Genomic DNA, 54990 nt, shown 5'->3' with positions numbered 1-54990 from the left:
GGGCGGGCGGGGGCTGTTCATCGTCGCGCAGATCGTCCAGCGCTGGGGCACGCGCTACGCGCCGTACGGCAAGACGATCTGGACGGAGCAGGCGTTTCCACCGCGGTATCCCGGAGCCCGTCGGCCGTCGGCCGGGCCCGCGCCGGCTCGGGGCGTGTCCGGTGGGTCAGGGTCGGACGGGCCCTAGGGGGTGCGGGTGTTCGAAGCCGGTCCCATGATGGAACCAAGCGAGGTCCCGGCGACCCGGCGGGCGCGGACGAAGGAGGACCTGTGACGACCAATGGCAGAGAGCAGTCGGCCCAGCACCGGCCGACCCAGCTGTACACCGGTAGCGAGCGGCCCTACGACCCCGAGGACCTGGTGAAGGCCTCCGGACGCGAGCCCACCCCCCAGAGCCTGGAATGGGCCAAGCGCCTCATCGCCGAGGAGGGGCCCGGCGCCATCGAGCGGTATCTGCCGTGAATCCCTGAGGCCGGCACCCGTACCGCCTACGGGGTGCGGAGCCATACGGAGGGACATCGACGTGCCGACGGCCGGCACGTCGATGCCGCGCGCTGCGGCGGACCGCCCGCACACAAAACCGCTTGCGGCGGCCCGCACCGGCCGGGAAGATCGCCTCGGCCGTCTCCCCGGCCGGGCCGGAGCGTTCCGGCCCCGGCGGACGTTCCGCTCCCGCGCGTCCGCCCTCCCGAAGGAATCCGTCGCCGCCATGACCACCGAACGCCCCTCCCCGCCCGTACGCGCCGGCGAGCGGGAGACCCTGCGGGCCTATCTCGACTTCCACCGCGCCACACTCGCCATGAAGACCGACGGCCTCTCCGACGAGGAGCTGCGCCGCCGGTCCATGCCGCCCTCCACGCTCTCCCTGCTCGGCCTGGTGCGGCACATGGCCGAGGTGGAGCGCTCCTGGTTCCGCCGGGTGATCAACGGCGAGGACGTCCCGCTCGTCTGGTCGGCCGACGGCGACTACCAGGTGGCCTATGACGCCGACGGATCCACCCGCGCCGAGGCCTTCGCCGCCTGGCAGTCCGAGGTGGCGCACTCCCGCCGCATCGAACAGGCGGCCGCCTCCCTCGATGTGACGGCCTATCAGCCGCGGTGGGGAGAAGAGGTCTCCCTGCGCCTGGTGATGCTCCACCTGATCCACGAGTACGCCCGTCACAACGGCCACGCCGACCTCCTCCGCGAGGGCATCGACGGCACCGTCGGCGCCTGACGCGGCCCGATGGCGTCCCGTTCGGGGCGCCCGGGACCCTGCGGCGGATCAGCCCAGTTCCAGGCTCGTCACCCCGTAGGTGCGGTGCCGGTCGGGGGGCGGGACCGGTCCGGTGTACATACGGACGGTGTGGGAGCGGGGGGTCAGCCCGCGGCTGGTCGCCAAGGCGTGGGCGGCGCGCCGGGGTTCGGGGGCGTCGAGGAAGACCTCCGCGGACGGCTCGACACAGGCGGTGAGGGCGTCGAAGAGCGCCTCGGCGGCTTCGGGGGTGTCGGCGAAGAGCGGGCCGACGCGGTGGCCGGTGTGGGCCGGCCGGATGACTCCGTAGCCGGCGATCGCGCCGTCACGGACGTAGGCGCGGGCGATGTGGCCGGGGGCCGTCAGCCAGCGGGCGACGAAGGCCCGCCGGTCGGCGGGGAAGCAGCGCCGGTCGTAGGCGGCGAGGGCCTCGAGGTGACACCCGGTGACGGGGACGACGTGCGCGGGCGGCACCGTGCCGGGACGGGTGGGGCGTCCCCCGTAGCGGATGGTGTCGTAGGCGGGGGTGAACCCGGCGCGCCGGTACGTCGGTTGCTGGGCGGGCACCGCGTCCAGGCCCACGGTCCGGGCGCCGGCGTGCGGGACGGCGGCGCGCCACGTGGCGAGCCCCAGGCCCTGCCCGCGGTGGTCGGGGTGGACCAGGTAGTAGCCCAGGAAGGCGTAGCGGTCGGAGTAGTTGACGACGGAGACCGCGGAGACGGCCCGTCCGGCGCGGCGGCCGAGGAAGAAGCCGGCGGGGTCGGTGGGGTGGAAGCAGGCGGTGTCGTCGCGGCCGGGGTTCCACTGTTCGTCTGCGGCCCACCGCACCACCTGGCGCCAGTCCTCCGACGTGGCGGGTTCGACGGTGAGTTCGCCGGCGGCGGTCGGCTGCGGGTGCGGGTGCGGGGCTTCGCCTATCGGGGGCATGCCGGGGATCGTCCCTTCTGGTGGGGTCAGGGGGCGGAGTGGTTCAGATGAGGTCCATGGCCGCGACCTCGTCGGGGCGGCCGTAGCTGACCGGGCCCTGGAAGCGCCGCCGGGCGGTGGCGAACCACCACACCGTCGCGATGATCAGCACCACCGTCAGTGCGATGGGTGCGTAGTTGAAGGAGGCGGGGGTGATCGGGGACGCCTGGGGCAGCATGAACAGCACGTTGCTGACCAGGATCCAGGTCACCGCGATCGCCGCGACGGGCTTGCCGTAGCGGCCGAGGTTCCACGGTCCGGCCTGGAAGTCGTCCAGCCGCAGCCGCAGGAAGATGGGTACCGCGTAGGCGAGGAACAGCCCGACGACGTTGACGCTGACCACGGCGGTGAAGGCGGTGTGCGACCACCAGCCGGGCAGCACCAGCACCAGCGGACAGGCCGCCGCGAGCCAGACGGCCTTGACGGGGGTACGGGTGCGGGCGGAGACCGAATGCCACCACCGCGAGCCGGGCATCGCGCCGTCGCGTGAGAAGGCGAAGATCTGCCGGGTATTGCTGGTCATGTTGGCGAGTCCGCAGAACAGCATGGCGCCGATCACGATCAACAGCAGGAACTTCGCGGTGCTTTGGCCGAGTGCGTCGACGAGAATCTGCACCGGAGGCGCTTCGGCGGTCGCGGCATGGCCGTAGTCGCGGATTGCGTACACCAGAGCGAGCATCAGGATCAGCCCGGTGATCGCGGAGTAGGTGATGGCCCGCATGATGCCCCTGGGCGCGTTGACCGTCGCCTTCACCGTCTCTTCGGACATGTGGAAGCTGCCGTCGAAACCGGTGAAGGTCCAGCTGGTGACGAGCAGGCCCAGCATTCCGCCGTACATCGCGTGGGTGAAGCCGGTGTTGTTGACGAAGTGGGTCACGAAGGAAGGCGACTGATGGTGGTCGGGTATCAGGGTCAGCGCGCCGACGATCACCACCAGGCCGATCAGCAGCCACCACACGGAAATCCGGTTCACCAGGGCGACCAGCCGCACCGTATAGGTGTTCGCCAGCGCCTGGAGGAGAAGGATGGCCGCGGTGATGCCGACCGTCTGCTGCGGTGTCGGTTCGTAGGACGGCCACTGCATGGCGATGAATGCCTGGATGAAGGTGGCGGCGGCGAAGTTGGTGGCGGCCGTGCCGCCGACCTGGCCGACGAAGTTCAGCCAGCCCGTGTACCAGGACCAGGCGCCCTTGTGCCGCTTGGCGAGCTTGCCGGCCGAGAAGTAGAGCGCGCCGCTGGTCGGGTAGGCGGAGGCGATCTCGCCCATCGCGGCACCGACGAACAGCACCATGATCGATACGGCGACCCAGCCGAAGATCAGGATCCGTGGGCCGCCGGCGTTCATCCCGAAACCGAAGGAGGAGAAGATCCCGGAAATGATGTTGATGATGGTGAAGGAGATGGCGAAATTGTCGAACGCCCGGAATCTGCGGGTCAGTTTCCGCGGATAACCCATGGCGTGCAGTGTCGCGTCGTCGTCGAGGGTGACGGGACTCGCCGGATGGTGGGGGGATTTCGAGCGGGCAAGGGAAGTACGCTCGGACACAGCCGCAACCTTTCTGGGAAATTCGTGGGGAGAATTGAGCGGGTCGAGAGGGTCGAACGCCCGATACGCATGCGGAGAATCTGTGGAGGCGTCTGAGAACGCTTCCACGGAAATGCGCGCGACGCCCACCGGAAACCGGCGTACGACAGCGCCCGGCACACTCCCTCAGTGGCCATGCGGTACGGGGAGTCCGCAGGAGCGTCTGGCCCTGGTCAATTGTTCGGCCGGATCGCCGAACGCACTCCAGGGCATGCGTGACGCATAGGGGCCCATCGCCGTGAAGACCTCCCGCGCCTCGAATTCATGTTTCGCCATGAACAGCGCATGCGCCAGGTACGCCAGGTCCAGGACCGGTGTGAAGCGGTAATCGGCGACCCGGGGAAACCAGTTGCGGTAGATGCCCATGGCGGTGCTGATCCACTGGGGCTGCTCCCATGTGCGGTCCGCGAGCAGGGCGGACGGGTTGTAGTCCTCGACCAGTGCCACCAGCGGCAGCAGCCGCAGGGGCGAGTGGGCCGGGGCCCGCTGGCTCAGGAACGCGGCGACGTCCCAGCTCGCGCCGGACGAGCCGCCGTACCGGGTGAAGAAGAACGACAGGAAGCGGTGGTGCGCCTCGCGGTGCCAGGAGTCGAGCCGGAGGATGTGGGCGAAGAGGTACCACGGACCGGTCGGCGCGGTCAGCAGCCCCTGTGGCGCGGGGTCCTGGTGGCGGTCGAGGCGGGCCAGCGCCAGCTGGGCGACCCAGGGGGTGGGGTCCTCGGGCAGCTCCTTCGCCGCCCGCTCGCACGCCGTCTGCGCTATCCGGGCCAGCGCGCCCTGCCTCCGGTCCCCGGCATCGGCCATGCGCAGGGCGCGCAGCATCGCCACCCGCGCCCAGAGCAACGCCGCCTCCGGTCCCGGCTCTTCGGCCAGCCAGCGCTCCGCCAGGTCCGAGTCGGCGGCCACGGACGCCAGGACGAGCGAGCGGTGGGCACGTACCTCGAAGTCCTCCCGGGCCTCCTCCAGCACCTCGTGCGCGCTCAGGTACCGGCCGGCCCTGACGTCCATGCACGCCCGCGCCAGCGCCCGGTCGTCGGCCGCCGGACTCCATACGTACTGTCCCTCGAAAGAGCCGGCCGCCATGGTCCCCTCCCGGTCACGAAGGCGTCATCCCCCACACCGCATTCCAGCCGCGCCGAATTCAACTGGACCCTGTCACCGGTCAAGTGACAGCGGGGCACACCCTACTCACCCTCAACTCATTGCGAAAACAGTCGTCTGGAATATCTGGTTCCGCACCGTTTCGCCGCGATGAAATTGAAAAGGAAACCACTTTCCGGCCGACCCCCGGAAGCCCTCCGCTTTGCCGCCCCTCGGAGCCACAGCCTCTACAGGTCATTTATTTGGCATATTCACACCTTCACAAGCTCCCCACAAGCGGACATCAACAACCGACACCCCTCCGCATCCGCCGACTTGAGCGCGAGCCAGAGCGCCGGCGAAGGCCGGAATCGAGCCCCCGGGACCACGGTCGCGCCGACGGCACACGGCGGCCGGAACCACGCCCACCGCGCGGCGCGCGCCGAACGGCCGGTCGGACGCCTGCCGGGCACCCCACCACGACAACGCCCACAGGTACAGACCATCCGACAACCGTCCGCGGATCACGGCCAGCCGGCCGATGGTTTTGAGCCATGCCGGACGGGTGGGCGGCGCGGCATGGAAGCCAGGGCGGGCGGGCGCCATCTGGCAGCGTTCCCTCAATTTCCCGTGCGCTTACGGAAGGAAACAACGGCCCACCCGGACGCGGCCTGCCACTCCGCCGCCCGACACGGCTCCGCACAAACACGGATTCGGCTCAAGAGCAACCGAAATTAGCGGAAGCTACTTTCCGGAACCGCTCGATCACATGTAGCGTTCGACTGGACCGGAGGCCGCGGCATCGCACCACGTCATGGCCGACCACAGGCGTGGACGCGAGCGTTCCCACGGCACGACCGGAGCGATCGCCCCCGCTGGGCGCACCTGCGACGGAGGTGCCGGCTCGCCGTTCACCGCCTCGACCCCGGACTGCGTCGCGACTGTGCGCAGCACCTGCACACCTTGAACGTCGAGCACCGCCATGTCTGTCCGTACACGCCTGCTTTGCAAGAGGAATGGGCCCAGATCATGTTTATGAACTCCTCGACGACCCCGCTTGCGTGGCGACCGGAGACCGGCTTCGGCCGTCCGGCGATAGCCGGGCCCGGCGAAGGGCCACCCCTGGCGGTCGACCGGCTCCCCGACGGCAAGTGGCAACTGACCCTGCACGACCTGGAACCCGTCTCGGTGCACCGGCTGCCCTCGGACGAGGTCCACATCATTCTGGCACCACCGCGTGAGGAACCACCCGGCTCCATGGATCCGGCCCCGGCCGGCCGAGTCGCCCGGCCCGAGCCGATCCAGATCGACACCGCGGCCCGGACCGTATTCATCAGAGGCCGCCAAGTCTGCCTGCCACGACTGGAATTCGATCTGCTCGCCCACCTGGTGCTGCATCCCCAGCGCGCCTTCACCCGGGAGCAGCTGATGGCCGCGGTCTGGCCCAGCTGCCAATCCAGTACACGCACCGTCGATGTCCACATCGCCCGGCTGCGCCGGCGCCTCGGTCCGGGGCTGCGCGACTCCATCAGCACCGTTTTCGGTATCGGCTACAAGTACCTGCCCGTCACGTAACCCGGCGCCGACGGGGCGGCGGACGCCGCTCGTGCACGCAACGGGCCGGTGGCCTAGGGGGGACCTCGGCCACCGGCCTTCGGGCTCAGCGGAACCGCGGGGCCGCCCCCGGTCCCGGCGCGGCGGCATTGAGATGCGCGGGCGTGCCGGCCGCGGGCTCCTTGCGCACGAACGCCCGTCGCAGTGCGTGGTAGGGCTGCTCCGGGTCGAAGAAGATCTCGCGCATACGGGACAGTTCATGCTCGCGATAGGCGTGCAGCGGACGTTCGGCCTCGTCGCGCTCCCGGGTGGCCTTCTTGCCGGCGATACGGGCCTGGACCGCGGGCGAGGACGCCAACCGGACCGCCAGATGAGCGGTCCGGGGCGCGAACTCCTGGGGCGGGCAGTCGACGGTCCGGTCCACCAGCCCGAGCCGCTGCCCGGCCGCGGCGGTGAGCGGCAGGGCGCGCGCGGTGAGTTGCCCGGCCACCTCGGAGCCCACCCGGCCGGGCAGGCTGTACGTCCAGTACTCCGAACCGTAGAGGCCCATCAGCCGGTAGTGCGGGTTGAGCACCGACGCCGAGCGGCACCACACCTCGTCCGCGGCGAGCGCCAGCATCACCCCGCCGGCCGCCGCGTTGCCGCCCAGCGCGGCGACCACCAGCCGGTCGGTGGTGGTCAGGACGGCGTGCACCAGGTCGTCGATGGCGTTGATGTTGGCCCAGGACTCCTCGGCCGGGTCGGCGGCGGCCTCGATGACGTTCAGGTGGATGCCGTTGGAGAAGAAGTCCCGGCGGCCGCCGAGGACCAGCACGGACGTCGGCCGGGTACAGGCGTGGCGGTAGGCGACCAGCAGCCGCCGGCAGTGGTCGGTGCTCATGGCGCCGCCGGGGAAGGAGAACTCCAGGAATCCGGCCGGGCCGTCCTCGCGGTAGCGGATGTCGCTCCAGGTGCGGGGGCCGTCGCCCGGATCGAGCGGGGCCGGTACCTCGGGGAGCGGCGGGAGGCCCTCGCCCAGCGCGAGCGTGGCGGGCAGGGTGAAGGTGCCGGGCTCCCCCGGGCGGCGCGGCCGGCGCAGCTGCGGGATCCACACCGCCCCGTCGGCCGTCGCCCGGCAGATCGCGCCACATCGGGTGGCGAGCAGCTCGCCCGGCCGGCCGGTCAGGGTGTCCTCCGGGTGACCTCCGTGCAGAAACCAGGTGTCGCCGAGCAGTTCGTCCCGTACGCCCGGCTGGGAGTCGGCCGCGCGCAGGGTGCGTACGACGGTCTCGGTGGGGTCGCGGCGCCAGTCGATCCGGCGCTGCTCCTGGCGCAGGGGCGGCCGGGGGCGGCCGGGCTTCGCGGCGTCGGGCAGGGTGGCCTGGGGCTGCGGGCGATGACTGCCGGAGGCCACCCGGTCGACGGCCGAGAGCACCGCCGAGACCGCCGCGTCGGCGATCTCGTTGCGGTAGAGATCGCTCTTGCCCACGTCGGGAACGGGGCAGTCGGCCGCGGCCCAGACGTCGCCGGCGTCCATCTCCTCGTTGGCCTGCAGGACCGTGACGCCCCAGCGGTCCGCGCCCAGGTGCACCGCCCAGTCCACCGAGGACGGCCCGCGGTCGCCGAGGGGCCCCGGGTGCACGATCAGGCAGGTGTATGCGGACCACACCTCGCGGGGCACGGCCGTCTTGAGCATCGGCGCCACGATCAGTTCGGGGGCATGCCGGCGCACGACCTCCAGCAGCGGGGTCTCGCGGGTCACCAGTTCCACCCGCACATGGTGTCCGGCGTCGCCGAGTTCGGCGTGGACGCGCTGTGTGAGGCTGTTGAACGCGCCGGCGATGAGCAGAATTCGCACAGCAGACTCCCCTGGGCCGGGACCGATGAGCGGGTAACCGGTAGTGATCGTTCCACCGCGGTGACCGACGGCCTTTGGACGTGCGCGGCAGGTCACCCGATCGGCGTCCGCCGTGCGGCGCAATACGGTCGCAATGCGACTCAATGCCGGCATAGGCAATGCAGGGGAGTAATGCCCGCCAACGAGTCGAACCATAGGAATTCGGGCGTGCCATGACTGTGAGTCACTTGGTTCCCGCCATTGATCAACTCGACGGAATCCCGCCAAAGTTGGCGCACCGACCACACTTCCACCCGCATCGACATTGCCTGTGATTGACATTCACTTGGTAACACTTTTACCTTCATGGCCATGGCATCAGCGCAGGTCAGCGCTGTGCCCCAGATGTCTTCCGCACTCTTCCCGGAGGTCTCCCATGGAACAGCTCATCAAGAAGATGGCTCAGGACAACGTCTGGCAGAACTGGCTCGCCGCCAACTCCGCACAGCAGGCGGCGAAGAACGGTTGCATCAGCGCGGCGCCCAAGTCCGGCTGCATCAGCGCCACGCCGAAGGCCGGCTGTATCTCCTGACGCCGTATCCGCTGAGGGACCGGGAGGGGGCACCGGCGGCACTGCCGGCCGCCGCCCCCTCCCGGGCACCCGCGCCCCGCATGCGCCCCAAGGGCACCGTTCTTTCGAGCCTTGACGAGGAATCCATGGATGGTCAGCCGACCGCCGAGGTCATCGAGCAGATCCGCGACATCCCCATTTACCGCGAGTCGCTGGCGAAGGGCCACTTCCCCATACTCGACAAGCCGGAGATCGCGCGCGGCTTCCCCGAGAACTGGATGACGCCCCGGCTGGCCGCGGCCCTGGAGGCCGGCGAGGCGGAGTTCGTACTGTCCACGGGCACCAACCACGCCCGAATGCAGATCATCCGGCCCCCGTACTTCCTGCTGCGCTCCTACTACCAGCTGTGGCGTGAGCACCCCGACATCGCCGACACCTGGCAGTCGGGCTGCCGGCGGGTCTCGCTGACCACGGTCCTGGCGACGGAGCATGTGGCACGGGTCAACGCCGCCCGCAGCGGCGTACCGCCCCGACCGGTGCCCACCCTCGACGACCGGCGGCTCGACGAGCGCACCTGCTATCTCAACCTGCGGCTCGACCCGGCCCTGTGGGAGCGCGACGAGGTCGTACGGATGCTCGCCGAGATCCGGACCGCCCGGCAGGCGCACCCCCGTGGCTGGTACCACCTCGACTGCTCCGGCTACCACCTGGCGCATCTGGTGCGCAAAGTCAGCGAATGGGGGCTGTGGGACGACTTCCCACCGCCCGCCAGCATCATCCACGCCTACGAATACACCCCGGTGAACGTCCGGCGCTTCCTGCACCAGCACTTCGCCTGCCCCGTCATCGACCTGTTCGGCAGCACCGAGCTCGGCTACCTCTACTTCAGCGACCGACGCGGCACCTACTGGCCGCACCTCGACAAGATGAGCGTCGAACTCCACCCGGTCGCACCGGAAAGCACGATCTACGAGCTCATCGTCTCCAGTGTGCGCAACCCCTTCATGCCCCTGATCCGCTATCGCTCGGGCGACTGCGCACGCACGCTGGACGGCACTCCGGACCCGTCGAAGATCGCCCAATTCTGCGGCCGTCAGAAGGAACTGCTGAGCACCCCGCACGGGCCCGTCGCCCAGGGCGACCTCGACCGGTGCATCGGCGAGGCGTCCTCGCACGTCTTCGTGCACCAATTGCAGCTGACCGGCGAATCCGAGGCGCTGCTGGCGTACACGACGTTCAACGGCGCGCCCCTCGGGGACGCGGAGGCCGCGGAGCTGGCGCACGGCGTCGGTGAACTGACCGGACGGCGCTGCCGGATCGAGCACCGCGCGCACATCCCCATCGGGCGGTCGGGAAAGTACGCCTGGCTGGCCAACGGCACCTGACCCGCGCACCGCACCCGACCCCACTTCGCACAGGAGAGTCATGACCAGCCGCCCGCGGATATCCGCCGACGATCTGAGGGACCTGCTCGGAGACGCGTTGTACACCGAGGTGGTGGACCACTTCACCGCCAAGGACCCGGAACTCTCCGCCGAGTTCGTGACGCGGCAGGTCACCGAATGCCTGCGGTACCTCTACCTCGTCTCCCGGTACCGCGATCAGCTCGGCGGACTGTTCCTGCCGGTCGAGCAGGAAATCGACGAGATATGGCACTACCTCATCCTGCAGACCCGCGAATACCGTGCCCTGTGCGAGGAACGGCTTCCGGGGCGGTGCTTCATCGAACACCGCAGCATCGCCTACGAGGACTACCAGCAGGAGCCGGGCCGGGAGCAGGCGCTCGAAGAGGCCCTGCGCTGGATCCCGTTGTACTGCCGGGAGTTCGGCCCGTTCGACGAGGGCGCACTGCCGCACTGGACGATCGTGCGCTTCCTGCACCAGCAGATGAACCTGTCGCTCTCGGACATCGCGGCGCTCGAACCCATGTCGACCGCCTAACAGACACCCTCCCGATCGGAAAGGAACCATGACGCCCAGGAACGGCGCGTCGGCCATGCGCGAAATCCCCGAACAGCGGCGCATTCTGGCCGTGCTGGTCTTGTCCCAGATCCTCAGCGGTGCGGGCCTCGCCGCGGGGATCACCGTCGGCGCCCTGCTCGCCGAGGAGATGCTCGGCTCGACCGGTCTGGCGGGCGTGCCCAGCGCGCTGTTCACCGCCGGGTCCGCGCTCGGCGCCGTGGGCATCGGCCGGATCTGCCGGCGCTGGGGCCGGCGCCCCGGGCTCGCGCTCGGCTACGGCGCCGGGGCGCTCGGCAGCCTCGGCGTCGTCGCGGCGGCCGCCGTCGACAGCGCTCCGCTGCTCTTCCTGGGTCTGCTGGTGTACGGGGCCGGCACCGCGACGAACCTGATGGCGCGCTACGCGGGAGCGGATCTGGCCTCCCCCGCGCGCCGCGGCCGCGCGGTGAGCACGGTGCTCTTCGCCACCACGCTCGGCGCGGTGGTCGGCCCCAACCTGGTCACGCTGACCGGTCGGCTCGCGCACTCCTGGGGCATCCCGCGCCTCGCCGGGCCGTTCATGCTGGCCACCGCGGCCTTCGGAGCGGCCGCGGTCGTCCTCGCCTTCCTGCTGCGGCCCGATCCGCTGCGGCTGGCCCAGACGCTGGCCGAGAAGGCGTCCCGGGCGACCGACGGCACTCCGGGGGCGGACGACCGACCGGTCCCACCCCCGCAGCGCGGGCGGGTGGTCATGGGCACGCTGGTCATGGTCCTCACCCAACTCGTCATGATCGCGATCATGACGATGACCCCCGTGCACATGCGCGCACACGGGCACGGCACCCAGGAGGCCGGGTTCGTCATCGCCCTCCACGTCGGCGCGATGTTCCTGCCGTCGCCCCTGACCGGGCTGCTCGTCGACCGGGTCGGCCGGCTGTGGACCGCCGCCGCGTCCGGGGTGACCCTGCTGGCGGCCGGTGTCCTCGCGGCCACGGCGTCACCGCACTCCGTACCCGCCCTCGCCGCTGCGCTGATGCTGCTCGGCCTCGGCTGGAACTTCGGCCTGATCAGCGGTACCGCCATCGTCACCGACGCCCTGCCGCCCGCCAACCGGGCCGCGGCACAGGGGCTGGTGGACGTCGGCATAGCCGTCGCCGGCGCGACCGGCGGCGCGTCCTCCGGGCTGATCGTGGTGGCCGGGGGATTCACGACGCTGGCGCTGTCCGGCGGCATCCTCGCACTGGCGATCGTGCCCCTCGTCGCCTGGGCCGCCAGACGGCCCGCGGCCACCGTTCCGGCCCCCGCGGCACCGCGGTCGCAGACGGAACGGACCTGAAACCCGGCCGGCAGCGACGGCAGGCGGGTATCCGGACGTCACTTCCGACACCTGCCGCAACATCCAAGAATGTCTTGAAACTTGATGTCATTTCTCATTAACACACGGGAAACCTATGTGATGCACTATTGGGGGACGTTTTAGTCGTGTGGACGATCCACGGGGGAGCGATGACGCGGAAGGGCACCGGCATACCCTGCGCACCGGCGCTGCGCGCGTGCCGCTTCGCGCTGGCCGTCCTCGCCGTGGTCCTGGCGTTCCTGCTCGGCGGCGCGTCAACGGCCGCCAGTGCGCCCGCACTTGCCCTCGCAAAAACCGGCCAGCCCGCGGGCACCAAGTCCGCCCAGCCCGTCGGCGACACCAACGAGGAAAAGACCAAGCGCGAGAACGAGCGCGGCAAGGCCCGCGGCTCCGCGCACACCGCCGTCGGGGTCCCCAGGCACGGCGGCCGGCCGCTGCCGTACGGCAACGTCGACCGGCTGCGTCATGGCGCCGAGGAGACCGACCCCGCTCCCGCACACAGCTCGACCAAGGCCGCGTCGAGACCGGAGAGACTCCCCGTCCTGCACTGCGTCTTCCGCTGCTGAGGGCGGTCGTGGCGGTCTTGCCGCACCATCCGCACCTCGCACGTTTCCGCCACCACCCCACAGTGGCAACCCTCATCAGCAGGAGACCTCCCAGTGGAGACCTTCATCCAGCATGCCCGGGGCCTGATGGCCCGTATCGCCGACCGGCGTGAGGAGCAGGAGACCTACGGCCGGCTCGCGGCCGGCCAGTCGCCCCTCGCCCTGTTCATCACCTGCTCCGACTCCCGTGTCGTGCCGTCCCTGATCACCGGCGCGCGGCCCGGCGAACTGTTCGAACTGCGGACGGCGGGCAACGCCGTCCCCGCCTACCAAGAGGGCATGGCGGCCTGCGCGGAGGCCGCCACCATCGAGTACGCGATGCGCGTGCTGCAGGTGGCCGACATCGTGGTGTGCGGTCACTCGCACTGCGGCGCGGTCGGCGCCAAGGCCCGCGGCGAGGACCTGACCGGTGCGCCCGCCGTCCGTGACTGGCTGGCGCAGCAGCTCTCCGACCAGCTGCCCGACGACGCGGAGCCGACCGTCTCCGCCGCGGTCCAGCAGCATGTGCGCGAACAGCTCGACCGGCTGCGCGGCTACCCCTGTGTCCAGGAGCGGCTGGCCGCCGGCGAGGTGAACCTGCACGGCTGGTTCTACGAAGTCCACACCGGCATGGTGGCCGCCCACCATCCGGCCACCGACCTGTTCCTCCCGCTGTGAAGGCACAGGTGCCCCTCATGAAGAAACTCACCTCGTTCCGGGCGGACTTCACCGCCTCCCTCGTCGTCTTCCTGGTCGCCGTCCCGCTGTGCGTGGGGGTGGCGGTCGCCTCCGGCGTACCGGCCGAGCTGGGGCTGGTCACCGGTATCGTCGGCGGACTGCTCACCGGTCTGCTCCCCGGCAGCAGCCTGCAGGTCAGCGGCCCGGCCGCGGGCCTGACGGTGCTGGTCTTCGAGGCCGTCAAGGAGTACGGCGTCGGCACGCTGGGTGCGCTGGTGCTGGCCGCGGGCGCCCTGCAACTGGCCATGGGCGCACTGAAGTTGGGGCGCTGGTTCCGGGCGATCTCGGTCGCCGTCGTCCAGGGCATGCTGGCCGGCATCGGCCTGGTGCTGATCGCCGGACAGCTCTACGCCCTCACCGACGCCAAGGCACCGGGCAGCGGACTGGCCAACATCGGCTCGCTCCCGGGCCTGGTCGCCGACACCGTACGGTCCCAGACCGCGCTGAGTGCGCTGGCCATCGGCGCCGGCACCATCGCCGTCCTGGTGCTGTGGCCCCGCTGGCGGCGCGCGGCACGGATCCTGCCCGCGCCGCTGGCGGCGGTGGCGCTCGCCACCACCGCGGTCTGGGCGCTGGACCTGCCGGTCGCCCGGGTCGAGGTCAGCGGGCTGCTGGACGCGATCCAGCCGCCCGGCCTCGCCGACCTGGGCCGGCTCGCCGACATCGGGGTGATCGGCACGGTGCTGGCCTTCGCGTTGATCGCCTCGGCCGAGTCCCTCTTCAGCGCCGCCGCCGTCGACCGGCTCCACGACGGGCCGAAGACCGACTACGACAAGGAGCTGATGGCCCAGGGCGCGGGCAACGCCGTATGCGGTGTGCTCGGTGCGCTGCCGATGACCGCGGTCATCGTGCGCAGCGCCGCCAACGTCCATGCGGGCGCGAAGACCAAGGCCTCCCGGGTGCTGCACGGCGTCTGGCTGCTGGTGTTCGCCGCGGCGTTCCCGGCCGCGCTGGGCGTGGTGCCGCTGGCCGCGCTGGCGGGCGTCCTGGTGTACTCGGGCTGCAAGCTCATCCCGGTGCGCGCGCTGCGGCCGCTGTGGCGCGAACACCGCGGTGAGGCGGTCGTGCTGCTGGTCACCGCCATCGCGATCGTCACGGTGAACATGTTCGAGGGCGTCCTGATCGGTCTGCTGATGGCCGTCGTGAAGACGGCCTGGGAGACCTCCCATGTGCACCTCGAGGTCGACACTCCGGCCGACGAGGACGAGCCGGTGCTGGTACGGGCCGTCGGCAACGCCACCTTCCTGCGGCTGCCGAAGATCCTCGACCAGCTCGAGGCGCTGCCCGCCGACCGCGATGTGCGGCTCGATCTGAGCGGGCTGCGCCATCTCGACCACGCCTGTGGCGCGGCGCTGACGAACTGGGAGGAGCAGCACCGCCGTAGCCGTCAGACGGTGGAGCTGGTGTCCTGACCACGGGTCCCGGCCCGCCGCACCCTAGGGGCGCGGCGGGCCGGGACGTCGCGGCGCAACTTCCCGGCGCCGGCACCCGGTTGCTCAGCCGGGCGCCGGCGCCGGCTCCGTCTCCCCCGCCGTCAGCCGCTGGTAGGCCCGCGGGTCGCGGCGGCGGATGCGCAGCGCCACGGCCGAACCGAGCGCGAAGGCGAGCGGCAGGGGTACCAGCAGTGCGATGTTGGTGCCCGTCGGCGCGTTCGTCAGCAGGCCGAAGTCGGCGCAGACCAGCACGATCACCGTGGCCAGGCCGGCCGCGGCGAGCAGCGGCGCGGCCAGCACGCGCCAGGCGGGCAGCCCCCGGCGGTCGTGGCGGAAGAAGCCGACGACGGCGAGGGCGGCGAGCGCCTGCAGCAGCATGACGCCGAGGATCCCGGTGCCGCTGGTCCACAGGAAGGTGACCGTGTAGGGGTCCCGGCCGGTGAGAACCGTGGCGAGGACGACGAGCAGGGCGATCGCCGACTGGAGGAGGACGGCCGAGGCCGGGGACCGGCTGTGCGCGGTGACCGTGCCCAGGCGGCGCGGCAGCAGACGTTCCCGGCCGAGGGCGTAGAAGTAGCGGGTGGCGCCGTTGTGGAAGGCGAGGGTGGCGGCGAAGGTGCTGGTGACGATGAGGACGTGCATCGCGTCGGCGGCCCAGGCACCGGCGAACCGTCCGGTGGCGGCGAAGACCATGTCCGTGCCCGCACCGCCGTGGGCCACCGCCTGCACGCGGTCCGCCCCGTAGGCGTTGACGATCGTCCAGACCGTGAAGGTGTAGAAGAGCGCGAGGAATCCGACGGCCGCACAGGTGGCGCGCGGCACCGAGCGCTCCGGCCGGCGCGCCTCCTCGGCGTAGATCGCGGTGGCCTCGAAGCCGACGAACGCGCCGACGGACAGCACGAACATACCGCCGGCGCCCGCGGTGCCCAGGTGCTCCGGCGAGAGCGCCCCGAACCGCGGTCCGTCGGGCCCGCCGCCGTGCGCGTACACCGCGACCTCGAAGACGAGCAGGATCAGCACCTCCAGCACGAGCGCGGCACCGAGCACCTTGGCGCTCAGGGTGACCCTGCGGTAGCCGAGGAGTGCGATCGCCGCGAGGCCCGCCAGCGCCCAGGCCCACCAGGGCACCTGCGCACCGGTCAGCGCCCGGAACCCCGATGCGGTGAACCGTCCGAAGACCGCCAGCAGCCCGACCTCGACGGCGTTGTACGACAGCAGGGCCACATACGCCGAACCGGCGCCGGCCGCCCGGCCGAGCCCGCGCCCGATGTAGGCGTAGAACGCGCCGGCGTTGCGGACGTAGCGGCTCATCGCGGTGAAGCCGGCGGCGAAGACGATCAGCAGCAGCCCGGACAGGAGGTAGCCCAGCGGCGCCGCCCGGCCGGCCATCGCGATCGCCACCGGCGCCGCACCGGCCATGACGGTCAGTGGGGCGGCCGCGGCCACGACGAAGAAGACCAGGTCACCGGTGCCGATGGCGTTGCGTTCGAGGGTGGTGTGGGAGGCGGGGGGCGCGGCGGAGCCGGGAGTGAACCGCTGGGTGGTCATGCGCGAGACCGTAGGGCGGCGGCACGGCCCGCGGAAGGGCGCGGCGGACGGCGCGTTCGGGACACGGCGGCGGGCCCGGGATGATTGCGCCCGCCTTGCTTGTTGAGCGAAGGTCAGGCGGTCACCGGCGCGCGCTGAGCGCCCGCCGGTGACCCGCACAACCCGGTCGGCGGTGATCGGTCGGTACCCCACCGGTCACCACTCGTGTCTTGGCAGATGGGACGGACAGCATGCCTCTACAGGGTGAGTACGAACCGAGCCCGGCGCAGTGGGTGCGCGATCAGGTCGCACTGTATGAGAGCTCGGGCGGCACGGAGGGCACCACGATGCGCGGGATGCCCGTCGTCGTCCTCACCACCCGGGGAGCGAAGAGCGGAAAGATCCGCAAGAGCCCGCTGATGCGGGTGGAGCACGACGGCACGTACGCCGTCGTGGCCTCCCTGGGCGGCGCGCCCCAGCACCCGGTCTGGTACCACAACGTCGTGGCGGACCCCCGGGTGGAGCTGCAGGACGGCCCGGTGCGGCAGGACATGACGGCGCGTGAGGTGACCGGTGAGGAGAAGGCGCTGTGGTGGCGGCGCGCGGTCGAGGCGTACCCCGACTACGACGACTACCAGCGCAAGACGGACCGGGTGATCCCGGTGTTCGTGCTGGAGCCGACGGCCGCGCCGCACGGCTGATCCTCAGAGCGTCACGAGCGAGACCTCGGTGGCCTTGACGCTGGTCCATACGGACACCCCGTCGGCGAGGCCGAGTTCGAGGGCGGCCGATGGAGTGATTTCGGCCACCAGGTCGGGGGCTTGCTGCGAGGTGACCAGTACCCGCAGCCGGCTGCCCGCCGAGGTGATCTCCCGTACGGTCCCGGGCCAGATGTTGCGGGGGCTGCCGGCGGGCTTGTCGAGGTGGAGCGACACGGCCTCCGGGGCGATGATCGCCAGCGCCCGGGAACCCTCCGGGAGGGGGTCGGCGACGACGAGACGACCGCCGGCGGCGAGTCCGAGACCGTCGCCGGCGGCGACGCCCGGCCAGGCGTTGCGGCCCAGCATCCGGGCGACCCAGGGGGAGCGCGGATGGCGGGTGACCTCGGCGGGCGGGGCGTCCTGGAGGGCTCGGCCGTCGTCGAGGACGAGGACGCGGTCGGCGAGCGAGACCGCTTCGACCGGGTCGTGGGTGACGATCAGGCAGACGCCGCCGAAGCCCGCCAGATGGCTGCGCAGGGTGTGGCGGACATGCGCCCGGGTGGTCTGGTCGAGCGCGGCGAGCGGCTCGTCGAGCAGCAGCAGCCGGGGCCGGGCGGCGAGCGCCCTCGCCAGTGCGACGCGCTGCGCCTGCCCGCCGGAGAGCTGGGCGGGCTTGCGGTGCGCGAGAGGGCCCACGCCGAGCCGGTCGAGCCACTGCTGGGCGGCGCGGCGGGCCTCGGCCCGGGCGACGCCGTGGGCCCGCAGCCCGTATGCCGTGTTGCTCAGGGCGCTCAGATGCGGGAAGAGCGCGCCGTCCTGGGGGACCCAGGCGACACCGCGGCGGTGCGGGGGCAGCGTGGTGACGTCGGTGTCGCCGAGGTGGAGGGAGGCGTGGGCGCGCGGGGTGAGGCCGAGCAGGGCGCGCAGCAGAGTGGTCTTGCCGGCTCCGTTCGGGCCGACGACGGCGATGGTGGTGCCCGGTTCGGCGTCCAGGGTCAGCTGGTTGAAGCCGGTGACGTCGGCGTGCAGCGGCCAGCGTTCCCGGGCGGGGGCGGACGGGGTGGCGGTCGGTTCGCCGGCGGTGGTGGCGGGGGCCGGGAGGTCGGTGTCCTCGGCGGCCCGCACGTCGCGGGCCGGGCGGGCGGTCGTAGCACCGGTCCAGCGGCCGCGCAGGCAGATCAGCACGGCCATGGCGATGGCGAGCAGCAGCAGCGAGACCGAGGTGGCGGCCTCCGGGGAGTCCTGGAGCAGCAGATAGACCTGGAGCGGCAGGGTCTGGGTGGTGCCGGGCAGATTGCCGGCGAAAGTGATCGTGGCACCGAATTCGCCGAGCGCGCGGGCCCAGGTCAGCGCGGCGCCGGCAGCGAGGCCGGGGGCGACCATGGGAAGGGTGACCGTGCAGAAGACCCGGACGGGTGAGGCGCCGAGGGAGGCCGCGGTCTCCTCGTAACGGGGGCGCAGCCCGGCGAGCGTGCCCTCCAGGCTGATGACGAGGAACGGCATCGCGACGAAGGTGGCGGCGACCACGGCGCCCGAGGTGTGGAACGGCAGCACGATGCCGAAGGTGTCCTCCAGCCAGGGGCCGAGGACTCCGCGGCGGCCGAAGCCGAGCAGCAGGGCGACCCCGCCGACGGTCGGCGGCAGCACCATCGGCAGCAGCACCAGCGAGCGGACCAGCGCCTTGCCGGGAAAGTCGACCCGGGCCAGCAGCCAGGCCAGCGGTACGCCCAGCAGCAGCGACAGCCCCAGCGCCCAGAAGGAGACCAGCAGCGAGAGGCTGAGTGCTTCGGTGACGCCCGGGCTGGTCAGATGGGTGCCGAGCTCGCTCCAGGAGGTCCGGGCGAGGATGCCGACGAGCGGCATCAGCAGGAACGCGACGGCGACGAGCGCGGGCACCGTCAGCGCGACGGGCGTGCGGGTGCCGGGCGCGCGGCGCCGGCCCGCCTGGCGCGCGGCCGGGATGCGAAGGCGAGTCATCGGGCGTTCCTGGGACTGGACGGTTCCTGGGGGCAAGGCTGAGCGGACCGGCGTGAGCCGTGTCGAACGGCGGCGCGCACGGGGCTGTCCGCTCCCCCGAGCCGGACAGACCCGTGCGACGCCGCACACCGCTGGGAGGACACTCCCTACGGCTGCTGGAAGCCCGCCTCCCGCAGGAGCTTCTGCGCCGCCGGCGTGCTCAGCCACTTCACGAACGCCGCCGCGGCCGCGGAGTGCTCAGAGGCCTTGAGGGTCGCGGCCGGGTAGGAGGCGACGGCGTTCTGGGCGTCGGGGATGTCGATGGCGTCGACCTTCTTCGGCGCGGTGGCGGCGTCCGTCTTGTAGACCAGGCCGGCGTCGGCCTCGCCGAGCTCCACCTTGCTGAGGACGGCGCGGACGTTGGGCTCCTGGGAGACCGGCTTGACCGTGAGCTTCTGGGCGTCCAGCACCTGCTTGCTGTAGCGGCCGACCGGCACCTCGGAGGCGGCGAGCACGACCTTCAGGTCGCTCTTGGTGAGGTCCTTGAGCGCGGTGATCTTCTTCGGGTTGCCCTCACCGGTCGCGATGACCAGGCGGTTCTTGGCGATGACGGTCGGGGCCCCGGTGTCGACCTTCAGGCTGTCCATCGTCTTGGTGTCGGCGGTGACCAGGGCGTCGGCGGGGACACCCTCCCTGACCTGGGCGGCCAGCTCCTGGGAACCGGCGAAGGAGAACTTCACCTTCGTGCCCGGGTGGTCCTTCTCGTAGAGCGCGCCGGCCTTCTTGAAGACATCGGTCAGCGACGAGGCGGCCAGCACCGTGAGCTCCGCCTTGGTGGCGCTGCCGGACTTCGCGTCGCCGTCGTCCTTCTTCTTGTCCGTCCCCTTCCCGCAGGCGGCGAGCGGAACGAGCAGGGCGGCGGTGACGATCGCGGCGGCGGCGCGGCGCCCGGTGATGAGCTGAGGCATGAGGCGGAGACTCCTTGTGACGCGGGACGGCGGACGCCGCCCGAGCGGATGGGAAAAGCCGCGCCGTGGACGGGCGACGCCGCTGGGGTGGGGCAGCTGGCATCGGCACGGTGGGGGGCGCTCCGGCTGTGGTGCTGCCGCGGTCGGTCAGGCGCGGGGTCAGGTGCGGTCGATGTGCACGCTGGTGGACTTCACACGGGCGGTGGCCTGCATGCCGACCTCCAGGCCGAGCTCCTCCACCGCTTCCCGGGTCAGCAGGGACACCAGGCGGTGCGGACCGGCCTGGATCTCGACCTGGGCGGCGACGTCGCCGAGTGTGACGGCGGTGACGATGCCCGGAAAGGCGTTGCGCGCGGAGGTGTACGAGCCGTCGTCCTCACCGGTGCCGTGCTGCGCCACCTCGACGGAGAAGGCGGCCAGATCGCGGCCGTCGATGAGGCGGCGGCCGCTGTCGTCGCGATGGGTCGCGACTTTGCCGGCATCGGCCCAGCGGCGCGCGGTGTCCGGGCTGACGCCCAGCAGCCGCGCCGCCTGACCAATCGTGTAGGACTGCATGCGCGACAAGATATGCAGCCCAAGGTCGCATCTGCAATCCACCAGGCGAACCTATATGGCAGATGCCAGCCCGACGCCGGGCCGCTTGGAGGAACGGACGAAGTGCGCGCCTCCTTCGCGGCCCGCCCCGCGCCCCCACCCGCTGTGGTGCCGGTCCTTCGGCGTCCGGCACCGGCTACGGCCGCCCCGGCGGGGCGCAGGTGCCGACCCAGATGCCGGTGATCGCGCTGATGTAGCGCGCCCCGCAGCGGTCGGAGGGCACCACGAGCTGGCTGCCCGCCCCGTCGAGCGCGCGCCCGTCCATGGCCGTGGCCAGCAGGATCGGCGCATCGCCGAAGTCCGGGTCGATCTCCGCCCAGGACAGCACCGTGTGGTGCCCGTCCCCGCCGGTGACGGCCAGCAGATAGCGCGAACGGTCCTTGCGCCGCCGGGCGTCGAAGGCGGGCTCCGCCGCGTCGATGACGTCCCGCAGCAGCGGTCCCCGGAAGGTGTGGTGCTGCGGCCCGTTCTTGGCGCAGTCGAAGACCACCGCGGCCCGCCGCTGCAGCCACCGCTCCCGCAGGTCGGCGACGGTCAGCGCGAGCGGACGGCGCAGCTGACCACGGATCACCAGGCGCCGGGGATCGGCCCGTACGGCGTCCTCGGGCGCCGCCGCGCGAACGGCGGCGGTGCGGGGCGGCGGGTCGATTCGGCTCGTAGGCGTCATGGGAGTCCCCCTTGAGGCGATCCGTACGGCGGCGGCTGCCTCCCAGTGATGCCCGAGCGAGTGGGGCTTGAACCACACATGCCACCCTCGTATGAGCTTCCAGTTTGCCGCTGTGAGGGGAATTGGGGCATGAGGGAGGCATATCCGAGGTTTACGATGTTGGGACCCGCATTCGCCTCGCGAAGGTGAGCGTGCCGGAGCACGCCTCCGGCAGCCGCGCAAGGAGCCAGCACATGCACGTCCGAGACCTCCTCAAGGTCGATTCGCTCGATCTGACCCTGCTGTGGGGCGAGGGCTCCCTGCTCGACCGGGAGATCCGTGGGGTCACCACCACCGACCTCGCGGACCCGGCGGGGTCGGTGCGCCCGGGCGAGTTGGTGCTGAGCGGTCTGGCGTGGTGGGCGCCCGGCGACGACCGCACGCAGGCCGACCGGTTCGTCGCGGCGCTGCGCTCGGCCGGTACCGCCGCGCTGCTGGCCGCCGAGAAGGCGCCCGGCGAGATCCCCGACGCACTCGTCGACGCCTGCCGTACGCACGAGACCGTGCTGGTGGCGGTGCCCGCGCACACCACCTTCCGGGCCGTCACCGAGGCCGTGCGGCCGTGCCGGTGGGACGATCCGAGCCACCGCCCCGACGATCACCTCGCGCCGGAGGAGGACGTCCGCGGCGAGCCGGCCGTGCGACCGGACGAGCGGCGGGCGGCCGACGAGCTGGTCGCGCTCGTCGACGCCGGCCCGGCCGACGGTGCGGCGCTCGACGCCGCGCTGCGCACCTGCGGGCTGCCCGCCTCCGGTCCGTACCGGGTGGTGGTGGCCACCCTCGGCGGCGCGGACGGCGACGGGGCGGTGAGCGCGCTGACCGAGGCGCTGCGGCACTCCCCCGGTGAGCCGTTCGCGGCCGGCGGGCTACCGGGCGGCGAGGCGGTCGCCGTCGTCCCCGCGGCACCGGACGCCGAGGGACGGGGCGGACGCACCCCGCCGGGCGGCGGGTGGCCGGCTCTGCACGCCCCTCGGCAGGCGCCGCTGCACGCGGGGGTCAGCGCCCCGGTAACCGCGGCGGAGGGACTGGGTTCCGCACTGGAGCAGGCCCGTTACGCGCTGGCGGCGGCCCGCTCCGAGGCACCGGACGATGTCCGGGTGGTCCGCGTCGACGACCTCAGCACGATGGGCCCCCTGTTCGCCGGGGTCCCGGCCGACGTCCGCAGGGCCTTCAGCAGCCGGGTGCTGGGCCCGCTGGCGCGCGGCGGCTCCGCCTCGCACCGGATGCTGCTGGAGACCCTGGAGGTCTTCCTCGCACAGCACGGGTCCTGGGCGCGTACGGCCGAGAAGCTCCGGCTGCATGTGAACACGGTGCACTACCGCATCCAGCGCATAGAGATGCTCACCGGTCGCGACCTGTCCCGGCTCGATCACAAACTGGACCTGCGGGCCGCACTGCTGTGCCGCTGAGGCTGCCGCGCCGGCGCCCGGCCTCCCCCTGCGCGGACGGCTCAACTCCGGTCGCCCGGCCGGTCGATGTGCACGTTGGTGGACTTCACCCGGGCGGTGGCGGTCACCCCGACCTCGATACCGAGCTCCTCGACCGCCTCCCGGCTGACGACCGACACCAGCCGGTGCGGCCCGGACTGGATCTCGACCTGGGCGAGCACATCGTCCATGGTCACCTTGGTGACGATGCCCGCGAACGAGTTCCGTACGGACGTCAGCACATCGCCCGGCACCGGATGCAGTCCGGCGGCGCGCTCCTTGGCGAACGCCGCCAGGCTCACCCCGTCGATCATGCGGTTCCCCGCGCCGTCCCGGTCCATCCGCAGCTGACCGCCGTCGGCCCACCGGCGGACGGTCTCCGCACTCACTCCCAGCAGCCCGGCTGCCTGACCAATGCTGTACGTCGGCACCTTGGCACTCTAGGGCAGCGGGGGTGAAGGCTCGCCGCCCCCTCACCCGCTCAGATGCCGCCCGAAGAACTCGCGCACCCGCTGCCAGGCCTCCTGCGCGACCTGCGGGTGGTAGCTGGGCCGGTCCACCGCGAAGAAGGCGTGCCCGGCGCCCTCGTACGTATGGAACGCGTGGACCTTGCCGTGTTTGCGCAGCGCGTTCTCCAGCTCCGCCGTCTCCGCCGGGGACGGGTGCTGGTCCTCGGCCCCGAAGAGGCCGAGCAGCGGGCAGCCGAGGTCCTTGGTCAGATGGACGATCGGTTCGACGGCGAGCGGGAAGTCCTCGGGCGGGCGGCGGGTGATGAAGCCTCCGTAGCAGTCCACGGCGGCCTGCAGATCCAGGCTGCAGGCCGCGAGGAAGGACTGGCGGCCGCCGGAGCAGTACCCGATGGTCCCCACGCGGTGGTTGGAGGAGCTCAGTCCGCGCAGATAGCGGGCGGCCCCGGCGACGTCCCCGACCAGGCGGGCGTCGGGGACCCCGCCCCGCGCGCGGGCCACCGCGGCCGCGTCGCCCGGTTCGGCGCCGGGCGCCTCGCGGCTGTAGAGGTTGGGGCAGACGGCCAGGAAGCCCTCGGCGGCGAACCGGCGGGTGATCTCCTTGCTGCCGGTGTCGTAGCCGGGCATGTGGTGGATGACCACCACACCCCCGAGCGGCCCGGGGACGAGCGGCCGGGCGGCGTACGCCTCGATGAGGTCGCCGCCGTGGCCGGTGAGGGTGACGGTCTCTGCCAGGAGTGCGTCGTACATGGGGTCCCTGCCCTTGCCTCGGTCGGTGGCGGTGGGGGCGCGGCGGCCGCCCCTCGAAGAGATCTTCCAGCGCCGGGAGCGCGTCGTGCGGCAGGCGCTCCCGGTCCGTGACCGGCCGGCCGATCCATCAGGCGCTCACACCGAAGGGCGCGTCCCTGAGGGGCGAACCCGCCGAGCTTCACTCTGAGAGCCGTCACCTGGGCAGCCGCCACGTATCACCCGGTCCGTCGTCAACTCAGCTTTGACGAAAGGCAGTTGCTGGAGGGAGCGCGGTCGTCGCACATGACGTGAAGTCACACGAACCGCCTAATGTTCCGTTTTTTCCCGTTGCGTCCCATAAAAGCCGATGTGAATCTGGTATCCCATTCGCCACAAGGAGTTGATCGCATGGTTACTGACCGCACAGCGCCCGTCGAGACGGCCACCCTGGCCGCCGAGGTCGAGGGACTGCTGGAACCCGCCGAATCCGACGGTGTCTTCCGCGACACCCGCGAGTGCGCAGCCGCGCTGCTCCTCCTCGGGGCGCTCCTGCTCTCGCCGCCCACCCCCCGGCCCAAGACGGACACTCGCTGAGGGGACGAAGCGTTGGCTGAGCAGACGCAGGGAGCAGTCCCGCTGAGCGCTGCGATTGCCGATGCCGCAACAGAGGTCGCCCTCGCCCTGCGGGGTGAGGGCGACCCCTATGCGTTGTCTGGCATTCTGCGGCAAGAAGATGCGCTGACCCCAGCCGCCGTTCGGGTGCTCGGCGCCGACGCGCTCGCGCCGTACGCCGTGGAGCACCGGGCGGCGCCCTTCGGCGCGGACGACGAAGCGGTGGTCCGGCAGGCACTCGCGGCCTATCCGCCGGGAGCCGATGCCTCGCAGGTGTCGGTGTGGACCTACCGGGGCCTGGTCGAGGCCTCGCACGCGTTTCTGCCGGGAGGCGCACAGCACTGGCCGCCGGCGCCCGACGCCGACACCGAATGGGTGGGGCTCGACCCCTGGCCGAAGTTGTCCCACCGGGTCTCGCAACTGGCGTCGCTCGCGCTGCCGAAGCTGGCACCGGGTCTCGCCGAGCAACTCGCCACCCGTACCGACGATCTGTCCCGCGGTTTCGTCCGGGCGGTACGCCGGCAGGACTGGCTGCAGGCGGCCGGTCTGGGCCGCTGGCTGGCCCGGCTGCCGGAGGTGCCGCAGACCCTGGGGCTGGACAGCGGGCTGGCGTTCGTCCGCCAGATGGGTGGCGCCGACCCACGGGTCGCGCTGCACGTCGTGGCCGCCCAGCGCTTCCACGGGCGGGGCTGGTGACCGCCGCCCACAGCGACCCCGGGCTGCTGGACCGGATGGTCCAGGGCAGCCTGGGGTGGCTGGAGGAGGCGCGCGGGCTCTTCCGCCTGCCTCCGAACGTGACGACCGACGCCGATCCCAATCTGACCCTCAAACCCCTCGGCGAACTGGCCGAGCTGACCCAGCTGATCGGGGTGCTGCACCCGCGGGACGACATCCGCCAGAGGGCCCGCGGCCTGTTCTCGTTCGCCTGGAACGAGACCCGGGACGGCGAGCTGTTCGCCGAGCTGATCCGCGGCGAGCCGTTCGCCACCTATCCGGCGGAGCTGTACGGGATCTTCGCCCAGGCCGGGCTGCGCCATGCCGAGGCCGACGATCTGCTGCAGACCACCATGCGGCTGCGCGGCTGGCGGGTGGCGCGCGAGGACCACACCCGTACGCTCGGCGTGCTCAACACCGAGCGGCGGATCGGGTTGCGCCAGCACGCCGACTTCGCCGCCGTGCTGGCGCTGACCGGCCTCGGCCGGCTGCCGGAGCCGTGGGCACTGGACCGCAGGGCGGCCTACGGCGTGACCCATGACGTCTTCCACCTCACCGACTGGGGCCGCAACCGACAACGGCTGTCCCCCGAACTCGCGGGCTATCTGCGGCTGTGGCTCCCCTCCTGGCTGGAGAACTGGCTGGCGGAGGAGGCGTGGGACCTGGTGGGCGAGCTGCTGGCCGTGACGGCCTGCCTGCCCGCGGCTCCGTACCACACGGCGGCCTGGCAGCGGCTGGCCGAAGCGCAGGCGGCCGACGGCAGCGTTCCGGAGATCGGCGCGGCCCCGTCCTCGGCCGAGCCGTACGAGGTCTTCACCGCCTGCTACCACTCCACCCTGGTGACCGCGTTCGCCGCCACCCTCGCCCGGATCGCCGCCGACGAGGCCGAGGCCGGTCCGTCGGCCGGCGGGCCGGCGCTGGTGGGCGGGCGGACCCTCTGTGAAAGCGAGACAGCCCCGTGATGGTGACGGCCGCATCCCCCGCCCTGCTGCACGGTGTCGGCGACCGGGCGCTGTCCTGGCTCGACGAGCACCGTGAGCGCTTCCGGCTGACCCCCGAGGACTTCGCCACCAACGACGCGGTCGCCGAACGGCTCAAGCCCGTCGGGGAGCTGGCGATGAACATGCAGGTGCTGTTCCGGGAGGGAGTGGCCGGGTCCCGCCAGAAGACCCGTGCCGGGCAGCTGCTGGACTTCGCCTGGCGGGAGCTGCTGGACGGCGGCAACGTACTGGCCCGCCTCCAGTGCGACGAGCCGCTGTCCCCCGTGCCGCTGGAGGTCTATGCGCCCTTCCACGAGCTCGGCCACCGTCATCCGGGTCTGGAGCAGAGGGTGGAGGTCTGCCGGCGCACCGGCACCTGGACGGCGCTGGAGATGCCGCCCAACCGGCGGCTGGCCGTGCTCAACGCGGAACGCAAGCTGGGCCTCGTGCCCAGCAGCGACTTCGACCAGGCCGTCGCCCGCACCTGGCTGGGGCAGCTGGCCGAACCCTGGACGGTGCAGCTGCACATCGCCTACGACATCACCCACACCGTCTTCCACCTCACGAACTGGGGCGAGAACCCCGAGGGCATCCCGCCGGCCGTCGCCGACTACCTCACGCGGTATCTGCCGGCCTGGATGAACGACTGGGCGGACCTCGAACACTGGGATCTGCTGGGCGAGCTCCTCGTCGTCGACGCCTGTCTGCCACGGCCCTCGCTGGACGCGGCGCTGTGGGAGCGCTACGCCGCCGCGCAGTCGGACTGCGGCGCGATGCCCGTCCTGCGCCGGATGCCCGAGGGGGACCCGGCCTACGTGTTCGACCAGGTCCACCACCCCACCCTGGTCGCCGCGTTCGCCTCCGCGATGGCCACCTCCCGGGCGATGTCCGCCGTCTGATGGGCCCGGCACGCGGCGCCGCGCTCGCCGACCGCCTCGCGGACGCGGTCACCCAGATCGACGCCCCGGACGTGGTGCTCGCGGTCACCCGGGGCGGCCTGCGCACCGTGCTCACCGGCGGCACGGCCATGACTCCGCCCACCCCGCGCCATGCGCTGCGCTACGAAGTGGGCTCGCTGTCGAAGACCTTCACCGTGCTGCTGCTGGCCGACCTCGCCAGGGCCGGGGTGCTGACGCTGGACGATCCGCTCGCCGCGTACCTGCCGGGCCTGTCACTGCCGCACCCGTACTCGCGGCGGATCACCCTGCGGCATCTGGCCACCCACACCTCGGGGCTGCCGCGGATCCCCACCGACCTGCTCCCCGGCGCCCTGCTGCACCCGTCCGTCAACGGGTACGCGGCCTACGACACCGAGCGCCTGCTGCACACCTTCGCCCGGACCCGGCCCCGCAACCGTCCCGGCACCCGCTGGCGCTACTCCAACTTCGGGCTGGCCATGCTCGGCCCGGCGATGTCCGAGGCCACGGGCACCGACTACCCGGCCCTGCTCACCGACCGCGTACTGCGCCCGCTCGGGCTGACGGACACCGCTCTGGGCCCGGGGGCCACCGGCACCGACGCCATCGGCCACCGGGCGAACGGGGTGACGCCGGTGCACAGCACCGACATGGGGGCCTTCGCCGCCGTCGGGTCGGTCCGCGCCACCCCCGGGGACCTGCTCGGCTACCTCGAGGCGCACCTCTCCCCCGAGGACACTCCGCTGGCCCCGGCGCTGCGCGACGTCCAGGTCCCGTTGCTGCGCCGCGGCTGGCGGCGCCGCAACACCCACACCCTGACGTGGTTCCAGCACCCGGCCCCGCGCGGCCCGTTGCTCTTCCACGTCGGGGCGACCTTCGGCCAGCAGGCGTTCTTCGGCTACCACGCGGCGTCGCACACTGGCCTGGTGGCGCTGGCCACCCGCCGCGGGAACGGTTGCCGGATGATCCCCACCGCCTACGAGCTGCTGTACACGCTGGCCGGCGAGCCCGCCGTCTGAATCGGGGCGGCGGTCACAGGTCGCCTGCCAGGATCCGGGCGAGCGCGACCTCGGGGCGCTCCTCGCTGGCCCGGTGGAAGAGCTCCGCGTAGGCGTCGTCGCCGATCGCCGCGCGGGCCCGCCGCTCGCACTCCTCGCGTACCGCGCGCAGCTCGGGAGTGCCTCGCTGGGGGTGCCCGACGGTGCGCCAGATGGCCTGGCCGCATCCGTAGACCCGGGCGGCCGCGGCACCCTCGCCCTGGGCGGCCAAGGCGGCCGCGAGCAGGTCCAGGCCGAGAGCGATCCCGAACTTGTCGCCGATGTCCCGCTTGGCGGCGAGCATGGCGCGGGCGTGCCCGGCCGACTCCGCGGGCCGGCCCTGGAAGAGCGCGACCAGGGAGAGCTGGTAGTCGGTGTAGGAGCGGGTCCAGTGTTCGCCGCGCTCCACGCAGCCGCGGCGCAGTGCGGTGGCCTCGGCACGGCCCTCGTCGAGCTTGCCGAGGTTGGTGAGGGCGAAGATCCGTACGAGGTGGCAGCGCAGCCGTCCGGGTGAGTCGAACGGGGTGTCGGGCGGCGTTCCGAGGACCTGCTCGACGACGGTGTACGCGGACATCGGCCGGCCGGCCATCAGATGGGTGAGGCCGATGAGGTAGCCGGCCTGGAGCGCCTCCTCCGCGTCGTCGCCCGCCCGCGCCGCGTCGGCGCACTCCGCGCCCAGGGCGTCGGCCAGCGACAGATCACCCTGCAGGAGTACGGCGACGCCCAGCGCCCACAGTGCTCGGGTACGGGCCCGGCTCGGCCCCTGGTGCGCGGCGAGGGCGCGGGCGGTGTAGTCGCGGGCCTCGTGCAGATGGCCGCAGCAGCTCCAGAAGAAGCCGATCGAGGCGCTGAGTTCCTGGGCCCGTTCCGGGGCGGTGGCCAGGAGGTGGTCCAGGGCGGTGCACAGGTCGACATGGGCGTCGGCGACCCTGCCGTACCAACCGACCTGTTCGGGGCCGAGCCAGCCCTGTTCGGCGCGGCGGACGAAGGCCACGAAGTACGCGGCGTGCCGGTCCGCCAGGGCCGCCGTCTCGTTCAGTTCGCCGAGCCACAGCCGGCCGTACTCGCGCAGCGTGTCGAGCATGCGGAAGCGCGGGCCCTCGCGGGTCAGCACCGACTTGGCGGCCAGCCCGGCCAGTACGCTGCGCACCTCCTCCCCGGTGAGCGGGCCGCCGGCACAGACCGAGGCCGCCGACTCCTCGTCGAAGGTGCCCCGGAAGACGGACAGCCGGGCCCACAGCAGCCGCTCCAGGGGGGTGCACAGCTCATGGCTCCAGCCGATGGCGCAGCGCAGCGTCCGGTGCCGCGGGAGCCGCGTCGGCGGGTCGCCGTCGAGGGCGTCGAAGCGGGAGGTCAGCCGCTCGGCGATGCGCTCCACGGAGCTGTCGGCCAGCTGGGCGACGGCCAGTTCCAGGGCCAGCGGAATGCCTTCGAGGCGCCGGCAGATGGTGTCGGCGGCCGCCGCGCGGCGGGGGTCGGTGAGCCGCAGGCCGGGCGCGGCGGCGACGGCTCGTTCGGTGAACAGGGCCAGTGCGTCGTTGTCGCCGGTGCAGGGCAGCGGGCCGATCTCGGTGGTCCACTCGCCGACGAGGTCCAGCGGCTGCCGGCTGGTGACCAGCACGGTCAGGTGGGGGGCGGCCGTCAGCAGGTCCGCGAGGAGATCGCGGCAGGCGTCGACGAGGTGTTCACAGGAGTCCAGGACCAGCAGCAGCCGTTTGTCGGCGAGCCATTCGCACAGCGCCGCCGCGGGGGTGCGGGCCGTGTGGTCGGCCAGGCCGACGGCGTCGCAGACGGTGGCCAGCAGCAGCCCTTCGTTGTGTAAGGGCCACAGTTCGGCCCACCAGACTCCGTCGGGGAAGCGTGGCGCCGCCGCGCGCGCGGCTCGTATGGCGACGCGGGTCTTGCCCACGCCACCGGGCCCGGTCAGGGTGACCAGCCGGTGGTCCGTCAACTCCTGGCCGATCTGTCGAAGTTCGGCCCTCCGGCCGACGAAACTGCTGGATTCTTCGGGAATGCTGCTCGCCACCAGCCCAGTTTGCCCCAGCTTCGGCGTCGGGTGGCGGAGGGTGGCGTGGGCGGTCCGCGGCGCGAAGTTGACGACTGCGGACGGGCCGCTGGTGGTCAGGGCGTGACGATGGGGAAGGTGGGGTCGGGGAGGCTGAGGAGGCCCAGGAGCTGGTTGAGCGCCCCGGTCCCGCCGTTCCGGTCCGCCTCGGGCGTCCCCTGGCCGGCCAGGACGTCGAGCAGTTGGGGCTTGGTGAGGGTGAGGGTCAGGTCGGGGCCGCGGTCGTCGGACGGGGTGGGGGCGCCCGGCGAACTGAGGTGGGTCAGGGCTCCGTTGGACAGCGTCAGATGCCAGGTCCGGTCCTCGTCGGGGAGGTAGAGGTCGAGGGTGAGCGGGCTGGACCAGGCGCGCGGGCCGTCGATGCGGATGGCGAGCGCGTCGATGAGCTGGTCGACGGTGCGGGCCCGGTCCATTTCGGGGACGGCGGTGCCCGGCCGTGGCGCGGCGAGGGTGCCGCGCAGTTCCATCGCGCCGGTGAGGTAGAAGTTGCGCCAGGTGCCGTTCTCGCAGCCGTGGCCCAGCCGTTCGTAGACGAGGGCCAGTTCGCGGCGGGCGCGGAGGTTCTTGGGGTCGGCGAAGACGGCGTGGTTGAGGAGGGTGGCGGCGAACCGCAGGTCGCCTTCGGCGGCGTACTGCTTGCCCGCGTCCACGGTGGCCTCGACGCCTCCCATGGTGTGCACATAGCGCTTGGCCTGCTCGACGGGAGGGTGCTCCCACAGGTGGGCGGGGTTGCCGTCGAACCATCCCAGGTAGCTCTGGTAGATCGCCTTGACGTTGTGGCTGAGCGAGCCGTAGTAGCCGTGGTGGGCCCACTCCCGCGCGAGGCCCGGCGGCAGCCGCAGCTCCTCGGCGATCTCGGGGCCGGTGAGCCCCTGGTTGAGCAGCCGCACGGTCTGGTCGTGGAGATAGGCGTACAGGTCGCGCTGGTTGGCCAGCAGGGTCCTGACGCGGTCCTTGCCCCAGGTCGGCCAGTGGTGGGAGGCGAAGGCGACCTCCGCCTGGTCGCCGAAGAGGGCGAGCGCCTCGCCCAGGTAGCGGGACCAGGCCCGGGCGTCGCGGACGGCGCCGCCGCGCAGCGACAGGACGTTGTGCAGGGTGTGGGTGGCGTTCTCGGCCAGGCAGAGCGCCCGGTGGGCCGGGAAGCAGAAGTTCATCTCGGCGGGCGCCTCGGTGCCCGGGGTGAGCTGGAAGGCGAGGTGCACACCGTCGAGGATCTCCTCCTGGCCGGTGCTGGTGATGTGCACGGTCGGCGGGATCAGGGTCATGGTGCCGGTGGAGTGGGTGGCGCCCAGACCGCAGCCGATCTGGGCGTCCGGCCCCTTGGTGAGCTCGGCGCCGTACATGTAGACGGCGCGCCGGGCCATCGCGGTCCCGGCGTAGACGTGCTCGCCGACGGCGTGGGCGAGGAAGCCGGCGGGTGCGAGCACCGGAACGGGGTGGTGGCCGGGCGGGAGCACGCCTCGGGCGCCGCCGAAGTGGTCTCCGTGCGAGTGGGTGTAGATCAGGCCGGTGACCGGCCGGTCTCCGCGGTGCTTGCGGTAGAGCTCCAGGGCCGCGGCGGCGGTCTCCGCGGACCGGAGCGGGTCGATGACGATCACGCCGTGATCGCCTTCGACCAGCGTCATGTTGGACAGGTCCAGACCGCGTGCCTGATAGATGCCCTCGGTGACCTCGTACAGCCCCTGGCGGCTCACCAGCCTGCCCTGGCGCCACAGGCCCTCGTGGGCGGTGTCGGGGCAGTTCTGGGCCAGGAATCCGTAGGCTCCGGCGTCCCAGACCACCCGGCCGTCGTCCATGGTGACCTCGGGCGGGTCGAGTTCCGCGATGAAGCCGCGGTCGGCGTCGGCGAAGTCTTCGTGATCATCCACGGGCACAGCGGTCACGGGATGCTCCCTCTCCGGGGCGGTCGCCCAGAGCCAAATACCCCATACCCCGATTATCCCAGTCCGGGCGGCGGCCGCACGTGTGCGCGGGGCCCGCCGGCCTCGCTCGTGTGCACCGCGCCGCCCGGGTCACCGCCGGATCAGACCGGCTCGGCCTCGATGAGGCAGAAGCGGTTGGGCTCCGGGAGCGGGACGACGGTGCGCAGGGCGAAGCCCGCGGCGCGGCACAGCCGGTCGAAGTCGTCCCGGGTGCGCTCCCGGCCCTCGACGTTGACCAGCATGTTGAGGTCGCTGAGGTAGAGCACGCCGGCCCCCGAGGGGTCGACACCGGAGTGCGAGGGGTCGACGACGGGCGGCAGCACCGGCTCGATGATCAGCAGTCGGCCGTCGTCGGGGATCACCTGCCGGCAGTGCCGCAGGATCGTGGTGCACTGCTCGTCGTTCCAGTCGTGGATCACGCTCTTGAGGAGGTAGAGGTCGGCGCCCTCGGGAGCGGTGGCGAAGAAGTCCCCGGCGACGAGCGAGCAGCGCCCGTCCAGGCCCTCGTCCGCCAGCCGCTCGCCGGCCTGGGCGAGGCCCTCCGCGCTGTCGAAGAGGATGCCGCGGAGCGCGGGGTGCGCCCGCAGGATCGGGGCGAGCAGGGTGCCGTCGCCGCCGCCGATGTCGGCGACGGCCCTGAAGCGGCCGAAGTCGTAGGCCGCGGGGACCAGCGCGGCGGTGTCGCGGGTGGCCTGGCCCATCGCGGCGTTGAAGTCGGCGGAGAGCTGCGGCTGTTGGGCGAGGTAGCCGAAGAAGTCCTGGCCGAAGGCCGTGTCGAAGGAGGGCCGGCCGGTGCGCACGCTGTCGTCCAGGAGCTCCCAGGCCCTGAGGATGGTGGGGTCGGTGAACATCCGGGAGAAGGACCGCAGCGACTGGGGGTGGTCGCTGTGCAGCAGGTCACCGGCCGGGGTGGTGGCGAACTTCCCGGCAGGCCGCTCCACGAGCAGCCCGAGCCCGGCCAGCGCCCGCAGTAACCGGCCCATGGCCTGGGGTTCGGCGGCGCACTCCGCCGCCAGCTCGTCCGGGCCGCGCTCCCCGTCCCCGATCAGGTCGATGATCCCCATGCGGGCCGCGGCGCCCAGCGTGTGCGCCGCCATACCGCCGTAGGCGATCCGGACCAGCGCGTCCCGGGCCTCGTCCAGGGGCTGCTTCTCGTACGACATGGTGCGACACCTCTCCGGTCAACGGCGTTACGGGCAGGGCCCGGCAGGGCACAACACGCAGGTGACGTTGTTGCCCCGCAACAAGTTAGGCAAGCCTAACTACAAATGATCAACGGGGCAACGCCCCCTTGTCCCGCACCCCGCCCGTACGGCGCCGCCCCGCGCACCCCCGGGAGAGGAGAGACACCCCTGTCCCCGTACGACGACCGCCCCTTCGGCGAGATCGCCGAGCCGTTCCGGCACCAAGCCCTGTCCCCCACCCGCACCCCGCCCGCCGGGCGCTCGCGCACCTGCCCGCGCGGCGCCGCACGGCTCGCACAGGCCGCGGCGATCGCCGGCCTGGCCCTCGGCATCGCCCTGGCGCACGGCCTGCTGATCGCGAGCGGGCTGGTCCTGGCCGGACTGGCCGGGCACCTGTCGGCCGAGGGCCGCGCCCGACGCCGATAGCCCGACCCGCAGCGCCCGCACACACGGCCGCCGGTCCGCCCGCCCCGAGGGAGGCAGGCACACCGGCGGCTCGTCACACGCCCCCGTTTGGGGAGCGCAGGTCATGTGGCGCTGCGGCTCCTCGATGCCACCGCGACACACATGGCGCCCAGCAGGAACGTCAGAACACCGATGACGAGGTTGTTCCAGATGACGCCGGCGTCCGGACTGCTGCCGACGATCCAGGGCGAGATGATCATCCATACACCGATCGCGCACATCGCGCCGCTCAGGCCGTACATCCGCTCGGGTGCCACGGTGAAACCCACCGCCAACAGGGCGATCGCGATGCCGAGGATGAGGTTGTGCAACACCAGCGGAGGTTGCGTGGCGGCGAAGTGGACGACCCACGGCGAGACGGCGCAGTACAGGCCGACCAAGAACACCGGGCCGTCGACGAGTACGACATCACGCCCACCGAGCACCCGCTCATAGCGGGCCCGCATCTCAGAAGCGTCGGGGTGACCGGCGAGATCTCCCCTGTGGTGTGAGACGTCGGCCATACGACTCGCCTCCTTCGCTCGCAAGCCTGGCCGTTTCGCGTGGCATCGGGCCGCGCACCTTTATTCTGCACTTATGTCGCTTTTATGTGTAGATGAAGCGACAGATGAATTCTGAAGCATTTCGGCCACGCCCCCGCTCACCTGCGGTCCAGCGCCCGCCCCAGGCCCAGGTTCCAACGCCCGCCGCGGCCGCTCAGCTCGGTCGCGGTGAGCGGCGGCACGTCCAGCCGCCAGAACGCGTCCGCGGGCACCCGCAGCGCGCACACCGCCGCGGCCCGTACGACATCCGGTTCGACGACGGCCACCACCCGGCCCGCGTCGAGCGCCATCCGGGTCAGCCAGCCCGCGATCCGGTCACACAGCGCCCGCAGCGACTCCCCGCCGTGTCCGTCGAAGTCCGGATCGCTCAGCCAGCTGGAGACCGCGACCGGTTCGGTGTCGGCGACCTCGGCCAGCGTCCGGCCACGCCAGGCACCCATCGCACAACCCGCCAGCTCCGGCGCGGAGCGGGCCGGCAGCCCGAGTTCCGCCGCGGTGTCCCGGCACCGGACGGAGGGCGAGGCGAAGACCCGGTCGGCGGCCGGCAGCGATCCGGCCGCGGCCCGCACGCGGCGCAGACCGGCCTCGCTCAGCGGACCGTCGTCATCGAAGCGCACCTCGCGCTGGGCGTCGCCCGCCGCCGGTGAGACCAACATCACCCGAGTCGTCACGCCTCCTCCTTCCGCCGCCCACTGCCACCGTCAACCGACCATCCGTACAGGGCAGTTGCCCAGCAGGTGCGCCCCGTCCTGCGCCACTCCGCCCCCTCTATGGCCTTGGCCCGGTGGCCGGTTCACGGTACCTTCCCGATCGTATTGACGATGACATGACGGAAGCCGGTGGGATCCCGGCGCGGTCGCGCCACTGTATGTCCGGTTTTTACCAGCCCAAAAGGGCCAGGCCGGATGAGCCAGACCCGGCATGTCGTCCCGCACTCCACTGACTAGGGACGCGAGTTCCCCCTAATAGGAGGTCCTGCCATGGCTCAGACCATCGCACCCCCGGCCACCGGCGCCGCCGCCCCCGCTCCGCTCCCCCTCAAGGAGATCGCCCCCTGGGCGCTGTTCGGCGTCGTCCTGGCGCTGGTCCTGCTGTACTTCGTCGGCGCCGAGCAGGGCGCCACCTCGCTGCTGTCCGGCACCGACGTGCACGAGTGGGTCCACGACGGACGCCACCTCCTCGGCTTCCCCTGCCACTGATCGGACCTGGCACCCATGAACTCGCTCACCATCAGAAATCTTCTGGTGCGCGGTCTGCTCGCCGGCCTGGCAGCCGGTGTCGTCGCCCTGGTCGTCGCCTACCTGCTGGGCGAACCGCGGGTGGACGCCGCCATCGCGTTCGAGGAGGCCCACAGCCACGGCCACGAGCACGAGGTGGAGGTCGTCAGCCGCGGTCTGCAGTCCACGGCGGGGCTGGCGACCGGCGTCCTGGTCTACGGCGTGGCGCTGGGCGGCATCGCCGCACTGGTCTTCTGCTTCCTGCTGGGCCGGATCGGCCGCTTCGGCGCCCGGACCACCGCGGCCCTGCTGTCCGGCGCCGCGCTGCTGGTCTATCTCGTACCGTTCCTGAAGTACCCGGCGAACCCGCCGGCCGTCGGTGACCCCGACACCATCGGCCAGCGCACCGCCCTGTACTTCCTGATGATGCTGCTCGGCATCCTGCTGGCCGTCGGCGCGACGATCCTCGGCCGGCGCCTGGCACCCAAGCTGGGCAACTGGTACGCCACGGTGGCGGCCGGTGCCGCGTTCGTGGTCGCCGTCGCTGTCGCGTACGCCTTCCTGCCGTCCTACGACAATGTGCCGCACGGCTTCCCCGGCACACTGCTGTGGCAGTTCCGGCTGTCGACGATCGCCGTCCAACTGGCGCTGTGGACCGCCTTCGGGCTGCTCTTCGGCCACCTCGCGGAGCGCGTCGTCCCCACCCAGCAGCGGGCCGCCGCACCCACGGCGGCGCCCGCCACCTCCTGATACGGCGTCCGCCGCCGGGCAGGCGCACACGGTAAGGGCCCGCGACCACGTGTCGCGGGCCCTTACCGCTCGTATGCCTGCCGCCTCAGGACAGGCCGTGGATGCCGTCCAGATGGGGCAGGTCGTGGTCGAGGCGCTCGCGTTTGGCGCGCAGATAGCGGATGTTCTCCGCCCGGGGCGCCACCAGCAGCGGAACCTGTTCGGCGACGGTGATGCCGTGCCGCAGCAGCGCGGCGCGCTTGCGCGGGTTGTTCGACAGGAGCCGCACGGACCGGACGTCGAGATCCTGCAGGATCTCCGCCGCGACGCGGTACTCACGGGCGTCGACCGGCAGTCCGAGCGCGATGTTCGCCTCGACCGTGTCCAGCCCGTCGTCCTGCAGCTTCATCGCCCGGAGTTTGGCCAGCAGACCGATTCCCCGCCCCTCGTGGCCCTGGAGATAGACGAGAACGCCGCGCCCGGCCGCCACGATCGCGCGCAGCGCGGCGGACAGCTGATCGCCGCATTCGCAGTGCGTGGAGCCGAAGACATCGCCGGTCAGGCACTCCGAATGCACCCGGGTCAGCGCCAGTTCGCCCGCCACCTCGCCGTACACCAGCGCCACCTGCTCGATATCGCCGCGCCGGTCGAGATAGCCGACCGCGCGGAATTCCCCGTAGGTGGTGGGCAGCCGGACCTCCACCACCCGTTCCACACCCGCATTTTCACGGCCGGCATCGTCGAGAGCGATAGCGAGGTCGGGGCCGAGGCCCGGACCGACTACATCGTCGGGGTCCGTCATGGCGCGATGGTACCCGCGCGGTGAATAGGGCGGCAGCGATTACTCACCCATACGACAAGTATGCTGCGAGGCCGACGCCCCGGTCAGCCGGCGACGAAAGGCGGCAGTGCCCATGACCGCTCCACCACAACCGTCCCCGGCCACCGCTCTGTTGCCGGCGGACACCACCGAGGACGTGCGGGCGCGACGCCCGGTGACGGCCGTCCTGCCGGTCGGCAGTTTCGAACAGCACGGCGCCCACCTGCCGTTGATCACCGACACCGTCATCGCCTGCACCATCGCCGGGGAGCTGGCGGCCGCCCATCCCGTCCAGCTGCTGCCACCACTGACGGTGTCCTGTTCGCACGAACACGCCGACTGGCCGGGGACCGTCAGCATTTCGGCGCGGACCCTGCACGCGGTCGTCACCGACATCGCCGCTTCGCTCCGCCGCTCCGGCATCGGCACCCTGGTTCTGGTCAACGGGCACGGCGGAAATTACGTACTGCGCAATGTGGTTCAGGAATCCGTCGGGAGCGGGGTGCGGATGGCGCTGTTCCCCCAGTCGGCGGACTGGGAGGCGGCCCGCGCCCGGGCCGGGGTGCGCACCTCCGCGCACAGCGATATGCATGCGGGAGAGGTCGAGACGTCCATCCTCCTGCATGCGCATCCCGAACTGGTCAAGGACGGCTACGAATCGGCGGATTGCACCGCCGATGACCGAAAGCATCTGCTGACGCTGGGAATGTCGGCCTATACCGCCTCCGGAGTCGTCGGCCGCCCCTCGCTCGCCTCCGCCCGCAAAGGCAGGGAATTGCTGGCCGGACTGGTGGCGGAATTCGGCGAATACGCCGCGCTGCTGGGGACGCCGGCGGAAGGCGGGCGGTGAGATGACGGCCGGGAAAGGGCCCGAGGTGCTGGACGCCACGGCGGCATGGGAGCGGCTGCTGCGGATCCGTACGGCCGGCGACGCCCGGGCGGCCGGGCTGGTGACGGACGGGGACGGCGGGTGGCGTTGGGCGCAGCCGGCCTCGTCCGGGGCGGCCGAGCTCGCCGAGCGCTATCTGCCGCTCTGCCTGGCGGGTCCGCGGATCGCGTTCGCTCAGCTCGGGCAGAGCCTGGACGGCTTCATCGCGACCCGTACCGGCGACGCCGACTACGTCACCGGCGAGGAGGACCGCCGCCATCTTCACCGGCTGCGCGCACTGGCCGACGCGGTGGTGGTGGGGGCGGGTACCGCCGTGGCGGACGACCCCCGGCTGACCGTACGCGCGTGTGCGGGCGAGCATCCGGTACGGGTGGTGCTCGACCCGCAGGGCCGGGTGCCGGTGCGCAGCGGGGTGTTCACCGATGGTGCGGCGCCGACGCTGTGGGTGCTCGGACCGGGCGCCGGCCCCGCGCCCCGAAACGCCTCGGGCGCCGGGGTCGACGTCCTGCGGCTGCCGGATGCGGACGCCTTCGGCCCGGAGCGGCTGCTGGCGGTGCTGGCGCGGCGCGGGCTGGGCCGGGTGCTGATCGAGGGCGGCGGTGTCACCGTGTCGCGGTTCGTGCGGGCGCGGGCGCTGGACCGGCTGTACCTCACCGTCGCGCCGGTCCTGCTCGGCGACGGCGTCCCCGGTCTGCGGTTTCCCGGTACGCCGGTGATGCGCCAGGCGCTACGTCCGCCGCTGCGGCGCGCCCTGCTCGGCGAGGACACGCTCTTCGAGCTCGAACTGCGGGCGGTGGCCGGCGCGTGCTCCGGCGGCCCACCGCACGAGCAGGACCGCGGCGCCGGGCAGGCCGGCGGCGAAGGCGAGCACGCCGTAGACCACGGAGGTGGTCAGCCCCTGTGCGGCGCCCAGTCCGGCGGCGCCGAACGCCCAGGCGGCGGCGCCCTCGCGGGGACCCCAGCCGCCGATGTTGACCGGCAGCGCCATCGCGAGCAGCGCTAGCACCACCAGCGGCACCAGCTCGGCGGTGGGTGCGGTGACCCCGGCGACACGGGCCGCCAGGACGAACATCGCGAGGTACCCGGCGAGCACCGCCACCGACGACAGCGCGACACCGGGCCAGACCCCGCGGGACGGCAGGCCCTGGCGCGCCTCGGCCCGCGGGGCGCGTGCCCTCCCGCGGCGCAGACACCACCATCCGACGGCCGCCAGGACCACCGCACACAGCGCGGCGACCGGCAGCACGACGCCGGGCGAGCCGAGCGCGCGGGCGAGCGCGGCGGAGACCGGTGAGGGTCGCACGAGCAGCACCGCGGCACCGCAGACGAGCAACACCAGCTGGCCCGCGGCGCGTTCCAGTATCACCGCGCGCACGCTTCGGCCGAGGTCGCCCGAGCCGCGGCGGTGCCCGACGGCGCGGTGGACATCGCCCAGGACCCCGCCGGGCAGCACCGCGTTCAGGAACAGTGCCCGGTAGTAGTCCGCGACGGCCCGGCCCAGCGGCAGCCGCAGCCCCAGGCCGCGGGCCACCAGGCACCAGCGCCAGGCGCTGAGGACCGTGGTCAGCAGGCCGATGGCGAGGGCGGCCAGCAGCGTTCCGGCATCGATCCTGCGCAGCCCCGCCAGGAAGGCGGCGGAGCCCAGGTGCCACACCAGCGCCACCAGCACACCCGCGCCCACCAGCAGCCTCAGCCACGCCGCCCAGCCGGACCGGTGCATCACTCGGCCCTGGACGGCGGACCGGGCAGCGCCAGCAGATCGGTGTGGTGCACCGTGACGCCCAACTCCCCCGCCGCGCAGTGGTCCAGTCTCCGGCGCAGATACGCGACGGCCCGGGGCGCCAGCGCCGGCCGCTGGGCCTGCGCGGCACCCACCCAGCCGCGCAGCCATTCGGCGATCAGCGTGCACTCGGCGCTCCCCAGCCGCCATGGACTGGACCGCAGCGACACCGTCGCGCCCCGTCGCTCGAACGCGGCGACGGCCGCCGCGACCGCGTCCGGACCCAGCAGGCGGCGGCCCCGGTCCGCGCGGCGCTGGTGGTCGTTGAAGGCGGCGGCCAGCTCGGCGTCGAGCGGCTCCTTTGGGGTCAGTTCGACCCGCCCGGCGACGGAGAGCGCCAGCAGTGCCGGGCACCCGGCGCTCGTGCAGGCCTCGGCGAGCGCCTCCACCTCCTCGCGGGTGAGCAGATCGAGCAGCGCCGAGGCGGAGACCAGCGACGTACCGGCGAGGTCCGCGGCGCTGAGGGCGGTCAGATCGCCGTGCTCGGTGACGGTGTGAACGGCGGTCCCGTCAGCGGCCGTCGAGGGCATCCGCGCGCCGGCGTGGGCGAGCAGCGCCGGGTCGTGGTCGTGGAGGGTCCACTGCTGCGGACCGGGCAGCCGGACGGCGAGCCAGCGCGCCATCGAGCCGGTGCCGGAGCCGAGATCGCGGATCACCAGGCCGGGTGGGCGCCCCGCGGGCCCGGCCTCGGCCGCCCGCGCGAGCCAGGTGCGCAGGGGGCGCAGCAGCTCGGGCGCCCGGGACACGGCATCGGCGCGCTCGCGCAACTCCAGCCAGCCGGCGGCGAACCGGGCGCTTCCCACGGCGTTCAACGCGCCCTCCGGGGTTCGTGCCGAAGCCGTTCCAGCGCTCCGGCCAGACTCTGCGACGTCATCTCCCACTCCTCCAGCATGGCACGCCGGTCGCGTGCCGATCTCTTCAGCCGGTGGCGCAGCCGCGGATCGCCGAGCCAGCGGCGCAGCGCATCGGCGAGTTCCACCGGACTTGCGGACGGTACGAGCAGGCCGGGCAGACCGCCGTCGGGCGCCCGCCCGAGGGCCTCCGGTACGCCGTCCACCGCCGTCGCCAGCACCGGAATTCCGCGGGCCAGCGCCTCGGTGACGACCATGCCGTAGGTCTCGGCGTACGAGGTGAGCACCAGCAGGTCGGCGGCGGCGTAGCGCACGGCCAGCTCCTCGCCGGCCAGCGGACCGGCGAAGTCGACCCGCTCGGCGATGCCCAACTCCTCGGCTCTGCCGGGAAGTTGCCGGGCGTAGCCGGGGTCGCCGCCGGGCCCGCCGACGAACGCACAGCTCCAGGGCAGCTCGGAGACGGCCGCCAGGGCGTCGAGCAGCCGGCGCTGGCCCTTGCGCGGGGTGAGCGAGGCGACGCAGAGCAGCGCGCCGGCACCGTCCGTGCCGGGCGCGAGGGGCGCGGGATCGACACCCGGCCTGGCGACGTGGACCCGCGCCACCGCCGGCCCGTGGTGCGCGACGATCCGGCGGGCGGCCCACTCGCTGGTGGCCACCACGGCCCCCACGGCGCGCAGGGTGCGGCGTTCGCGGGCGTCCAGCTCGGCCGCCGTCCCGGGGTCGAGACCGGTCTCGTCCCCCAGCGGCAGATGCATCAGCACGGCGAGCCGCAGCCGTTCGGCCTCGGGGGCGAGGATCTCGGGGACGCCGCCGGCGACCAGCCCGTCGAGCAGGACCACCGCACCGTCCGGCAGGGCCGCCAGCCGGCCCGCCAGTTCCGCGCGGGCCACCGCGTCGGGCCGCGGCCAGCTGCCGGGCATCGCGTACGGGTGCACCCGCCACCCCTGCTTCGGGAGGTCGCGGCACACCCGCCGGTCGTAGACGTTGCCCCCGCTGGGCTTCTTCGGATCGTCGACGCCACCGGGCACGACGAAGTGCACCACCCGCTCCGGCGCCCGGTCGGCGCCGGTCCGCGTCACAGCGTGCGCTCGTACGTCGCCCAGGCGACATGCGATTCGTGCAGGGTGACCGATATGCCGGCCAGCTCGCGGGCGCCCTCGCCGAGGTTGCCGGCCTGTACGCGGTCGGCGAGCCGGTCGGCGATCACCTTGGCGAGGGCCTCCGTCGAGGTGTTGATCCCCGCGAAGGCGGGTTCGTCGTCGAGGTTTCGGTAGTTCAACTCGCCCACCACCTGGCCGAGTTCCTGGGTGGCCAGGCCGATGTCGACGACGATGTTGTCGGCGTCGAGGGCCTCGCGGCGGAAGGTGGCGTCCACGATGAAGGTCGCGCCGTGCAGTCGCTGTGCCGGCCCGAAGACCGCGCCGCGGAAGCTGTGCGCGACCATGAGGTGATCGCGGACGGTGATACTGAACACGGGCGTTCCTCCGGTGTGATGTCGGTCTCATGGACGGCCACGGTGACGATGCCTTCCGTGGGGCGGTCGCGGCGTGCCGCGCCCGTGCTCTAGGAGGCGCCCGGAGGCGCGTAGCGGATGCGATGGCACAGCGCCGCGAGGTCGCCGGAGGCGAGCCGGGGCAGTACCGACGGCAGCTCCTCGAAGGCGGATTCGCCGGTGATCAGGGCGTCGAAGGCGGGGTCGGCGAGCAGGTCGAGGGCGAGCGCGAGTCGGTCGGCGAAGGTGCGGCGGGCGCGCCGCGCCGAGGAGACCGCACCGACCTGGCTGCTGCGGACGACCAGCCGGCGGGAGTGGAAGGCCTCCCCCAGGGGCAGACTGACCCGCCGGTCGCCGTACCAGCTCAGCTCGATGACGGTGCCCTCCGGGGCGAGCAGTTCCAGCGAGCGCGCCAGCCCCTCCTCGCTCGCGCTGGCGTGCACGACGAGATCGCAGTCGCCCAACGCGTCGCCGGGCAGCGCGAAGTCGATACCGAGCGCCTCGGCGGTGGTGGCGCGCGCCGGGTCGGCGTCGACCAACTGCAGCCGGACCGCCGGGTAGCGGGCGAGCAGGGCGGCGACGCTGCAGCCGACCATGCCCGCGCCGACCACCGCGATCCGGTCGCCGACCAGCGGCGCGGCGTCCCACAGGGCGTTCACCGCGGTCTCCACGGTGCCCGCCAGCACGGCGCGCGCGGCGGGGACGGTGTCCGGCACCGGGGTGACGGCGTGCGCCGGGACGACGTAGTGCGTCTGGTGCGGGGCGAGGCAGAAGACCGTGCGGCCGCGCAGCGCGGGCGGCCCCTCCTCGACGACGCCGACGTTGAGGTAGCCGTACTTGACCGGTGCGGGGAACTCGCCTTCCTGGAACGGCGCCCGCATGGCGCCGTACTGGCTCTCGGGAACGCCACCGCGGAAGACCAGGGTCTCGGTCCCGCGGCTCACACCGGAGTACAGGGTCCGCACGAGCACCTCATCGGAACCGGGCTCCGCCAGCGGCACCGGCCGCAGCTCGCCCCGGCCCGGAGCGCTTAGCCAAAAAGCACAAGCGACGCGCGGCATCGGGATCCTCCTGGACGCTCCGTCGTGGGGTCGTTGATGCTGGGGATCATGAGGACGCCGTCACCATACGCGGCGCCCATGGACTGCGCCACAAGTCGCGGGAGGCACGGTGGCTGTTGTGAAGGAGCGTCACGGCACAAGGCGGTTGGAGCAGGACACCACGGCCGGAATGGGTGTGCAGCTGCTGGTGCTGGTGGTGCTCTGCAGAGCGGTCGGCCTGGGCACCGCGGGTTGGCTGACGGGTGCCGTGTTCGCCGTGGGCAGCTGGGCCGTACTCACCCTCGCGCTGCGCCGGTCGTGGACGGGGCCGTTCGGTCCCGCCAACCGCGTCACCCTGGCCCGGACGATCCTCGTCGGCGGCGTGACGGCGTTGGTCGCGGACTCCTTCGACGGGCAGGCACCGGTCACGGTGCTGATCGCGCTGGCCACCGTCGCGCTGCTGCTGGACGCCGTCGACGGACAGGTCGCCCGGCGCACGGGAACGGCGACCCGGCTCGGGGCCCGCTTCGACATGGAGGTCGACGCCTTCCTCATCCTGGTGCTCTGCGTCTACCTCGCGGTGCCGCTGGGCGCCTGGGTGCTGACCATCGGTCTGATGCGGTACGCCTTCGTCGCGGCGTCCTGGGCGCTGCCGTGGCTCGGCGGGGCCCTGCCGCACAGCATGGCCCGTAAGACGGTGGCGGCGCTCCAGGGGATCGTGCTGGTCGTGGCGGGTTCCGGGATCATGCCGCGGGCCTCGGCGGCGGCTTCGGTGGCCGTGGCGCTGGCGCTGCTCGTGTGGTCGTTCGGGCGGGACGTCCGGTGGCTGTGGCGGGTCCATGCCGCGGCGGGCGGGTCCGGCGTCGTCCCGCGCCCTACGTCCCCGCGTGCCGCCCCAGGTAGACGACGAGCACCAGGAAGACCAGCACCAGATTCGTGACGACGACGCAGAGCAGTGCCCGGCGCCAGAGGCTGTCCCGGGGCGGCCGGTGCACGAGCACCGTGCCGGGCAGCCGGGCGAGCCGGGTTCCGGGGCGGACCGCGGTGGCGCGGGCCCGGCGGACCCCGCGGCGCGGCGAGGAGTAGCGGTGGGCGAGGCGCTCCGGGCAACTACGGGCGTGCCCGCGGGCCGTGCGGAGCGGCCCGCGCCCCGGCGCACGGCCCCGGCACGGGGGTGTGGCACCGGGCCCGGAGCGCGTGGGTATGCAGTTCCGTGACCGGACCGCCCGCCAGGGCGGCGGCCCCTTGCGCTTCGGTACCACGCATGACCTCCGCGTTCGGGCTGACCGGCGGAATTCTATCCCGTCCGCTGCGCTTGGCTGGCTTCCCACGTTGTCGGCTGTCCCGCCGTGGGGGTTTCACTTGGTTCGCCTGCGGCCCTTTCGCTGCGCTTTGCTGCGGCCCACGTTGTCGGCTTTCCCGCCGTGGGGGTTTCGCTGGGTTCGCCTGCGGCGGGCTGGGTGCCGCTGCGCGGGGCGTTTTCGGCAGCGGGTGCGCCCCTCCGGACTCCGTCCTGCGGTCCGCCCCCTCCCGTGGGAGGGGGAGAGAGACCGGTGGGACTGGACGTCAGCATTCGTGTGCCGGTAGTCGACGGGCGGGGCTCGCCCCCTCCGGCCCGTCTTCCACCCACCCACGGGAGGGGACAGACCGTAGGACGAAGTCCGTAGGGCTGTCACCGCACCCGACAAACAACCGCCCGCCGCAGGCGCAACGGCGAAAAACACCACGGTGGGACAGCCGACAACGTGGGAAGCCAGCAAAGCGCAGCGAACGGGTGATCAAGCCCCAGCGAAGTGTCGTCAGGCAGGCCCCGCGCGTTGGACTGCCATGACCGTCTTCCGCGTCCGACCGTGGTTCCTGCCGACCAGCCTCGCGGCGTTCCTCACCGAGGTGTGGCCGGACGGGCCGGCTGACGCGCCGTCGGACGCCGGATCCGGTGAGCCGCGGGAGGGTGGGGCCGACGGGCCGTCCACTACCCGGTCAGCTGATTCAGGGACGGCCGATTGCCTTCCGTGCCCCGGTACGGCCGAGGACGGCGGCGAGCACTCCCGCAGGCGCCCTGACCGGCCCTGACGGGCGGGCGCGCGGGCGGCCGGGCAGCGGAGTTGACAGCGCGTCGAAAGCCGGCGGGCGCACGCACCGTGGCCATCGGGTTACCACATGTGGCGAGCGGTGGTGATCGCCCATAGCTTCGCCTCATGGCGCTTCGACAGATGAAATACATGGGCTGCGTCGCGGCGGTGATGGCCGGCGGACTGGGCGCGGCCGCCCCCTGCGACGGCGGGCGGCATGTGGTCCGCCCGGGCGATTCGATCCAGCGGGCGGTGGACAGGGCACGGCCGGGTGACACCGTCGTCATCAAGCCCGGGGTCTACCAGGAGAGCGTACTGATCAACAAGTCCCGGCTGCGCCTCGTCGGAGCGGGCGCGAAAACGGTGATCAAGCCGACCGGGAAGCGCGCGGAGAACGCCTGCGGGCAGGAGGGCAACGGCATCTGCGTCATCGGCAGCAAGGGCCACCCGCTCCAGGACGTCCACATCCGTTCGCTGACCGTCGCCGACTTCAAGCGGAACGGCATCTGGGCCTCCGGCACCGAGCGGCTGACCGTCACCGATGTGACCTCGCGGAAGAACCACGTGTGGGGCATCGCCGCGGAGAAGTCCACCGCCAGCCTGATCAGGGACAACCAGGTCGTCGGCAACGGCGACTCCGGCATCTTCGTCGCGAACACGGTCAAGGAGGAGGGCGGGGCCACCGACACCCGGGGCACGGCCATCTCCCAGAACCTCATGACGGACAACCGGATCGGTGTCACGATCCGGCGCGTCAGGAATCTGACGGTCAGTCACAACACCATGACCGGGAACTGCGGCGGAGCGTTCATCGTCGGCGACGAGTCGCGCCCCAGGGCGGGTGCCCTGACCGTACGCAACAACGAGATCACCAAGAACAACAAGTACTGCCCCGCCAACCCCCGCCTGCCGTTCCTCCAGGGCTCCGGCGTCGTCCTCACCGGCACCGAGGAGGCGCGGGTGGTCCACAACCTCATCCGGGACAACGCCGGCAAGTCCCCGCTCTCCGGCGGCGTCGTGCTCTTCCACAGCTTCGTCAAGGCCCTCAACGAGCGCAATTTCATCGGGGACAACGTGGTGCTGGGCAACAAGCCGGTGGACCTGGCCAACCGGGACACCGAAGGCCGGGGCAACGAGTTCCACGGCAACAAGTGCCGGACCTCGGAGCCGGCCCGTCTGTGCTGACTTCACACGGGAGAATCGAGGCGGAATGACCACCGTAAGTCCCACCCCCCAGCCGGCCATGCGGCTGCGCGAGCTGGTCTTCGGAGCGGCGTGCGCGGCGGCCGTACGGGCCGCGGCCAAGCTCGGCGTCGCCGATGCCCTCGGCGAGCAGCCCGCCACGGCGCAGGAGCTGGCCACCGCGGTGCGGGCCGAGCCGCGGCCGCTGGAGCGGCTGCTGCGCACGCTGTCCTGCTACGGGATCTTCGAGGAGACCGCGGACGGGAAGTACGCCCACACCGAGATGTCCCGGCTGCTGCGCGAGGACGCCCCCAACAGCCTGCGCTACATCTCCCTGTGGTGCACCGAGCCCTGGACCTGGGACGCCTGGCCCCGGCTCGACGAGGCGGTGCGCTCGGGCCGCGACGTCTTCGACGGCCTGTACGGCAAGGACTTCTTCAGCTACCTCCATGAGGACGCGCCGGACTCCGCCGACGTCTTCGACCGGGCCATGACCACCTCCAGCAAGCAGTCGGCCGAGGACCTCGCCGCGCTGCTCGACCTGTCCGGGGCGTCGTCGGTGGCGGACATCGGCGGCGGCCAGGGACATGTGCTGGCCAGTCTGCTGGAGAAGTACCCCGCGATGCAGGGCACGCTGCTCGATCTGCCCACGGTGGTGGCGAACCCGGACCCCCGGCTCCGCGAGGGCGGCGCGCTCGCCCCGCGGGTACGGATCGTGCCCGGCGACTGCCGCGACGACATCCCCGTGCAGGCCGATGTCTACATCATCAAGAACATCCTGGAGTGGGACGACGAGAGCACCCGCCGGACGCTGCGCAACGTCGTCGACACCGCCCGCCCCGGCGCCCGAGTGGTGATCATCGAGAATCTGGTCGACGACAGCCCCTCGATGAAGTTCACCACCGCCATGGACCTGCTGCTGCTCCTGAACGTCGGCGGTGCCAAGCACACCAAGGAGAGCTTGGTCGGCCGGATGTCGGCGGCCGGCCTGAAGGTCGGCGACATCACGCCCGTCAACCCCTATCTGCACGCCTTCGAGTGCACCGTCCCGGCGTGAGGCGAACGTGCCCGTGAACGGCAGGCCGCCCGGCGAGGAGAAGCCTCCTCGCCGGGCGGCCCGGCCCGTTCCCGGGCGGATGCGTGCACCGGGGGATCGCCCCGGCTCCGCCCGCGCGTCAGCCGCAGCCGTCGCGCTCCCAGCGATAGAACTCGTGGGCCATCGCGTCCTTGGGGCTGCGCCAGGTCTCCGGGTCGTACGCGCTGACATAGGCGGACAGCTTGTCGCTCACCGCGCGGAACTCGGGGTGCTCGGTGACCTTGACGATCTCCGGGCCGGGCGGCCGGTCGGATTCGATGAGGTGCAGATACACGTCACCGAACTGGAAGAGGGTCCGCCGCGAGACGCCGACCAGGTGGGGCAGCTCCGTGCGGTCGGAGGTCTTGAAGACCTCGGCGATGTCCGGAGCCGAACCGGGTGCCATGCGAGCGACGATCAGAGCGTGATGCATCGGGGAGATCCCTTCTTTGCCGCCGGGGGGCGGTCCGGACGCGGCCCGGTGGGCGGTCAGTTGACGGCGGCGGAACGCAGCTCGCGGTCCCGCTGTTCGATCTTGTCCCGGATGAGTTCCAGCTGGATCCGCGAGTTGCGGTTGATCAGCTCGGTCATCCCCTTGTCGTCGACCGGGGCCTGCGGCTTCATCGCGAAGTCCTGGGTCCAGTGCATCGAGGTGCCGCCCGGGATCTCGGAGTACTTCCAGTGGATGTCCATGTGCTCGAAGGGGCCGGTCTCCACGCGGCGGGCGCGGACGGTGCGGGCCCTGCGGTCCATGACCCGTTCGGAGACCCAGCTCCAGACGGTGCCGTTGTCGTCCGGGTGCATCGTCAGCCGGAAGGTGGTCTTGTCGCCCTCCCGGGACAGCACCTCGACCGAGGCGTACTCGCTGAACAGCTGCGGCCAGTTCTCGATGTCGTTGGTGATGTCCCAGACGAGGTCGAGGGGCGCGGCGATGGTGATGTCGTTCTCGGTGTGGCCGGGCATGTCAGGCTCCTGTCGTAGGCACTTTGTCCTTGTCGGCGGTGGCGTGGTCGGTGTTGACGAGGGCGAGGAAGTCGCGCGGCGTCTTGCAGCGCTCCGCGTCGGTCGGCATCGGCCGGCCGTGCCGGTTCTCCAGTTCGCCCACGATGCCGAGGAGGCCGAGCGAGTCGAGGCCGAACTCGGCGAAGGACAGATCGGCGCGGTTGGCCAGGTCCTTCGGGTCGACGGTGAGGCCGGCGGCCGACTTCATCAGCGACGCCAGCTCGTCGAGGGTCAGTTGAGCGGTCATGTGGGGTTCTCCTTCTCACGAGGGGGACGTGGGGGCGTGCCGCAGCACCATCGCCGCGTTCGACCCCATCAGCCCCCGGCTCAGCACCAGCGCCGTCCGCAGCTCGGCGGGCCGGGCCCGGCCGATCACCACGTCGAGGTCGTGGCATACGTCGACGACGTTGGGCGTGGGCGGCACCACGCCGTTCTCCATGGCGAGCACCGCGGCCGCGATGTCCAGGACGGGGGCACCGCAGTACGCCCGCCCGGTGCCGGTCTTGGGCGCGGTCACCGGGATCCGGGCGGTGCGCCGGCCCAGGGCGTCCGCCAGGGCCAGCGCCTCGGCGCGGTCGGCCGACGGGACGCCGAGCGCATCCGCGAACACCACGTCGATCTCCTCCGGAGCGCACCGCGCGTCCTCCAGCGCGCCGCGGATCGCGTGGGCGAGCCCGTCGCGGGACTCCTCCCACCGCGAGGCCCCGGTGAAGGTCGCGGCGTGCCCGGAGAGCACGGCCCGGACGGTCGCCCCGCGCTTCCCGGCGGCCGCCGCCTCCTCGATGACCAGCATCGCGCCGCCCTCGGCGGGCACGAATCCGCAGGCACCGTCGGTGAACGGGCGGTAGGCGCGGTCGGGGTCGTCGAGCCTGCTCAGATCGTCGTAGCCGAGCTGGCAGACGACCGAGTAGGGGGCCAGCGGCGCCTCGGCGGCGCCCACGACGACGGCGTCGGTGCCGCGCCGGATGGTGCGGCAGGCGTGCGCCAGGGCGTCCAGGCCGCCCGCCTCGTCGCTGGCCACGACTCCGCAGGGTCCCTTGAAGCCGCCGCGGATGGAGATCTGTCCGGTGCTGGCCGCGTAGAACCAGGCGATGGACTGGTACGGGCCGACGTGCCGGGAGCCCTGGCCCCAGAGCCGTTGCAGCTCCCGTTGGCCGAACTCGCCGCCGCCCGACCCGGCGGCCGTGACGACGCCCACCGCGAACGGCGAGTGGTTGTAGTCGGCGCGGCCGAGGTGGGCGTCGTCCAGCGCGAGGTTGGCCGCCGCCATGGCGAAGTGCGTGAACCGGTCGGTCTGGACGAGGTAGCGCTCCTCGATCAGATCCGCCGGGTCGAAGCCGCGGACCTCACCGGCGACCTTGAGCGGCAGGTGCTCGCACCCTTCGCGGGTCACCCGGTCCAGGACGCTGATGCCCTCCCTGGTCGCTTTCCAGAAGGCCTCGGTGCTCACCCCGTTGGGGGCGATGACGCCGATGCCGGTGACGACGGAGCGTCGTTCCTTAGGGGAGCTCATCGTGCCCTCCCGCCCTGTCGGGTCAGTACGACCGCTGACTGGAATCCACCGAAGCCGCTGCCGACCGAGAGCACCGAACGCAGCGGCAGCTCCCGTGCCGTCCGGGGCACGTAGTCGAGGTCGCACTCCGGGTCCGGGGTCTCGTAGTTGGCCGTCGGCGGCACGACCTGGTGGGTCAGTGCCAGCACACAGGCGACGATCTCGATGGCGCCGATCGCGCCGAGCGAGTGCCCCACCATGGATTTGATGGAGCTCATCGGCACCTGGTAGGCGTGCTTGCCCAGCGACCGCTTGACCGCGGCGGTCTCGTGCCGGTCGTTCTGCTGGGTGCCGGAGCCGTGTGCGTTGACGTAGTCGACCTGGGTGGCGTCGATCCTGGCGTGGCCGAGCGCGCGGTTGATGGCCTCGGCCATCTCCAGGCCCTCCTGGGTGAGGCCGGTCATGTGGTACGCGTTGCCGAAGGTGGCGTAGCCGCGTATCTCGCAGTGGACCGTCGCACCGCGGGCGCGGGCGTGTTCCAGCTCCTCCAGGACGAGTACGGCGCCGCCCTCCCCCATGACGAATCCGTCGCGGTGGGCGTCGAACGGCCGTGAGGCGTGGGCGGGGTCGTCGTTGTTGGCGGAGGTCGCCTTGATCGCGTCGAAGCAGGCCACGGTGATCGGGGAGATCGGGGAGTCCGACGCGCCGGCGATGCACACGTCGACCCGGCCCTCCTCGATGGAGTGGAAGGCGTACCCGATGGCGTCGAGGCCGGAGGTGCAGCCCGTGGAGACGGTCTGCACCGGGCCGTGCGCACCGACCTGTTCGGCCACTTCGGAGGCGAGCGAACTGGGCGAGAACGCCCGCTCCAGATAGCGGCCGGCCGGCCGGTGGTCAACGTCCCACCGCTGCCCGTGCTCGCTGACGGCGACATAGTCGTGCTCCAGGCGCGTGGTGCCGCCGACCGCGGTGCCCAGGGACACCCCGATGCGCCAGGGGTCCTCCTTCTCGGTGTCCAGGCCGGCGTCGCGCAGCGCCTCGGCGGCGGCGACCCTCGCGAACTGGATGTACCGGTCCGAGCGGGCGATCTGATCCGCGCTCAGCCCGTGGGCCTCGGGATCGAAGTCGCACTCGGCGGCGATGCGCGAGCGGAAGCCCTCCGGGTCGAAGAGGGTGATGCCGCGGGTCGCCGTACGCCCGGCGGACAGCAGGTCCCAGAAGGCGGGTACGCCCACGCCGCCCGGGGCGACGATGCCGACGCCGGTGACCGCCACACGGCGGGTCATGACACCGGCTCCGTTCGTTCGGGTGGCACGGCCGGCGTGCTGTCCTCCGCGCCTTCGGTGTCGACGTGGCCGAGCTCGGGGCGCGGTGCCAGCGGGCCGAGGTGGAAGACCATCCGGGCCTCGACGTCGCCCACGTTGCGGAACCGGTGCCGCATGTAGGGGGGAATCAGCAGGCCCTGGTCCGGGCGCAGCGAGTGGGTCTCGCCGTCCAGGTCCACTTCGAGGGCGCCCTGGACGACGTACACGAACTCCTCGGAGTACGGGTGGTAGTGCTCGCCGATGCGCTCGCCGGGCTGGACGAGTGCCATGCCCATGAAGCCGCTCGTGGCGCCCACCGCGCTGGGTGTCAGCATGGCGCGCAGATCACCTCCGCGCCGGCGGTTGGGCTTGGTCTCGCTGAGGTCCACGATGCGTGGGCGGTCCGTGGTCATGGCTGATTCCTCCAGGGGGCGTGAGGCCGTCGGTTGGGTGGGGTGGGATCTGCCGCGGGCGGCTGCGGTCAGGCGTCCGGGGCCCGGCGATCGGTGATCAGGGCCATGTCCGAGCGCGTCAGGAAGCGTGCGAGCTCACGGTCGTCGGACAGGGCGCCGGCCGCCTCGTTGTCGAGGAGGCGCCGCAGCACGGCGATCTTGCGGGGGCCGCGCACGCCGAGCGACAGCACGGGGTCGCTGTCGATGGGGATCCGCAGGTCGATCAGCCGGACGACGATGTCGTCGCGCTGGAAGATGGTGCTGCCGGCGATCGGGCAGGCCTCGTCGTCGGCGGCCAGTTCGTCCTGGCGGGCCAGCATCCTGGCCAGCACCATGCCGCACCCCTCCTTGGCGGGGTAGAGCAGCGCATGGCGCCGTACGTCCTCGGGCCGGCTGCCGTGTGCCGCGACGTGGTGCACGGCGGGCAGTGCGGCGCGGGTGAAGAACACCCGGGCGGAGTTGGGGTCGCTGAGGTCGCGGTCCTGTTCCAGGTACGGGTTGATGGCCTCCTCGACGGCCCGGACCTCGGGCTGCCGGGAGACGTGGCGCAGCGCCGCGACGAGGTCGCCCTGCACCTCGACGGCTCGTACGACGCGGTTGCCGTGCATGAACAGGGAGGTGCGGCGCAGTCGGGTGGTGTCGTCGACCCGGGCCTCCGGGGAGGTGTAGCCGGCGAGGATCTCGGCGACCTTGTCCTCGCTGCCGGGCTTGACGGTGAAGGTCAGGGCGTGCCGGACCACTCCGTCGCCGACGCGGGGGTTGGCCTGCAGCCGGCCCTTGGGGGGCTCGGGGGCGAGCGTGGCGATGTTGGAGGTCTCGCGCAGGACGCTGAAGCGCAGCGAGCGGGTGTCGCGGACGCAGCTGTGCAGCGGCTGGACCATCTTGACGTGTTCCTCGCTGTTGACCCAGGTGAGGAATGGCGCCGCGCTCTCCCACTCACTGGTGATCAGCCACTGCGAGGGGTTCTCGATGGACTGGCACAGCTGGTCGGTCATGTGACCGGGGACCGACGCGACCTGGTTGCGCAGGTGCTCGTAGGCTTCCAGGAAGCGCTGCTGGGCTCCGTCGTGGAGGTCCAGCAGCAGCACGACCCGGAGGCGGGAGCCGTCGAAGGCGGACTGGGATATTCGTTCCGACAGCGTGGTCATCGTCTACGCATCTCCTTCGGGGCCCGACGGCCCCTGTGGTGCGTCGTCAGTTCCGGTGCGATCCGGATGACTGAGCCGGATGGTGGGCGGCTGCCCGGGTGTCCCGGGGCGTCCCGGATTCGATCGTGGCGGGGACCGTCCGGTGGCGCGAGATCTGTGAGCCATGCAGGTGAATCGTGATCGAAAACGGCCATATCGGGGCATTCGTGCTCCATCTGCCCTCAATGCGCCCATGGAGCTGGAGCACGAATGAACCCCACCGTTGAAGACCGGGTCCCGGTACTCATCGTGGGCGGGTCCCTGGTGGGCCTGTCCGCGTCGTTGTTCCTGGGACGGCTGGGTGTGCGGCATCTACTGGTCGAGAAGCACGCGGACACCTCCCGCCACCCGCGCGGGCGGGGGAACAACGTCCGCACGATGGAGCTGTACCGGGTCGCCGGAGCGGAGCGGCCGATCCGGGAGGCCGCGTCGGTCCTGGCCGCCAACCACGGCATCCTGCAGGCCCCTTCGCTCACCGGCGACGAACAGGAGTGGCTGTTCAAGGAGATCGACCCGGGCGGCGGCCTGGCCCGGATCAGTCCGTCCGCCTGGTGTCTGTGCAGCCAGAACGACCTCGAACCCGTACTGGTGCGCCGCGCCCGCGAGCAGGGCGGACAGCTGCGGTTCGGCACCGAGCTGGTCTCCTTCGAGCAGGACGCGCAGGGGGTGACCGCGGTCCTGCGGGACCGGGAGACCGGTGAGCCAAGCACCGTGCGGGCGGACTACCTGATCGCGGCCGACGGCCCGCGCAGCCCGGTCCGCGAGCGGCTGGGCATCGGCCGGACGGGCCCCGGCGACCTGTTCCACAACGTGAGCATCACCTTCCGCGCCCCGGCCCTGGCGGATGTGGTGGGCGACCGGCACTTCATCGCCTGCTACCTGACCAACCCCGAGGCGGACGGGGCGCTGCTGCCGGTGGACAACCGGGCGGAGTGGGTCTTCCACGCCCCCTGGCACCCCGACCAGGGCGAGACCCTGGAGGACTTCACCGACGAGCGGTGCATCGACCACATCCGCCGGGCGACCGGCGCCCTGGACCTGGACGTGGAGATCACCGGCAAGGCTCCCTGGCACGCCGCCGAGCGGGTCGCCGAACGCTATGCGGTCGGCCGGGTCTTCCTCGCCGGCGACTCGGCCCACGAGATGTCCCCCACCGGGGCGTTCGGCTCCAACACCGGCATCCAGGACGCCCACAACCTCGCCTGGAAGCTCGCGGCCGTCCTGAACGGCTCGGCCGGCCCCGGGCTGCTGGCGACGTACGAGGCGGAGCGCCGGCCGGTGGCGCGAGAGACGAGCGCGCGCGCCTCGGCCCGGTCCGCCGAGCACAGCCACCCCGGGTACGTCCCGGCACCGGGGGCGGGCGGTGGCCGGCAGCGCGGCGTGCTCACCGTCGCCCTCGGCTACTGCTATCCCGAGGGCGCGGTCGTCGGCGCCGACCCCGAGCTCCCGGTGGTTCCCGAGCAGCTGCGGCTGACCAGCGAGCCGGGCACCCGCGCCCCGCACATGTGGCTGCACGCCGGCGGCGAGCGCCGCTCGACCCTGGACCTCTACGAGAAGTCGTTCGTGCTGCTGTCCGGCTCCGACGGCGACATGTGGCGCACCGCGGCCAAGGGCGCCGTCCAGCGCTTCGCCGTAGCGCTGGACTGCTATCTGATCGGCACCGAGCCGGACGACGACCTGGCCCCGGAGGAGGGCGTCGACTGGGCCGAGAAGCACGGCACGACGCCCGAGGGCGCGGTGCTGGTGCGCCCCGACGGCTTCGTGGCGTGGCGGGCGGAGGGCCGGGTGGCCGACCCCGAGGCGGCGCTGGCGCAGGTCTTCGCCTCGCTGCTCGGCAGGGACTGACCGCGCGGGCCGCCCGGCCCGGTCGGTACGGGACGCCACGAGCGGAACGGGCCGGAAGGCGGGACGCACGGGGCGGGTGAGGGCTGTGGGGGCGGGGGGATCCGCGCCGGCCCCCCGGCGCCGGGGAAACACCTTCTTTTCCTCCCCACCACAAGGGCTTCTTCGGGCGGCACCAGCCGCGTCCCACAACCC

The 54990-nt window shown here is 72.3% G+C and carries 57 protein-coding genes and 1 pseudogene (1 of these 58 only partly in view); 27 read left to right on the top strand and 31 right to left on the bottom strand.

Annotated elements, in window-relative coordinates; genetic code table 11:
* From AC0680_RS22325 to AC0680_RS22315, 3 genes are all read left to right on the top strand, one after another.
* A protein-coding gene (locus tag AC0680_RS22325) for a SpoIIE family protein phosphatase (protein WP_478631420.1) crosses the window boundary here: on the top strand, positions 1-187 show its end. It extends 2285 nt beyond the left edge of the window; only the last 187 of its 2472 coding nucleotides appear in the window; the start codon falls outside the window, past its left edge; the stop codon is at positions 185-187.
* Between the two features lie 83 nt (positions 188-270).
* Positions 271-462: a hypothetical protein gene (locus AC0680_RS22320; RefSeq protein ID WP_468972660.1), complete on the top strand. Its 192-nt coding sequence runs from the start codon at positions 271-273 to the stop codon at positions 460-462.
* 247 nt (positions 463-709) lie between these two features.
* The gene (locus tag AC0680_RS22315; protein ID WP_478631416.1) at positions 710-1216 is read left to right on the top strand and encodes a DinB family protein; all 507 of its coding nucleotides are present in this window, start codon (positions 710-712) and stop codon (positions 1214-1216) included.
* A 48-nt stretch (positions 1217-1264) separates the two neighbouring features.
* Here the strand turns inward: AC0680_RS22315 and AC0680_RS22310 are convergent, their stop codons facing one another.
* The 4 genes from AC0680_RS22310 to AC0680_RS22295 all read right to left on the bottom strand — a co-directional run bounded on the left by AC0680_RS22310 (position 1265) and on the right by AC0680_RS22295 (position 5849).
* Positions 1265-2161, bottom strand: a complete 897-nt coding sequence (locus AC0680_RS22310; RefSeq protein WP_478631413.1) for a GNAT family N-acetyltransferase — start codon at positions 2159-2161, stop codon at positions 1265-1267.
* 43 nt (positions 2162-2204) lie between these two features.
* A complete protein-coding gene (locus tag AC0680_RS22305; RefSeq protein ID WP_478631672.1) occupies positions 2205-3656 on the bottom strand; it encodes an amino acid permease in 1452 nt (483 codons plus the stop codon).
* A gap of 255 nt (positions 3657-3911) precedes the next feature.
* Positions 3912-4868, bottom strand: coding sequence for a hypothetical protein (locus AC0680_RS22300; RefSeq protein WP_478631411.1), 957 nt, complete (start codon positions 4866-4868; stop codon positions 3912-3914).
* A gap of 762 nt (positions 4869-5630) precedes the next feature.
* Positions 5631-5849: a hypothetical protein gene (locus AC0680_RS22295; protein WP_478631409.1), complete on the bottom strand. Its 219-nt coding sequence runs from the start codon at positions 5847-5849 to the stop codon at positions 5631-5633.
* Between the two features lie 51 nt (positions 5850-5900).
* Between AC0680_RS22295 and AC0680_RS22290 the strand changes: the two genes are divergently transcribed.
* Entirely contained in the window at positions 5901-6440 is a 540-nt protein-coding gene (locus tag AC0680_RS22290) for a winged helix-turn-helix domain-containing protein (protein ID WP_478631407.1), read from the top strand.
* Positions 6441-6525: 85 nt separating this feature from the next.
* On the opposite strand, the gene AC0680_RS22285 is transcribed toward AC0680_RS22290, so the two are convergent.
* On the bottom strand, positions 6526-8256 hold the full coding sequence (locus AC0680_RS22285; RefSeq protein ID WP_478631404.1) for a hydrogenase maturation protein: 1731 nt from the start codon (positions 8254-8256) through the stop codon (positions 6526-6528).
* Positions 8257-8671: 415 nt separating this feature from the next.
* Between AC0680_RS22285 and AC0680_RS22280 the strand changes: the two genes are divergently transcribed.
* From AC0680_RS22280 to AC0680_RS22250, 7 genes are all read left to right on the top strand, one after another.
* A complete protein-coding gene (locus tag AC0680_RS22280; protein ID WP_384440414.1) occupies positions 8672-8827 on the top strand; it encodes a hypothetical protein in 156 nt (51 codons plus the stop codon).
* A gap of 125 nt (positions 8828-8952) precedes the next feature.
* The gene (locus AC0680_RS22275) at positions 8953-10191 is read left to right on the top strand and encodes a hypothetical protein (RefSeq protein ID WP_478631401.1); all 1239 of its coding nucleotides are present in this window, start codon (positions 8953-8955) and stop codon (positions 10189-10191) included.
* A gap of 40 nt (positions 10192-10231) precedes the next feature.
* Positions 10232-10747, top strand: coding sequence for a glycine-rich domain-containing protein (locus AC0680_RS22270; RefSeq protein WP_478631398.1), 516 nt, complete (start codon positions 10232-10234; stop codon positions 10745-10747).
* Positions 10748-10775: 28 nt separating this feature from the next.
* Positions 10776-12080 (top strand): MFS transporter, encoded by a 1305-nt coding sequence (locus tag AC0680_RS22265; RefSeq protein ID WP_478631395.1) that lies wholly within the window; start codon positions 10776-10778, stop codon positions 12078-12080.
* A gap of 170 nt (positions 12081-12250) precedes the next feature.
* The gene (locus AC0680_RS22260; protein WP_478631392.1) at positions 12251-12667 is read left to right on the top strand and encodes a hypothetical protein; all 417 of its coding nucleotides are present in this window, start codon (positions 12251-12253) and stop codon (positions 12665-12667) included.
* A 93-nt stretch (positions 12668-12760) separates the two neighbouring features.
* Entirely contained in the window at positions 12761-13363 is a 603-nt protein-coding gene (locus AC0680_RS22255; RefSeq protein ID WP_478631389.1) for a carbonic anhydrase, read from the top strand.
* 17 nt (positions 13364-13380) lie between these two features.
* On the top strand, positions 13381-14835 hold the full coding sequence (locus tag AC0680_RS22250) for a SulP family inorganic anion transporter (RefSeq protein WP_478631387.1): 1455 nt from the start codon (positions 13381-13383) through the stop codon (positions 14833-14835).
* Between the two features lie 84 nt (positions 14836-14919).
* On the opposite strand, the gene AC0680_RS22245 is transcribed toward AC0680_RS22250, so the two are convergent.
* Positions 14920-16404, bottom strand: a complete 1485-nt coding sequence (locus AC0680_RS22245; RefSeq protein ID WP_478631384.1) for an APC family permease — start codon at positions 16402-16404, stop codon at positions 14920-14922.
* 230 nt (positions 16405-16634) lie between these two features.
* Between AC0680_RS22245 and AC0680_RS22240 the strand changes: the two genes are divergently transcribed.
* A complete protein-coding gene (locus AC0680_RS22240; RefSeq protein WP_478631382.1) occupies positions 16635-17084 on the top strand; it encodes a nitroreductase family deazaflavin-dependent oxidoreductase in 450 nt (149 codons plus the stop codon).
* A gap of 3 nt (positions 17085-17087) precedes the next feature.
* Here AC0680_RS22240 and AC0680_RS22235 read toward each other — a convergent pair whose 3' ends face one another.
* From AC0680_RS22235 to AC0680_RS22220, 4 genes are all read right to left on the bottom strand, one after another.
* Positions 17088-19061, bottom strand: coding sequence for an ABC transporter permease (locus AC0680_RS22235; protein ID WP_478631380.1), 1974 nt, complete (start codon positions 19059-19061; stop codon positions 17088-17090).
* Positions 19062-19207: 146 nt separating this feature from the next.
* Positions 19208-20008, bottom strand: coding sequence for a molybdate ABC transporter substrate-binding protein (modA, locus tag AC0680_RS22230; RefSeq protein WP_478631379.1), 801 nt, complete (start codon positions 20006-20008; stop codon positions 19208-19210).
* A 159-nt stretch (positions 20009-20167) separates the two neighbouring features.
* Positions 20168-20563 carry a TOBE domain-containing protein gene (locus tag AC0680_RS22225; protein ID WP_384438636.1) on the bottom strand — a complete coding sequence of 132 codons (396 nt, stop codon included), beginning with the start codon at positions 20561-20563 and terminating at the stop codon, positions 20168-20170.
* 175 nt (positions 20564-20738) lie between these two features.
* A complete protein-coding gene (locus tag AC0680_RS22220) occupies positions 20739-21269 on the bottom strand; it encodes a molybdopterin-dependent oxidoreductase (protein ID WP_478631375.1) in 531 nt (176 codons plus the stop codon).
* 233 nt (positions 21270-21502) lie between these two features.
* Here AC0680_RS22220 and AC0680_RS22215 point away from each other — a divergent pair, with 233 nt between their 5' ends.
* On the top strand, positions 21503-22717 hold the full coding sequence (locus tag AC0680_RS22215) for a PucR family transcriptional regulator (protein WP_478631373.1): 1215 nt from the start codon (positions 21503-21505) through the stop codon (positions 22715-22717).
* 41 nt (positions 22718-22758) lie between these two features.
* Here the strand turns inward: AC0680_RS22215 and AC0680_RS22210 are convergent, their stop codons facing one another.
* Both AC0680_RS22210 and AC0680_RS22205 read right to left on the bottom strand, forming a co-directional pair.
* The gene (locus AC0680_RS22210; protein ID WP_478631371.1) at positions 22759-23166 is read right to left on the bottom strand and encodes a TOBE domain-containing protein; all 408 of its coding nucleotides are present in this window, start codon (positions 23164-23166) and stop codon (positions 22759-22761) included.
* A 42-nt stretch (positions 23167-23208) separates the two neighbouring features.
* A complete protein-coding gene (locus AC0680_RS22205) occupies positions 23209-23952 on the bottom strand; it encodes a dienelactone hydrolase family protein (protein ID WP_478631368.1) in 744 nt (247 codons plus the stop codon).
* Positions 23953-24339: 387 nt separating this feature from the next.
* Between AC0680_RS22205 and AC0680_RS22200 the strand changes: the two genes are divergently transcribed.
* Genes AC0680_RS22200 through AC0680_RS22180 form a run of 5 tightly spaced genes read left to right on the top strand, consistent with a single transcriptional unit; the run spans position 24340 to position 28173 of the window.
* The gene (locus AC0680_RS22200) at positions 24340-24525 is read left to right on the top strand and encodes a hypothetical protein (RefSeq protein ID WP_478631365.1); all 186 of its coding nucleotides are present in this window, start codon (positions 24340-24342) and stop codon (positions 24523-24525) included.
* Positions 24526-24537: 12 nt separating this feature from the next.
* Positions 24538-25239, top strand: a complete 702-nt coding sequence (locus AC0680_RS22195; protein WP_478631362.1) for a hypothetical protein — start codon at positions 24538-24540, stop codon at positions 25237-25239.
* Positions 25236-26219, top strand: a complete 984-nt coding sequence (locus tag AC0680_RS22190; RefSeq protein WP_478631360.1) for a DUF6895 family protein — start codon at positions 25236-25238, stop codon at positions 26217-26219. The genes AC0680_RS22195 and AC0680_RS22190 overlap by 4 nt, the downstream gene beginning before the upstream one ends.
* Complete coding sequence (locus AC0680_RS22185) at positions 26219-27136, top strand: DUF6895 family protein (protein ID WP_478631357.1); 918 nt, start codon at positions 26219-26221, stop codon at positions 27134-27136. The genes AC0680_RS22190 and AC0680_RS22185 overlap by 1 nt, the downstream gene beginning before the upstream one ends.
* Positions 27136-28173, top strand: a complete 1038-nt coding sequence (locus AC0680_RS22180) for a serine hydrolase domain-containing protein (protein WP_478631356.1) — start codon at positions 27136-27138, stop codon at positions 28171-28173. Before AC0680_RS22185 ends, AC0680_RS22180 begins: the two co-directional genes overlap by 1 nt.
* Positions 28174-28186: 13 nt before the next feature.
* Here the strand turns inward: AC0680_RS22180 and AC0680_RS22175 are convergent, their stop codons facing one another.
* The 3 genes from AC0680_RS22175 to AC0680_RS22165 form a co-directional block, all read right to left on the bottom strand.
* Positions 28187-30217 carry an ATP-binding protein gene (locus AC0680_RS22175; protein WP_478631355.1) on the bottom strand — a complete coding sequence of 677 codons (2031 nt, stop codon included), beginning with the start codon at positions 30215-30217 and terminating at the stop codon, positions 28187-28189.
* A 95-nt stretch (positions 30218-30312) separates the two neighbouring features.
* Positions 30313-32139 carry an alkyl/aryl-sulfatase gene (locus AC0680_RS22170; protein ID WP_478631353.1) on the bottom strand — a complete coding sequence of 609 codons (1827 nt, stop codon included), beginning with the start codon at positions 32137-32139 and terminating at the stop codon, positions 30313-30315.
* Between the two features lie 140 nt (positions 32140-32279).
* On the bottom strand, positions 32280-33341 hold the full coding sequence (locus AC0680_RS22165; protein WP_478631351.1) for a methyltransferase: 1062 nt from the start codon (positions 33339-33341) through the stop codon (positions 32280-32282).
* A 105-nt stretch (positions 33342-33446) separates the two neighbouring features.
* On the opposite strand from AC0680_RS22165, the gene AC0680_RS22160 reads away from it, so the two are divergent.
* Entirely contained in the window at positions 33447-33788 is a 342-nt protein-coding gene (locus AC0680_RS22160; RefSeq protein WP_478631348.1) for a hypothetical protein, read from the top strand.
* 101 nt (positions 33789-33889) lie between these two features.
* Here AC0680_RS22160 and AC0680_RS22155 read toward each other — a convergent pair whose 3' ends face one another.
* Both AC0680_RS22155 and AC0680_RS22150 read right to left on the bottom strand, forming a co-directional pair.
* A complete protein-coding gene (locus AC0680_RS22155) occupies positions 33890-34330 on the bottom strand; it encodes an SPW repeat protein (RefSeq protein ID WP_478631346.1) in 441 nt (146 codons plus the stop codon).
* Between the two features lie 137 nt (positions 34331-34467).
* Entirely contained in the window at positions 34468-35040 is a 573-nt protein-coding gene (locus tag AC0680_RS22150) for a histidine phosphatase family protein (RefSeq protein ID WP_478631343.1), read from the bottom strand.
* A 309-nt stretch (positions 35041-35349) separates the two neighbouring features.
* Here AC0680_RS22150 and AC0680_RS22145 point away from each other — a divergent pair, with 309 nt between their 5' ends.
* Positions 35350-35568, top strand: a complete 219-nt coding sequence (locus AC0680_RS22145; RefSeq protein WP_384438680.1) for a CbtB domain-containing protein — start codon at positions 35350-35352, stop codon at positions 35566-35568.
* A 15-nt stretch (positions 35569-35583) separates the two neighbouring features.
* A complete protein-coding gene (locus tag AC0680_RS22140) occupies positions 35584-36336 on the top strand; it encodes a CbtA family protein (protein WP_478631340.1) in 753 nt (250 codons plus the stop codon).
* Between the two features lie 85 nt (positions 36337-36421).
* On the opposite strand, the gene ribA is transcribed toward AC0680_RS22140, so the two are convergent.
* Positions 36422-37117 carry a GTP cyclohydrolase II gene (gene ribA / locus AC0680_RS22135; protein ID WP_478631337.1) on the bottom strand — a complete coding sequence of 232 codons (696 nt, stop codon included), beginning with the start codon at positions 37115-37117 and terminating at the stop codon, positions 36422-36424.
* Between the two features lie 112 nt (positions 37118-37229).
* On the opposite strand from ribA, the gene AC0680_RS22130 reads away from it, so the two are divergent.
* Complete coding sequence (locus tag AC0680_RS22130) at positions 37230-37985, top strand: creatininase family protein (protein ID WP_478631336.1); 756 nt, start codon at positions 37230-37232, stop codon at positions 37983-37985.
* 1 nt (position 37986) lies between these two features.
* A pseudogene (locus tag AC0680_RS22125) lies at positions 37987-38649 on the top strand (RibD family protein); the annotation flags it as partial.
* 102 nt (positions 38650-38751) lie between these two features.
* Here AC0680_RS22125 and AC0680_RS22120 read toward each other — a convergent pair.
* The 5 genes from AC0680_RS22120 to AC0680_RS22100 form a co-directional block, all read right to left on the bottom strand.
* Positions 38752-39744 (bottom strand): lysylphosphatidylglycerol synthase transmembrane domain-containing protein, encoded by a 993-nt coding sequence (locus AC0680_RS22120; protein ID WP_478631333.1) that lies wholly within the window; start codon positions 39742-39744, stop codon positions 38752-38754.
* On the bottom strand, positions 39744-40616 hold the full coding sequence (locus AC0680_RS22115; protein WP_478631330.1) for a small ribosomal subunit Rsm22 family protein: 873 nt from the start codon (positions 40614-40616) through the stop codon (positions 39744-39746). The genes AC0680_RS22120 and AC0680_RS22115 overlap by 1 nt, the downstream gene beginning before the upstream one ends.
* Entirely contained in the window at positions 40613-41734 is a 1122-nt protein-coding gene (locus tag AC0680_RS22110) for a glycosyltransferase family 4 protein (RefSeq protein WP_478631327.1), read from the bottom strand. The genes AC0680_RS22115 and AC0680_RS22110 overlap by 4 nt, the downstream gene beginning before the upstream one ends.
* Entirely contained in the window at positions 41731-42129 is a 399-nt protein-coding gene (locus tag AC0680_RS22105; RefSeq protein WP_478631324.1) for a 6-pyruvoyl trahydropterin synthase family protein, read from the bottom strand. Before AC0680_RS22105 ends, AC0680_RS22110 begins: the two co-directional genes overlap by 4 nt.
* Positions 42130-42218: 89 nt before the next feature.
* The gene (locus AC0680_RS22100) at positions 42219-43208 is read right to left on the bottom strand and encodes a zinc-dependent alcohol dehydrogenase (RefSeq protein WP_478631321.1); all 990 of its coding nucleotides are present in this window, start codon (positions 43206-43208) and stop codon (positions 42219-42221) included.
* 169 nt (positions 43209-43377) lie between these two features.
* Between AC0680_RS22100 and AC0680_RS22095 the strand changes: the two genes are divergently transcribed.
* Positions 43378-44127 (top strand): CDP-alcohol phosphatidyltransferase family protein, encoded by a 750-nt coding sequence (locus AC0680_RS22095; protein WP_478631671.1) that lies wholly within the window; start codon positions 43378-43380, stop codon positions 44125-44127.
* Here the strand turns inward: AC0680_RS22095 and AC0680_RS22090 are convergent.
* The gene (locus tag AC0680_RS22090) at positions 44063-44449 is read right to left on the bottom strand and encodes a DUF6126 family protein (protein WP_478631320.1); all 387 of its coding nucleotides are present in this window, start codon (positions 44447-44449) and stop codon (positions 44063-44065) included. The genes AC0680_RS22095 and AC0680_RS22090 overlap by 65 nt on opposite strands.
* A gap of 936 nt (positions 44450-45385) precedes the next feature.
* On the opposite strand from AC0680_RS22090, the gene AC0680_RS22085 reads away from it, so the two are divergent.
* Both AC0680_RS22085 and AC0680_RS22080 read left to right on the top strand, forming a co-directional pair.
* The gene (locus AC0680_RS22085; RefSeq protein WP_478631318.1) at positions 45386-46444 is read left to right on the top strand and encodes a right-handed parallel beta-helix repeat-containing protein; all 1059 of its coding nucleotides are present in this window, start codon (positions 45386-45388) and stop codon (positions 46442-46444) included.
* 25 nt (positions 46445-46469) lie between these two features.
* Positions 46470-47498, top strand: coding sequence for a methyltransferase (locus AC0680_RS22080; RefSeq protein WP_478631316.1), 1029 nt, complete (start codon positions 46470-46472; stop codon positions 47496-47498).
* Positions 47499-47616: 118 nt separating this feature from the next.
* Here AC0680_RS22080 and AC0680_RS22075 read toward each other — a convergent pair whose 3' ends face one another.
* From AC0680_RS22075 to AC0680_RS22045, 7 genes are all read right to left on the bottom strand, one after another.
* On the bottom strand, positions 47617-47949 hold the full coding sequence (locus tag AC0680_RS22075) for a TcmI family type II polyketide cyclase (protein ID WP_478631314.1): 333 nt from the start codon (positions 47947-47949) through the stop codon (positions 47617-47619).
* A gap of 56 nt (positions 47950-48005) precedes the next feature.
* Entirely contained in the window at positions 48006-48479 is a 474-nt protein-coding gene (locus AC0680_RS22070; protein ID WP_478631311.1) for an SRPBCC family protein, read from the bottom strand.
* Between the two features lies 1 nt (position 48480).
* Positions 48481-48765 carry an acyl carrier protein gene (locus AC0680_RS22065; RefSeq protein WP_478631308.1) on the bottom strand — a complete coding sequence of 95 codons (285 nt, stop codon included), beginning with the start codon at positions 48763-48765 and terminating at the stop codon, positions 48481-48483.
* A 15-nt stretch (positions 48766-48780) separates the two neighbouring features.
* Positions 48781-50031, bottom strand: a complete 1251-nt coding sequence (locus AC0680_RS22060) for a ketosynthase chain-length factor (protein WP_478631307.1) — start codon at positions 50029-50031, stop codon at positions 48781-48783.
* Positions 50028-51296, bottom strand: a complete 1269-nt coding sequence (locus AC0680_RS22055; protein ID WP_478631305.1) for a beta-ketoacyl-[acyl-carrier-protein] synthase family protein — start codon at positions 51294-51296, stop codon at positions 50028-50030. The genes AC0680_RS22060 and AC0680_RS22055 overlap by 4 nt, the downstream gene beginning before the upstream one ends.
* Entirely contained in the window at positions 51293-51727 is a 435-nt protein-coding gene (locus AC0680_RS22050; RefSeq protein ID WP_478631303.1) for a cupin domain-containing protein, read from the bottom strand. The genes AC0680_RS22055 and AC0680_RS22050 overlap by 4 nt, the downstream gene beginning before the upstream one ends.
* 68 nt (positions 51728-51795) lie before the next feature.
* Positions 51796-52914 carry a SchA/CurD-like domain-containing protein gene (locus AC0680_RS22045; RefSeq protein ID WP_478631300.1) on the bottom strand — a complete coding sequence of 373 codons (1119 nt, stop codon included), beginning with the start codon at positions 52912-52914 and terminating at the stop codon, positions 51796-51798.
* 249 nt (positions 52915-53163) lie between these two features.
* Between AC0680_RS22045 and AC0680_RS22040 the strand changes: the two genes are divergently transcribed.
* Positions 53164-54798, top strand: a complete 1635-nt coding sequence (locus tag AC0680_RS22040) for an FAD-dependent oxidoreductase (protein WP_478631299.1) — start codon at positions 53164-53166, stop codon at positions 54796-54798.
* Positions 54799-54990 lie beyond the last annotated feature (192 nt).

The sequence above is a fragment of the Streptomyces sp. NPDC043738 genome, from assembly GCF_056436545.1.
This window is presented reverse-complemented; position numbering and strand designations above follow the sequence as displayed.

Excerpts from the sequence above, each read along its gene's own strand:
- AC0680_RS22315 (WP_478631416.1), top strand. The coding sequence starts at position 710 with ATGACCACCGAACGCCCCTCCCCGCCCGTACGCGCCGGCGAGCGGGAG.
- AC0680_RS22310 (WP_478631413.1), bottom strand. The coding sequence starts at position 2,161 with ATGCCCCCGATAGGCGAAGCCCCGCACCCGCACCCGCAGCCGACCGCC.
- AC0680_RS22305 (WP_478631672.1), bottom strand. The coding sequence starts at position 3,656 with ATGGGTTATCCGCGGAAACTGACCCGCAGATTCCGGGCGTTCGACAAT.
- AC0680_RS22300 (WP_478631411.1), bottom strand. The coding sequence starts at position 4,868 with ATGGCGGCCGGCTCTTTCGAGGGACAGTACGTATGGAGTCCGGCGGCC.
- AC0680_RS22295 (WP_478631409.1), bottom strand. The coding sequence starts at position 5,849 with ATGGCGGTGCTCGACGTTCAAGGTGTGCAGGTGCTGCGCACAGTCGCG.
- AC0680_RS22290 (WP_478631407.1), top strand. The coding sequence starts at position 5,901 with ATGAACTCCTCGACGACCCCGCTTGCGTGGCGACCGGAGACCGGCTTC.
- AC0680_RS22280 (WP_384440414.1), top strand. The coding sequence starts at position 8,672 with ATGGAACAGCTCATCAAGAAGATGGCTCAGGACAACGTCTGGCAGAAC.
- AC0680_RS22275 (WP_478631401.1), top strand. The coding sequence starts at position 8,953 with ATGGATGGTCAGCCGACCGCCGAGGTCATCGAGCAGATCCGCGACATC.
- AC0680_RS22270 (WP_478631398.1), top strand. The coding sequence starts at position 10,232 with ATGACCAGCCGCCCGCGGATATCCGCCGACGATCTGAGGGACCTGCTC.
- AC0680_RS22265 (WP_478631395.1), top strand. The coding sequence starts at position 10,776 with ATGACGCCCAGGAACGGCGCGTCGGCCATGCGCGAAATCCCCGAACAG.
- AC0680_RS22260 (WP_478631392.1), top strand. The coding sequence starts at position 12,251 with ATGACGCGGAAGGGCACCGGCATACCCTGCGCACCGGCGCTGCGCGCG.
- AC0680_RS22250 (WP_478631387.1), top strand. The coding sequence starts at position 13,381 with ATGAAGAAACTCACCTCGTTCCGGGCGGACTTCACCGCCTCCCTCGTC.
- AC0680_RS22245 (WP_478631384.1), bottom strand. The coding sequence starts at position 16,404 with ATGACCACCCAGCGGTTCACTCCCGGCTCCGCCGCGCCCCCCGCCTCC.
- AC0680_RS22240 (WP_478631382.1), top strand. The coding sequence starts at position 16,635 with ATGCCTCTACAGGGTGAGTACGAACCGAGCCCGGCGCAGTGGGTGCGC.
- AC0680_RS22235 (WP_478631380.1), bottom strand. The coding sequence starts at position 19,061 with ATGACTCGCCTTCGCATCCCGGCCGCGCGCCAGGCGGGCCGGCGCCGC.
- modA (WP_478631379.1), bottom strand. The coding sequence starts at position 20,008 with ATGCCTCAGCTCATCACCGGGCGCCGCGCCGCCGCCGCGATCGTCACC.
- AC0680_RS22225 (WP_384438636.1), bottom strand. The coding sequence starts at position 20,563 with ATGCAGTCCTACACGATTGGTCAGGCGGCGCGGCTGCTGGGCGTCAGC.
- AC0680_RS22220 (WP_478631375.1), bottom strand. The coding sequence starts at position 21,269 with ATGACGCCTACGAGCCGAATCGACCCGCCGCCCCGCACCGCCGCCGTT.
- AC0680_RS22215 (WP_478631373.1), top strand. The coding sequence starts at position 21,503 with ATGCACGTCCGAGACCTCCTCAAGGTCGATTCGCTCGATCTGACCCTG.
- AC0680_RS22205 (WP_478631368.1), bottom strand. The coding sequence starts at position 23,952 with ATGTACGACGCACTCCTGGCAGAGACCGTCACCCTCACCGGCCACGGC.
- AC0680_RS22200 (WP_478631365.1), top strand. The coding sequence starts at position 24,340 with ATGGTTACTGACCGCACAGCGCCCGTCGAGACGGCCACCCTGGCCGCC.
- AC0680_RS22185 (WP_478631357.1), top strand. The coding sequence starts at position 26,219 with ATGGTGACGGCCGCATCCCCCGCCCTGCTGCACGGTGTCGGCGACCGG.
- AC0680_RS22180 (WP_478631356.1), top strand. The coding sequence starts at position 27,136 with ATGGGCCCGGCACGCGGCGCCGCGCTCGCCGACCGCCTCGCGGACGCG.
- AC0680_RS22165 (WP_478631351.1), bottom strand. The coding sequence starts at position 33,341 with ATGTCGTACGAGAAGCAGCCCCTGGACGAGGCCCGGGACGCGCTGGTC.
- AC0680_RS22160 (WP_478631348.1), top strand. The coding sequence starts at position 33,447 with ATGATCAACGGGGCAACGCCCCCTTGTCCCGCACCCCGCCCGTACGGC.
- AC0680_RS22155 (WP_478631346.1), bottom strand. The coding sequence starts at position 34,330 with ATGGCCGACGTCTCACACCACAGGGGAGATCTCGCCGGTCACCCCGAC.
- AC0680_RS22145 (WP_384438680.1), top strand. The coding sequence starts at position 35,350 with ATGGCTCAGACCATCGCACCCCCGGCCACCGGCGCCGCCGCCCCCGCT.
- AC0680_RS22140 (WP_478631340.1), top strand. The coding sequence starts at position 35,584 with ATGAACTCGCTCACCATCAGAAATCTTCTGGTGCGCGGTCTGCTCGCC.
- ribA (WP_478631337.1), bottom strand. The coding sequence starts at position 37,117 with ATGACGGACCCCGACGATGTAGTCGGTCCGGGCCTCGGCCCCGACCTC.
- AC0680_RS22130 (WP_478631336.1), top strand. The coding sequence starts at position 37,230 with ATGACCGCTCCACCACAACCGTCCCCGGCCACCGCTCTGTTGCCGGCG.
- AC0680_RS22120 (WP_478631333.1), bottom strand. The coding sequence starts at position 39,744 with ATGCACCGGTCCGGCTGGGCGGCGTGGCTGAGGCTGCTGGTGGGCGCG.
- AC0680_RS22100 (WP_478631321.1), bottom strand. The coding sequence starts at position 43,208 with ATGCCGCGCGTCGCTTGTGCTTTTTGGCTAAGCGCTCCGGGCCGGGGC.
- AC0680_RS22095 (WP_478631671.1), top strand. The coding sequence starts at position 43,378 with ATGGGTGTGCAGCTGCTGGTGCTGGTGGTGCTCTGCAGAGCGGTCGGC.
- AC0680_RS22085 (WP_478631318.1), top strand. The coding sequence starts at position 45,386 with ATGGCGCTTCGACAGATGAAATACATGGGCTGCGTCGCGGCGGTGATG.
- AC0680_RS22080 (WP_478631316.1), top strand. The coding sequence starts at position 46,470 with ATGACCACCGTAAGTCCCACCCCCCAGCCGGCCATGCGGCTGCGCGAG.
- AC0680_RS22075 (WP_478631314.1), bottom strand. The coding sequence starts at position 47,949 with ATGCATCACGCTCTGATCGTCGCTCGCATGGCACCCGGTTCGGCTCCG.
- AC0680_RS22070 (WP_478631311.1), bottom strand. The coding sequence starts at position 48,479 with ATGCCCGGCCACACCGAGAACGACATCACCATCGCCGCGCCCCTCGAC.
- AC0680_RS22065 (WP_478631308.1), bottom strand. The coding sequence starts at position 48,765 with ATGACCGCTCAACTGACCCTCGACGAGCTGGCGTCGCTGATGAAGTCG.
- AC0680_RS22060 (WP_478631307.1), bottom strand. The coding sequence starts at position 50,031 with ATGAGCTCCCCTAAGGAACGACGCTCCGTCGTCACCGGCATCGGCGTC.
- AC0680_RS22055 (WP_478631305.1), bottom strand. The coding sequence starts at position 51,296 with ATGACCCGCCGTGTGGCGGTCACCGGCGTCGGCATCGTCGCCCCGGGC.
- AC0680_RS22050 (WP_478631303.1), bottom strand. The coding sequence starts at position 51,727 with ATGACCACGGACCGCCCACGCATCGTGGACCTCAGCGAGACCAAGCCC.
- AC0680_RS22045 (WP_478631300.1), bottom strand. The coding sequence starts at position 52,914 with ATGACCACGCTGTCGGAACGAATATCCCAGTCCGCCTTCGACGGCTCC.
- AC0680_RS22040 (WP_478631299.1), top strand. The coding sequence starts at position 53,164 with ATGAACCCCACCGTTGAAGACCGGGTCCCGGTACTCATCGTGGGCGGG.